General features: G+C 63.2%; 43 protein-coding genes and 1 pseudogene (2 of these 44 only partly in view). 24 read left to right on the top strand and 20 right to left on the bottom strand.

Going from position 1 to position 57,671, the window contains the following annotated elements; genetic code table 11:
• Window positions 1-10,614, top strand: partial view of a non-ribosomal peptide synthetase gene (locus OYT95_RS09635; protein WP_268791299.1) — the 3' portion only. 174 nt of this gene lie to the left of the window's left edge; only the last 10,614 of its 10,788 coding nucleotides appear in the window; its start codon lies off the left edge, out of view; the stop codon is at window positions 10,612-10,614.
• A 4-nt stretch (window positions 10,615-10,618) separates the two neighbouring features.
• On the opposite strand, the gene OYT95_RS09630 is transcribed toward OYT95_RS09635, so the two are convergent.
• On the bottom strand, window positions 10,619-10,930 hold the full coding sequence (locus tag OYT95_RS09630; protein ID WP_112298915.1) for a hypothetical protein: 312 nt from the start codon (window positions 10,928-10,930) through the stop codon (window positions 10,619-10,621).
• Between the two features lie 48 nt (window positions 10,931-10,978).
• A complete protein-coding gene (locus OYT95_RS09625) occupies window positions 10,979-11,137 on the bottom strand; it encodes a hypothetical protein (protein ID WP_268791298.1) in 159 nt (52 codons plus the stop codon).
• Window positions 11,138-11,313: 176 nt separating this feature from the next.
• Between OYT95_RS09625 and OYT95_RS09620 the strand changes: the two genes are divergently transcribed.
• A complete protein-coding gene (locus OYT95_RS09620) occupies window positions 11,314-11,757 on the top strand; it encodes an SPW repeat protein (protein WP_025432050.1) in 444 nt (147 codons plus the stop codon).
• 80 nt (window positions 11,758-11,837) lie between these two features.
• Here OYT95_RS09620 and OYT95_RS09615 read toward each other — a convergent pair whose 3' ends face one another.
• The 10 genes from OYT95_RS09615 to OYT95_RS09570 form a co-directional block, all read right to left on the bottom strand.
• Window positions 11,838-13,028, bottom strand: coding sequence for a TerC family protein (locus OYT95_RS09615; protein ID WP_268791297.1), 1,191 nt, complete (start codon window positions 13,026-13,028; stop codon window positions 11,838-11,840).
• A 125-nt stretch (window positions 13,029-13,153) separates the two neighbouring features.
• The gene (locus tag OYT95_RS09610; protein WP_268791296.1) at window positions 13,154-14,647 is read right to left on the bottom strand and encodes a gamma-aminobutyraldehyde dehydrogenase; all 1,494 of its coding nucleotides are present in this window, start codon (window positions 14,645-14,647) and stop codon (window positions 13,154-13,156) included.
• Window positions 14,644-16,029: an aspartate aminotransferase family protein gene (locus OYT95_RS09605; protein ID WP_268791295.1), complete on the bottom strand. Its 1,386-nt coding sequence runs from the start codon at window positions 16,027-16,029 to the stop codon at window positions 14,644-14,646. Before OYT95_RS09605 ends, OYT95_RS09610 begins: the two co-directional genes overlap by 4 nt.
• Window positions 16,026-16,487: an Lrp/AsnC family transcriptional regulator gene (locus OYT95_RS09600; protein WP_268791294.1), complete on the bottom strand. Its 462-nt coding sequence runs from the start codon at window positions 16,485-16,487 to the stop codon at window positions 16,026-16,028. Before OYT95_RS09600 ends, OYT95_RS09605 begins: the two co-directional genes overlap by 4 nt.
• An 85-nt stretch (window positions 16,488-16,572) precedes the next feature.
• On the bottom strand, window positions 16,573-18,108 hold the full coding sequence (locus OYT95_RS09595; RefSeq protein ID WP_268791293.1) for an APC family permease: 1,536 nt from the start codon (window positions 18,106-18,108) through the stop codon (window positions 16,573-16,575).
• 78 nt (window positions 18,109-18,186) lie between these two features.
• Window positions 18,187-18,567 carry a cupin domain-containing protein gene (locus OYT95_RS09590; RefSeq protein ID WP_268791292.1) on the bottom strand — a complete coding sequence of 127 codons (381 nt, stop codon included), beginning with the start codon at window positions 18,565-18,567 and terminating at the stop codon, window positions 18,187-18,189.
• A complete protein-coding gene (locus tag OYT95_RS09585) occupies window positions 18,564-19,988 on the bottom strand; it encodes an NAD(P)/FAD-dependent oxidoreductase (protein WP_268791291.1) in 1,425 nt (474 codons plus the stop codon). Before OYT95_RS09585 ends, OYT95_RS09590 begins: the two co-directional genes overlap by 4 nt.
• 176 nt (window positions 19,989-20,164) lie before the next feature.
• The gene (locus OYT95_RS09580) at window positions 20,165-21,604 is read right to left on the bottom strand and encodes a family 43 glycosylhydrolase (protein WP_268791290.1); all 1,440 of its coding nucleotides are present in this window, start codon (window positions 21,602-21,604) and stop codon (window positions 20,165-20,167) included.
• A 123-nt stretch (window positions 21,605-21,727) separates the two neighbouring features.
• Entirely contained in the window at window positions 21,728-22,159 is a 432-nt protein-coding gene (locus OYT95_RS09575) for a nitroreductase family deazaflavin-dependent oxidoreductase (RefSeq protein WP_268791289.1), read from the bottom strand.
• A 19-nt stretch (window positions 22,160-22,178) separates the two neighbouring features.
• Window positions 22,179-22,322: a hypothetical protein gene (locus OYT95_RS09570; RefSeq protein WP_268791288.1), complete on the bottom strand. Its 144-nt coding sequence runs from the start codon at window positions 22,320-22,322 to the stop codon at window positions 22,179-22,181.
• A gap of 139 nt (window positions 22,323-22,461) precedes the next feature.
• Between OYT95_RS09570 and OYT95_RS09565 the strand changes: the two genes are divergently transcribed.
• Window positions 22,462-22,860 carry a hypothetical protein gene (locus OYT95_RS09565; protein ID WP_268791287.1) on the top strand — a complete coding sequence of 133 codons (399 nt, stop codon included), beginning with the start codon at window positions 22,462-22,464 and terminating at the stop codon, window positions 22,858-22,860.
• On the opposite strand, the gene OYT95_RS09560 is transcribed toward OYT95_RS09565, so the two are convergent.
• Complete coding sequence (locus OYT95_RS09560; protein ID WP_268791286.1) at window positions 22,844-23,347, bottom strand: hypothetical protein; 504 nt, start codon at window positions 23,345-23,347, stop codon at window positions 22,844-22,846. The genes OYT95_RS09565 and OYT95_RS09560 overlap by 17 nt on opposite strands.
• 128 nt (window positions 23,348-23,475) lie before the next feature.
• Here OYT95_RS09560 and OYT95_RS09555 point away from each other — a divergent pair.
• Window positions 23,476-24,796, top strand: a pseudogene (locus OYT95_RS09555) (DUF222 domain-containing protein).
• Between the two features lie 90 nt (window positions 24,797-24,886).
• Here the strand turns inward: OYT95_RS09555 and OYT95_RS09550 are convergent.
• Window positions 24,887-27,505 carry a helix-turn-helix transcriptional regulator gene (locus tag OYT95_RS09550; RefSeq protein ID WP_268791285.1) on the bottom strand — a complete coding sequence of 873 codons (2,619 nt, stop codon included), beginning with the start codon at window positions 27,503-27,505 and terminating at the stop codon, window positions 24,887-24,889.
• Window positions 27,506-27,793: 288 nt separating this feature from the next.
• On the opposite strand from OYT95_RS09550, the gene OYT95_RS09545 reads away from it, so the two are divergent.
• The 4 genes from OYT95_RS09545 to OYT95_RS09530 all read left to right on the top strand — a co-directional run bounded on the left by OYT95_RS09545 (window position 27,794) and on the right by OYT95_RS09530 (window position 31,093).
• Window positions 27,794-28,234, top strand: coding sequence for a hypothetical protein (locus tag OYT95_RS09545; RefSeq protein ID WP_268791284.1), 441 nt, complete (start codon window positions 27,794-27,796; stop codon window positions 28,232-28,234).
• Between the two features lie 190 nt (window positions 28,235-28,424).
• Window positions 28,425-29,702, top strand: coding sequence for a S8 family serine peptidase (locus OYT95_RS09540; protein WP_268791283.1), 1,278 nt, complete (start codon window positions 28,425-28,427; stop codon window positions 29,700-29,702).
• Between the two features lie 16 nt (window positions 29,703-29,718).
• Entirely contained in the window at window positions 29,719-29,961 is a 243-nt protein-coding gene (locus OYT95_RS09535) for a hypothetical protein (protein ID WP_268791282.1), read from the top strand.
• A gap of 460 nt (window positions 29,962-30,421) precedes the next feature.
• On the top strand, window positions 30,422-31,093 hold the full coding sequence (locus OYT95_RS09530) for a serine protease (protein ID WP_268791281.1): 672 nt from the start codon (window positions 30,422-30,424) through the stop codon (window positions 31,091-31,093).
• A gap of 1,010 nt (window positions 31,094-32,103) precedes the next feature.
• Here OYT95_RS09530 and OYT95_RS09525 read toward each other — a convergent pair.
• A complete protein-coding gene (locus tag OYT95_RS09525) occupies window positions 32,104-32,814 on the bottom strand; it encodes an SGNH/GDSL hydrolase family protein (RefSeq protein ID WP_268791280.1) in 711 nt (236 codons plus the stop codon).
• Between the two features lie 108 nt (window positions 32,815-32,922).
• Between OYT95_RS09525 and OYT95_RS09520 the strand changes: the two genes are divergently transcribed.
• The 11 genes from OYT95_RS09520 to OYT95_RS44670 all read left to right on the top strand — a co-directional run bounded on the left by OYT95_RS09520 (window position 32,923) and on the right by OYT95_RS44670 (window position 48,250).
• Window positions 32,923-34,164: an O-antigen ligase family protein gene (locus OYT95_RS09520; protein WP_268791279.1), complete on the top strand. Its 1,242-nt coding sequence runs from the start codon at window positions 32,923-32,925 to the stop codon at window positions 34,162-34,164.
• 2,099 nt (window positions 34,165-36,263) lie between these two features.
• Entirely contained in the window at window positions 36,264-37,787 is a 1,524-nt protein-coding gene (locus OYT95_RS09515) for a sugar transferase (RefSeq protein WP_268791277.1), read from the top strand.
• A 184-nt stretch (window positions 37,788-37,971) separates the two neighbouring features.
• Window positions 37,972-39,051: an NDP-sugar synthase gene (locus OYT95_RS09510; protein ID WP_268791276.1), complete on the top strand. Its 1,080-nt coding sequence runs from the start codon at window positions 37,972-37,974 to the stop codon at window positions 39,049-39,051.
• Between the two features lie 3 nt (window positions 39,052-39,054).
• On the top strand, window positions 39,055-40,299 hold the full coding sequence (manA, locus tag OYT95_RS09505) for a mannose-6-phosphate isomerase, class I (protein WP_268791275.1): 1,245 nt from the start codon (window positions 39,055-39,057) through the stop codon (window positions 40,297-40,299).
• 137 nt (window positions 40,300-40,436) lie between these two features.
• The gene (locus OYT95_RS09500; RefSeq protein WP_268791274.1) at window positions 40,437-41,339 is read left to right on the top strand and encodes a UTP--glucose-1-phosphate uridylyltransferase; all 903 of its coding nucleotides are present in this window, start codon (window positions 40,437-40,439) and stop codon (window positions 41,337-41,339) included.
• Window positions 41,340-41,734: 395 nt separating this feature from the next.
• Complete coding sequence (locus tag OYT95_RS09495; RefSeq protein ID WP_268791273.1) at window positions 41,735-43,258, top strand: sugar transferase; 1,524 nt, start codon at window positions 41,735-41,737, stop codon at window positions 43,256-43,258.
• 174 nt (window positions 43,259-43,432) lie between these two features.
• Complete coding sequence (locus OYT95_RS09490) at window positions 43,433-44,710, top strand: oligosaccharide flippase family protein (protein WP_268791272.1); 1,278 nt, start codon at window positions 43,433-43,435, stop codon at window positions 44,708-44,710.
• Window positions 44,707-45,759: a nitroreductase family protein gene (locus OYT95_RS09485; RefSeq protein WP_268791271.1), complete on the top strand. Its 1,053-nt coding sequence runs from the start codon at window positions 44,707-44,709 to the stop codon at window positions 45,757-45,759. The genes OYT95_RS09490 and OYT95_RS09485 overlap by 4 nt, the downstream gene beginning before the upstream one ends.
• Window positions 45,750-46,856 (top strand): polysaccharide pyruvyl transferase family protein, encoded by a 1,107-nt coding sequence (locus tag OYT95_RS09480; protein ID WP_328286539.1) that lies wholly within the window; start codon window positions 45,750-45,752, stop codon window positions 46,854-46,856. The genes OYT95_RS09485 and OYT95_RS09480 overlap by 10 nt, the downstream gene beginning before the upstream one ends.
• 69 nt (window positions 46,857-46,925) lie before the next feature.
• The gene (locus OYT95_RS44675) at window positions 46,926-47,726 is read left to right on the top strand and encodes a glycosyltransferase family 2 protein (protein ID WP_442972553.1); all 801 of its coding nucleotides are present in this window, start codon (window positions 46,926-46,928) and stop codon (window positions 47,724-47,726) included.
• A complete protein-coding gene (locus OYT95_RS44670; RefSeq protein WP_442972552.1) occupies window positions 47,723-48,250 on the top strand; it encodes a serine O-acetyltransferase in 528 nt (175 codons plus the stop codon). Before OYT95_RS44675 ends, OYT95_RS44670 begins: the two co-directional genes overlap by 4 nt.
• Before the next feature lie 205 nt (window positions 48,251-48,455).
• Here the strand turns inward: OYT95_RS44670 and OYT95_RS44665 are convergent, their stop codons facing one another.
• Window positions 48,456-49,622: a glycosyltransferase family 4 protein gene (locus tag OYT95_RS44665; protein ID WP_442972551.1), complete on the bottom strand. Its 1,167-nt coding sequence runs from the start codon at window positions 49,620-49,622 to the stop codon at window positions 48,456-48,458.
• 1 nt (window position 49,623) lies between these two features.
• Window positions 49,624-50,331, bottom strand: a complete 708-nt coding sequence (locus OYT95_RS09475; protein WP_268791269.1) for a WecB/TagA/CpsF family glycosyltransferase — start codon at window positions 50,329-50,331, stop codon at window positions 49,624-49,626.
• A gap of 320 nt (window positions 50,332-50,651) precedes the next feature.
• Between OYT95_RS09475 and gmd the strand changes: the two genes are divergently transcribed.
• The 4 genes from gmd (at window position 50,652) to OYT95_RS09455 (ending at window position 54,642) form a co-directional block, all read left to right on the top strand.
• A complete protein-coding gene (gene gmd / locus OYT95_RS09470; protein ID WP_268791268.1) occupies window positions 50,652-51,680 on the top strand; it encodes a GDP-mannose 4,6-dehydratase in 1,029 nt (342 codons plus the stop codon).
• On the top strand, window positions 51,680-52,648 hold the full coding sequence (locus OYT95_RS09465) for a GDP-L-fucose synthase family protein (protein WP_268791267.1): 969 nt from the start codon (window positions 51,680-51,682) through the stop codon (window positions 52,646-52,648). Before gmd ends, OYT95_RS09465 begins: the two co-directional genes overlap by 1 nt.
• A gap of 44 nt (window positions 52,649-52,692) precedes the next feature.
• Window positions 52,693-54,018, top strand: coding sequence for a UDP-glucose dehydrogenase family protein (locus OYT95_RS09460; protein ID WP_268791266.1), 1,326 nt, complete (start codon window positions 52,693-52,695; stop codon window positions 54,016-54,018).
• Between the two features lie 66 nt (window positions 54,019-54,084).
• Window positions 54,085-54,642: a YdcF family protein gene (locus OYT95_RS09455; RefSeq protein WP_268791265.1), complete on the top strand. Its 558-nt coding sequence runs from the start codon at window positions 54,085-54,087 to the stop codon at window positions 54,640-54,642.
• Here OYT95_RS09455 and OYT95_RS09450 read toward each other — a convergent pair.
• The 3 genes from OYT95_RS09450 to OYT95_RS09440 all read right to left on the bottom strand — a co-directional run bounded on the left by OYT95_RS09450 (window position 54,639) and on the right by OYT95_RS09440 (window position 57,335).
• Entirely contained in the window at window positions 54,639-55,046 is a 408-nt protein-coding gene (locus tag OYT95_RS09450) for a hypothetical protein (protein WP_268791264.1), read from the bottom strand. The genes OYT95_RS09455 and OYT95_RS09450 overlap by 4 nt on opposite strands.
• Window positions 55,043-55,384 (bottom strand): fluoride efflux transporter FluC, encoded by a 342-nt coding sequence (locus tag OYT95_RS09445; RefSeq protein WP_268792222.1) that lies wholly within the window; start codon window positions 55,382-55,384, stop codon window positions 55,043-55,045. The genes OYT95_RS09450 and OYT95_RS09445 overlap by 4 nt, the downstream gene beginning before the upstream one ends.
• A 91-nt stretch (window positions 55,385-55,475) precedes the next feature.
• A complete protein-coding gene (locus OYT95_RS09440; RefSeq protein WP_268791263.1) occupies window positions 55,476-57,335 on the bottom strand; it encodes a DUF4012 domain-containing protein in 1,860 nt (619 codons plus the stop codon).
• Window positions 57,336-57,574: 239 nt separating this feature from the next.
• Between OYT95_RS09440 and OYT95_RS09435 the strand changes: the two genes are divergently transcribed.
• A protein-coding gene (locus OYT95_RS09435) for a non-ribosomal peptide synthase/polyketide synthase (protein ID WP_268791262.1) crosses the window boundary here: on the top strand, window positions 57,575-57,671 show its 5' end (the start). It continues 24,860 nt past the right edge of the window; the window shows 97 of its 24,957 coding nt (coding positions 1-97); its start codon is at window positions 57,575-57,577; the stop codon falls past the right edge of the window.

The following is a 57,671-nucleotide window of genomic DNA, read 5'->3' as shown; positions in this document are numbered from 1 at the left end:
GGGGTACGGATCGTCGACTACGCGGGTGAGCCGTACCAGTTGGCCGACGAGACGATCGACGACGAACTCGCCTACGTCGATCTGCGGTCCCGTGAAGATCCGGTGGCGGAGGCGCACCGGTGGATGGACGAGCGGCGACGCCGCCCCATGTCGGTGTACCGGGACCGGCTGATTTCGGCGACATTGCTGCACGTCGGCCGTGACCACTACTTTCTCACCACCTTCGCGCACCACCTGATCCTCGACGGCTACGGCGCCATGGTGCTGATGAATCGCGTAGCCGAGCTCTACACGCACGCAGTCGAGCGCACGGAAGCTCCCGCGTCGAAGGCGCTGCCACTACGCGAACTGTACGAGGCCGAGGATGCGTACCCGCGGTCCCGCCGATTCGAGATCGACCGAGAGTACTGGGCCGAACGAACAGCGAACCTGCCCGAGCCCTCACGTCTGACCGACCGGGGGAGCGCCCCGTCGGCTGTGTCGTTGCTCGCCGGCAAGGTGATGGATCCCGGTGTCGTCGACGACCTGGAAGCGCTCGCTCGAGAGTGGAATTCGTTCGAGGTACCGATCGTGGTCGCGGCGTTCGCCGCATTTCTCGCCCGGATGACGGGCAATTCGGATGTCGTGCTGAGTCTCCCGGTGTCTGCTCGCACCACCGCGGGCGCGCGCCGTTCGGGCGGCAGTGTGGCCAATATCGTTCCGCTCCGGATCGCGGTGGATGCGCACGGGACTACCCACGACCTGGTGCGTCGTGTCCAGTTGGAACTCACCGGTGCGCTGCGACATCAACGCTTCCGGTACGAGGACATCCTCCACGACATGCGGTCGACCTCCCGCGTCGGCCGCGGCTTCGGGCCGATGGTCAACATCATGATGTTCCACACCGAAACGTGGTGGGGTGACGTACTCGGTGAACTGAACGTTCTCACCGCCGGCCCGGTCGACGACCTTGCGGTGGCGATCTATCCGGGTGCCGCCGGTCAGAACGTCCGCGTGGACTTCGAGGGCAACCCGGCGGTGTACGAGCGGAACGAACTGGTGGGACACCACGAGAGATTTCTGGAGTATCTGGGCGGCTTCGTCGGTGCGGACGCCGACGCGGCGGTCGGCAGCCTGCCGCTGCTCACCGACGACGAACTCGAGGCGCTGGCCCCTCTCACCGGCCCTCCCTCGGTGTCTCCGCTCACCCTTCCGGACATGTTCGACCAGACAGCGGATTCCGACACGGTTGCGGTCCGCTGCGGCGATGTCGAGATGACATACCGCGCTCTGCACGAGCGATCGAACCGGCTCGCGCGCAGACTGCTCGCACAGGGTGTGGGTGTCGGCAACCGCGTTGCGTTGATGCTGCCCCGCTCGATCGAACAGGTGGTCGCGGTGTGGGCCGTCGCGCGTTGCGGCGCGGCGTTCGTCCCGGTGGATCCGGGCTACCCGGCCGAACGCATCGCGCACATGATCGACGAATCAGGTGTCACCATCGCTGTCGCAACGGAACCGGAGGTGGTGCCTCCTGGTGTCGAGTGGGTGGATGTGGCCGATGCACCGGGGGACGGCACACCGATCGCCGATGCAGAACTGGCACACCCGATCAGGCTGGACAACGCGGCGTATGTCATCTACACGTCCGGCTCGGTGGGGGCGCCACGCGGTATCACCATGCCTCATCGGGGACTCGCGAATCACGCCGCCGCATTGCGTCGTCTCTACTCCGCAGATTCCCGCTCGCGAGTGCTGATGTGCGCGTCGCCCTCCTATGACGCCTCGATTCACGAGTTGCTGGTCGCGGTCACGGCGGGCGCGACGTTGGTGATCGCGCCGCCGGCGGTGCGCGGAGGGAAAGCGCTGGCCGACCTGCTGCGGCGTGAGCGGATCACCCACTGGACCACCACACCGGCCGTCCCGGCGCAGATGGATCCGGCTGGATTGACCGACCTCGAGGTACTCGCCGTCGCGGGGGAGGTCTGCCCGCCGGACCTGGTGGCGCGGTGGGGCGTCGACCGCACCGTGCTGAACCTGTACGGTCCGACGGAAGTGACTGTGTGGGCCACGGCCACCGAAGCACTCGTCCCCGGTTCCCGCACCACGATCGGGCGACCGATCGAGGGTGTGTCCGCAGTGGTGCTGGACCGTTTCCTGCAGCCGGTGCCGGCCGGAGTGGTGGGCGAGTTGTACCTGTCCGGCCCGGGGGTGGGCCGCGGATACCTGGAGCGGCCGGGTGCGAGCGCGACTCGCTTCGTCGCCAATCCGTTCGCGACCGATCTGCGACGCATGTATCGGACGGGCGATCTCGTCCGGTGGTCGAAGGACCACGAGTTGGAATTCGTGGACCGGGCCGACGATCAGGTGAAGATCCATGGATTCCGGGTCGAACTGGGTGAGATCACCGCGATCCTCGGTCGGCATCCGGGCGTCGACACGGCCATCGCCGTGGCACACGACCGGGACGGCGAGTTGGTGGTCGACGGTTACGTTCACGGCACCGGCCTGGATCCCGACGACGTTCTCGCCGGCGTGGCCGAGCGGCTGCCGGCGTACATGGTGCCCTCTACGGTCACAGTTCTCGATGCGGTACCGCTCACCCCCAGCGGCAAGGTCGATCGATCCGCGTTGCCGATTCCCGCGCCGTACGAACGCGAGTTACGCTATTGGACAAGGCAGCTCAGGGGTCTGCCGCGTTCTCTGCCGTTGCCGGTGGACCACGAAGTCTCGGTGAACTCCGGGGCGCTCACCGGTGCGGTTCCGTTCACCGTGGATCCCGCACTGTGCCGGGATGTGCACCAGCTGGCGGTCCGGCACGACGTCTCGCTCTTCACGGTCGTTCACGCGGCCGTGGCGGTGTTGTTGTCCGTCGTGAGCGGTGAGGACGACCTCGCCGTCGGAGCGGTCCTGTCGGACTGCCCCGACGGACGGGACGGTCACGATTCCGAGCCTCTGGTGCTGCGCAGCAGACTGGATCCACGCCTGACGTTCGAGGAGTTCCTGGTCGAAACCCACCGCGCCGAGCAGGCCGCACGCGCGCACGGTGCGGTCCCGTTCGCGCAGGTGGTCGATGCTGTCGGGCAAGAGCTTTCGCCGGATCGTCACCCGCTCTTCCAGGTGACGCTGTCGGTGGAAGCGGACCCGGAGCGGGAGTTCGACGGCATGGATCTGGTGGTATCGCTGCGCGGTCGGGTCGACGGCCACGGCGACCGGATCGAGGGGGTAATGCGTTACGCAGCAACGTGTTTCGAACGAGAGACCGTGGAACAATGGACGCAGCGGCTGCACCGGCTCTTCGTGGTGGTCGCCGATAACCCCGGTGTTGCGTTGAGTTCGATCGACCTGCTGACCCCGAACGAGCGGGCCGGAGCCATCGGTGGACCGAGGGATTCAACGCACCAGGACATGTCGTTGCCCGAGGTGTTCCAGCGACGAGTGGCCGACCGCCCGGACGCCGCGGCCGTCAGCAGCGGTGGGGAGGTGCTCTCCTATGCCGAGGTCGACCGTCGCTCCGACCGTCTCGCGCGAACGCTGACGGCCTCCGGGATCGGAGAATCGAGCATTGTCGCTGTCGGACTGTCGAATCCGGTCGACACGGTCGTTGCGCACATCGCCGTGCTGCGGGCGGGCGCAACCTGCCTGCCGCTGAGTACCGACCACCCCACCGAACGCATCCGGTACATGCTGGCCGACGTGGTGCCGACACTGCTGCTCCTCAGTCGTGCGGATGCGCGAGCGATCCCGCACGGCGGGTACCCGACCGTGCTACTGGACGATGTCGAGCTGAACAACGATGACGACCGCGACGCCATGGCGTCGGAGTCGGAACCGATTCACCCCGACCGCGTTGCCTATGTGCTCTGCCCTGTGGGCTCGGAGGCGGTCGCGGTGACCCACGCGAATATGCTGGCATGGTCGGGCAACGACTGCGACGCCATCGTGGCGGACATCTGGAATCCCCTCGTCGAGGGTGGGACGGTGGGGCACGATCGACGGGACCGCGAGCCTGCGCAACCGACCGAGCTGAATGCCGGGTCCCGCATCTACGTGCTGGACCGGGCGTTGCGGCCCGTCCCGCCCGGCACGGTCGGGGAACTGTATGTGGGAGGGCAGCAGGTTGCCCGAGGATTCCACCGTCGGCCCGGGGCCACGGCCGAAAGATTCGTGGCAGACCCGTTCGTGCCCGAGGGGACGGAGGGAACTGGGGGAGTGCGGATGTACCGAACCGGGGACCGAGCACGGTATCTCGACGGGCGACTGGAGCGGCTACCGGGGACATCCGGGGACAGCAGCCTCGCCCGGTGGCAGCGGGCGTTGCGCGGCGTCGGGTCGTCGTCGCCGGTGCCGACCGATCGGGTAGTCGGGGGAGCTATTTCCCCGTCGGACTGCGTGCACGAGTTCGCGATCGGCTCCGATCACCACGAGGCGGCCCTGCGGTTGGCGCGCGAGCAGAGCGTGACGCTGTTCACGGTGTTGCGGGCAACTCTCGCAATCCTGCTCGCACGCATCGGCGTTCACCGCGACATCGTCATCGGCGGCAATGCGGGGCTGACGCGAGATCGGGCCCACATGGTGGCGCTGCGGGCCCGCGTCACCCCGGACATGTCGTTCCTCGAAGTCCTCGAGCAGGTCCGCAGCTTCGATGTTGCGGCTTTCCAGGACGCGGACGTGCCGATCGAGGCCCTGGCCGACCTGCTCGGTGGCGAGCGACCGCAGGTGTCGCTCGCCCTCGCGCCGACCTCGGAGCACGGCACCACTCCGACGCCGTTCGATCTTGCGTTCACATACTCGGAACGCTGGTCGGACCACGATCCCGTGGGAGTGGACGGTGTCGTCACCTACACGCCGTCGCTGTTCGACGCCGCGACGGTGCGATCGCTGGCCGAATTGTTCGTGGACGTGCTGGCCGTCGTCACCGACCGCCCCGAGATCGACGTCGGCAGCATCGGCCTCGCTGCCGGCGCAGTCCTCGACGGCGGTGAGCCTTCCGAACCGAGAACCCTTTCCGAGATTCTGACCGGCACTGCCCGCGCCTTCCCGGATGCGCCGGCACTCTCCGACGGTGCCGTGACCCTCACCTACCGTGACCTCGACGCGCGATCCGATGCGCTGGCGCGGGTCCTGATCGACGCAGGCGCGCGGCCGGGTCGCGTGATCGCGCTCGCCCTGCCGCGGTCGGTGGATTTCATGATCGCGCTGTGGGCCATCACCAAGACCGGTGCGGCCTTCGTCCCGGTGGACCCGACCCATCCGGCGGAGCGTCTGGAGAGGGTGCTGACCGAGGCCGACGTGGGTGTCGGCGTCGGGGAAATGTCGGTGGGCGGTTCCCGGATCGCGTGGCTGCCGATCACCGCGGGTGAATATCTGGACGATGTTGCTCCGGTCAATGTTCCGGTGCATCCGGACGAGGTGGCATACATCATCTACACGTCGGGTTCCACCGGCACACCCAAGGGAGTGATGGTGCCCCACCGCGGTGTGTCCTCGCTGACCGAGGAAGCGGTGCGTCGGTATGCGGTCACGTCGGACTCACGGGTGCTCCACGCCTACAACCCCACCTTCGACGCCGCGCTCCTCGAAGCGCTGCTCGCGTTCGGCTCGGGCGCCTGCCTGGTGGTCGCCCCCGCCGAGGTGTATGCGGGACCGGACCTGCACCGAGTGCTCGTGGAACACCAGGTGAGCCACTACCTTTCGACGCCGGCAGTGCTGGCATCCCTGAGCACGGACGGGCTCGACCACATCGACGTCGTCGCGGTTGGCGGGGAAGCTCTGCATCCGGATCTTGCCGCCGCATGGAGCGACGGCAGGCGGATGCTCAATGCGTACGGGCCGACGGAGTCGACCGTCGTCGCGACCCTCGCCGCGGTCGACGGCCACGTGACCATCGGTGGACCGATTTCCGGCACCAGCGGTCGGGTGCTCGACGACCGGTTGCGCCCGGTCCCCGTCGGTGCGATCGGCGAGCTGTATCTGTCCGGTTCCGGGCTGGCGCGCGGCTACGTCGGTGATCCCGGGCGGACCGCGGTGCGATTCGTTGCGGGCGCGGGCGGTACTCGCATGTACCGCACCGGCGACCTGGTGCATCGCCGCGCCGACGACAATCTGCAGTTCATCGCGCGTGTGGACCGGCAGGTGAAGATTCGTGGCGTCCGCATCGAACCGGGGGAGGTCGACGCGGTGATCACCCGGGTCGCCGACGTCGACGGTGCGATCACGGTGGCCCGGCCCAACGCGGCCGGTGCCGACGCGTTGGTGTCGTATGTCGTGCCCCGCGGGTCCCTCGACGTCGAGTTGTTGCGCAAGAGGCTCGAAGACGTGTTGCCGTCGTACCTGGTGCCTGCCGCAGTCGTGGTGCTCGACGCATTTCCTCTCAACCCCTCGGGGAAGATCGACGTGAAGGCGTTGCCGGCGCCGGTACTCGAGTCGAGGGTCTTCCGGGCACCCGTGTCGCCGGTGCAGGACGCCGTCGTCGCCGTCTTCGCCGAGGTGCTCGCGGTGGAACAGGTCGGGCTCGACGACGAATTCTTCGCACTGGGCGGTAACTCGCTGATCGCGACGCAGGCGGCCGCCCGATTGGGTGAGGCGCTGAATGCGCACGTGCCGGTTCGGATGCTGTTCGAGGCGTCGACGGTGGAAGCGCTGGCCGAGCAGGTGTCTTCGGTGGTGGGCACGGGTAACCGCCCGGTCCTGTCGAGGCAGCCTCGACCGGACCGTATTCCCCTGTCTCCGGCGCAGCAACGGATGTGGTTCCTGAGCCGCTTCGACCCGGCATCGCCGGCGTACAACATGCCCCTGGGCGTGCGTTTGACCGGAGACCTGAACGTGCCCGCACTGCAGCAGGCGGTGCACGACGTGCTGGAACGGCACGAATCTCTCCGGACGGTGTTCCCGGAACACGACGGCGAGCCGGTGCAGATCGTGGTGCCCGCGGAAACTGTGGAGTTGGATCTGTCCCCGGCAATCGTCGCCGAAGACGCTGTCGACGCCCACGTCCTCTCGGTCGTCGCACGAGGATTCGACGTCTCGGCATCGGTCCCGATTCGTGGGCGACTTCTGCGGGTGAGTGACAACGACCTGATCCTGGTCGTGGTGGTCCATCACATCAGCGCGGACGGCTTCTCCATGGCACCGCTGGCGCGGGATGTGGCGACGGCGTACCTGGCGCGGGCGAGGGGCGACCGTCCCGGGTGGACACCGCTCGAGGTTCAGTACGCCGATTTCGCGCTGTGGCAGCGCGAGGTACTGGGCGATGAAGATGACCCCGAGTCCCTGGCGGCGACGCAGTTCGACTACTGGACGCGCAGACTCGCGGGTATTCCCGAGTTCCTCGAGCTACCGACCGATCGCCCTCGACCCGCGACGCGCACCAATTCGGGTGCCGTCGTCCCCGTGACCATCGGTGCCGACACGCATCGGCGTCTCGGTGATATTGCACAACAACATAATACGACCCTGTTCATGGTGATGCACGCCGCTCTGGCGGTGTTGCTGGCGCGCGTCACGGGCACGTCGGACATCGTGATCGGCACTCCGGTCGCGGGCCGCGGTGAACGGGTGCTCGACGACGTGGTCGGGATGTTCGTCAATACGCTCGTGCTGCGCACCGAGGTGGATCCCGGCGCCTCCCTTCTCGACGTTCTGGAAGAGGTGCGGGAGACCGATCTCGGGGCGATGGCCCACGCGGAGGTTCCGTTCGAGCGGCTGGTCGAGATTCTGAATCCAGCACGTTCGCAATCATATTCGTCGTTGTTCCAGGTCATGCTCGCGTTTCAGAACCAGGCCGCGGCGGCGCTGGAACTGCCGGGACTGACCATTGCGCCGCTCGAGATCGATGCGCAGGTCACCAAATTCGACCTCGACTTCTCCCTCTCGGACAGCTACGACGAGAACGGTGACCCTGCCGGTGTCTCGGGGACTCTCACCTACTCCACCGAGCTGTTCGATTCGGACACGGCGGATCGGTTCGCATGGGGGTTGGTGCGCGTCGCCGAGGCTTTCGCAACGCAACCGGGTCGTCGCGTCTGCGATCTGTCCCTGCTGACGGACGACGAGACCGTCCAGATGCTGGACACGTGGAATTCGACGGACGTGGAGCTGCGCGCAGCGACACTGGTCGATCTTCTCGATGCCCAGGTGGCCCGCGCCTCGGGTGCTGTTGCCGTCGTCTTCGAGGGCGAGTCGTTGACGTACGGCGAACTGGACCTACGTGTCAACCGCCTGGCGAGGCTGCTCGTCGAGCGCGGAGTAGGACCGGATTCCCTTGTCGCGCTTGCGTTCGAGCGTTCGCCGGACATGATCGTCGGAATGTGCGCCGTCCTCCGGGCCGGTGGCGGCTACGTGCCTCTCGACCCCGACCACCCGGCAGAGCGTATCGAGGACGTGCTGAGCTCCGCCGCGGCGGAGCTGGTGTTGACCACGTCGTGGACCCGGGCGTCCTTGCCTGCCGGTATCGCACACGTCGACATCGACACCGTCGATCTGTCCGGGTTCGGTTCGCACCCGATCTGCGATGCCGACCGGGTGCGCCCGCTGCGGCCGCAGAACACCGCCTACGTTCTCTTCACGTCGGGATCGACGGGACGCCCCAAGGGCGTGACCGTCAGCCACGCCGCAATCGTGAATCAGCTTCGCTGGCTCGCCGAGGAGTACGAGGTCACCGCCGACGACCGCGGAGTGCTCAAGGCTCCGTACACATTCGATGTGTCGGTGTGGGAGGTCTTCCTGCCCCTGATCGTGGGTGCCCAACTGGTGGTGACGCGGCCCGGCGGGCATCGCGACCTCGACTATCTGGCGACCGTCATCCGCGAGCACCGGATCACCATGATGCATTTCGTGCCGTCGGTACTGGCCGCGTTCCTCGCGATGGGTGAGGGGGAGGCCCTGTCCTCGCTACGACACCTCTATGTGGGCGGCGAGGAGATGTCGTCCGAGCTCGCGGAGGACGTGATCGCGCTCCGTCCGAGCGCATTCCACAATACGTATGGTCCCACCGAGGCGGCGATCAGCACGACAGCCTTCCGGCTGGGCAAATCCGTGGATACGCGCGTGCCGATCGGTGCGCCGGTGTGGAACACCCGGGCCTACGTGCTGGACGCACGGCTGAATCCGGTTCCCGTGGGTGTGGCCGGAGAGCTCTATCTCGGCGGCGACCAACTCGCCCGCGGCTATGTGGGACGCAGCGAGCTCACCGCGGAACGATTCGTGTCCGACCCGTTCGGCCGGCACGGGGAACGCCTTTACCGCACAGGTGATCTCGTCAAGTGGACCCGAACGGGTCAGCTGGTGTATCTGGGCCGAACCGACCTCCAGGTCAAGCTGCGTGGCCTGCGAATCGAACTGCGGGAGATCGAGTCGGTGTTGGAGGCGGCGGCGGGGGTGTCCCAAGCCGCGGTGGCGCTGATCTCGGACGAGCGTGGAGGCGACCGGCTCGTCGGTTACGTCGCGGCCGAGCGCGGCCGGGGTATCGATACTCACGATCTGACGGCGTCTGCTCGAGAACGGCTACCCGCCTACATGGTGCCGTCGCAGATCATGATTCTGGACGAGCTGCCCTTGGCGTCGGCCGGGAAGCTCGACAGGCGTGCGCTTCCGACGCCGCGGTTCGAACCACGGGCGTTCCGCGCCCCGGTGACGGACACCGAGGTTGCGGTGGCCACCGCGTTCGCGGAGCTGCTGGGTGTCGAGAGGGTGGGTGCGGACGACAACTTCTTCGAACTGGGTGGCACCTCTCTGATGGCGGTGCGTGTGGTGAGTGCCCTCGAGGCGTCCACGGGTGTGGCGGTTCCGCTGCAGATGGTGATGACGGATCCGACCCCGAGTTCGATCGCGGAACGGCTGAGTTCGGCCGATCGACAACGTGACGGGGCGCTTGACGTGCTTTTCCCCATCAGGACGGCAGGGGAGGGGCGGCCGCTGTTCTGCATCCACCCGATCGTGGGGCTCGCCTGGTGCTACACGGGTCTGACGTCCAGGATCGATCCCGATCGGCCGATCTACGGCCTTCAGTCGCCGTCGGTTACCGGCGACGCCACGCTGCCGGCGTCGATCGACGGCCTGGCCGCGCGGTACGTGGAGGAGATCCGCAGGATCCAGACTCGCGGGCCGTACGAACTGCTGGGTTGGTCGCTCGGCGGAGTCCTCGCGCATGCGGTCGCGGTGCAACTCCAGGTAGCGGGTGCAGAGGTCGCGACCCTCGTGATGCTCGACAGCTACGCGCATCAACCGGATCCGAGGGACACCGAGATGCCGGTGAGCGTGAGCGACCTGCTGGCGGGAATCGGCGTCGAGGGGGACGTGCCGGCGGCCGTCGCGGACATGACACCCGAATCGGCGGTGGACCTACTGGCGGTGACGGGCAGCCCCACGGCCGTTCTCAGCCGCGACCAACTCCACAGGCTGATCGAGAGTGCTGCACACAACTGCGCGCTGCTCGATCGCCACACCCCCGGTGTCTTCCGGGGCGACGTCGCGTTCTTCACCGCCGGGCGCGACGATCCCTCGGGTTCGGCGGCGGCAGTGAGTTGGGAGCCCTATGTGGCGGGCGCCGTCCGGAACCGCCTCGTCGACAGTGCGCACTGGCACATGACGTCACCGCGCGTGCTGCGCGTGGTGGGGGCGGCATTGAGAGGCGAATAGCCGATCAGTACCGGACACGGAACAGCGTTCGGCGGCGTCTCCCGGTTCGCCGAGCCCACGGCCGGTCACCGATGGTCGTGAACGTCCAGACCGCGACGGCGACGGCGGCAACGGAGAGCAGATCGGACACCGTGAGGCCGTGCGTGGCGTCGAATTCCCAGAGGACTTGACCCTCGAGTGGTCCGTTGCCGAACAACCAGAGCACGGCGGCGCCGACGGTGGCTGCGGCGGACAGGCGGGAGGGTCGTGCAAGGCACAGTGTGGTCGCCGCAAACAACAGGTTCATGAACACGAGGGGATAGAAGGGCAGCGCCATCCCCTCATTCTTCCAAGCTGCACCGGGACCGCACCCGCTGGGGCGCGGTCACGCGACCGTACGGTCGGGAGGGTCGTTCTTTCTCGTCGCATCCTCTTTGGCGGGCAGTTCGTGCAGGTCTTTCTGCCGAATCGCCTTCCCGATGAGGATCGCGAGCGGCACCGACAGTGCTATCCACGCGAGCACGACCCAGGCAATCCACCACACACATCGAGTATGCCCGTCCCCTGGACGCTTGCCCAAGGGCAGCGGATCGCCTGCGGTCCGTGGGGACTGGTCGGTAGCGGAAATCGGAAAAATTACCTGGTCATCACTGGTTTGCGGTATGGAGTTCGGGGCACCCCCTTCGGTAGGGATTGGTTCTCTTTTCAAGGAGGTGGGTGATGACGACACCAGGTATGTCGATCGAGAGACACCCTGATATCGCCGAGTTGCGGGCTCGCTACGACCGAGTCTCGGAACAGCCGATGACGCAGGTCACCGAGGGCCTGATGTTCATGGCTGGCCTCTACATGGCGGCGTCGCCGTGGATTGTCGGGTTCGCGAGCCAGTCGGGCCTGGCGATGTGCAACCTGCTGTCGGGTGTTGCGGTGGCACTGCTCGCCGTCGGTTTCACGTCGGCCTACTCACGCACGCACGGCATGGCGTTCGTCGCGCCGCTGCTGGGTCTGTGGATGATCGTCAGCCCGTGGCTGGTCGTCGGAGTAACCACCACGGCGGGAATGATCTGGTCGAACGTGGTCTGCGGCATCGTCGTCTGTCTGCTGGGTCTCGGTATCACCGCCATGGGAATGGCGGACGGCGGAATGCGGATGAGGAGGAGGTAGTCGCGGCGCGTGCCTTCATGGGGATGGGGCACGAGTCAGAGAAGCGCCCGCCGATTCGGTGGGCGCTTCGCTGAGTCCACCTAGCTTTGTTTGAGGAACGCGTCGTGCTCCTGGTGGGAGCGTTTGATGAGGTCCATCAGTGCGGTTTCTTCGCGGACCATCTTCTTGAACTTCGGGTCGAGCTTCTTGAGTTGCTCCTCCTCGTTCAACAACTTGTCGTACATGCGTTCGCGCTCCGCCAGGTCGGCGGTGTAGTCGAGGTCGAGGTAGTTGATCGCGTGCCGCCGGGCGCCGGCGATCGCGGACTGTGCCCTGCCCTTCTTGCTGGTGAGCGACGCGATCACGGTGATGACGAGGATGCCGATGATGACGCCGAGCGACACGAAGGTGCTGATTTCGATGACGTTCACGGGTTCGCCGTCGTTGACGAACGGCAGGTTGTTCTCGTGCAGCGCATGCAGGATCAGTTTGACCCCGATGAACGCGAGGATCGCGGCCAGTCCGAACGACAGGTAGATGAGGCGGTCGAGGAGCCCGTCGAGAAGGAAGTACAGCTGACGCAGACCCATCAGCGAGAACACGGTGGCGGTGAAGACGACGAAGACGTTCTGGGTGAGGCCGAAGATCGCGGGGATGGAGTCGAGCGCGAACAGGATGTCGGTGCCGCCGATCGCGACCATCACCAGCAGCATCGGCGTCATCGCCCGCTTGCCGTTCTCGACGGTGAAGAGTTTGTCGCCGTCGTAGTGCTCGGTGGTGTGCATGAACTTCTTCGCGATCCGGATGATGAAGTTGTCGGCCGAGTGCGACTCCTCGGTCTCGGGCCGCAGCAGGTTCCCGGCGGTGATCAGCAGGATGAGGCCGAAGAAGTAGAAAATCCAGGCGAACGAGTTGATGAGCGCGGCGCCGAGGAAGATGAACGCGGTGCGGGCGAAGATCGAGAACACGATGCCGAACAGCAGGACCTTCTGCTGGTCTTCGCGCGGCACCCGGAAGCTGGACATGATGATGAGGAACACGAAGAGGTTGTCGACCGACAGCGCCTTCTCCGTGACGTAGCCGGCGAAGTACTCCGTGCCCATGTCGACGCCGCCGAAGATCAGCACGGCGACACCGAAGAGCAGCGCGAGCCCGATGTAGATCGACGACCAGATCGCCGCTTCCTTCAGCGTCGGGATGTGCGCATGGCGTACGTGGAAGAAGTAGTCGAACGCGAGCAGAGCGACGATCACCACGATCGTCACAGTCCAGGCGAACGGAGTCACATGCATCGTCTCTGCCTTTCAGCCGAAGCGAACGCGCCTGTTCGTCAGCGTAGTCGCGCGCGGGGGCGCGACTCGGCAGAACTGCCGCGGTCGCCGGGGCGGAACACCTGTTGCCGCCCCGGCGACCGGACTTATCCTCGGTCGCCGAACACCGTCCGGTGCCAGTCCTTCCTGGCGGTGCCGGTGATGTCGGACATGACGTGCTTGACGTTGGTGTACTCGTCGAGCGAGTACGTCGACATGTCCTTGCCGTAACCGGACGCCTTGTACCCGCCGTGGGGCATCTCGCTGATGATCGGGATGTGGTCGTTGATCCAGACACAGCCCGCGGCGATGTCGCGGGAGGCGGTCTGGGCCCGGTACAGGTCCCGTGTCCACGCGGACGCCGCCAGCCCGAAGTCGGTGTCGTTGGCGAGCGCGATTCCGTCCGGATCGTTTTCGAACGGCAGGACGACGAGAACCGGGCCGAAGATCTCCCGCTGCACGATCTCACTGGACTGGTCGGCACCCACGACGAGCGTCGGCTCGTAGTAGAAGCCGGACGCGAGGTCGCCCCCGGGGACGGATCCGCCGCGGACGATCTTCGCCCCGGTGTCGCGGGCGCGTTCGATGAACCCGGCGACGTGCTGCTGTTGTCGCCGCGACACCAACGGACCCATGTCGGTGCCGGGATCGGACGGGTCACCGAGTCGGACGGTGTCCATCAGCGATGCCACTCCCGCGACGAAGTCGTCGTACAGCGGACGCTGCACGTAGGCGCGGGTGGCCGCGGTGCAATCCTGGCCCGAGTTGATGAGGGCACCGGCGACGGCTCCGTTGATCGCGGCCTCGAGATCGGCGTCGTCGAACACCAGGAAGGGGGCCTTCCCGCCCAGTTCCAGGTGGAGTCGTTTGCCCGCCGCGGCGCCCGCGATCTGCCGTCCCACGGGTGTCGAGCCGGTGAAACTCACCATGCTCACGTCCCGGTGCGACACCAGCGACGAGCCGGTCGTCACGCCGCGGCCGGTGATCACGTTGACGACGCCGTCCGGCATTCCGGCTCGGGACGCGGCCTCCGCGAACAGCAGCGACGTGAGGGGAGTGATCTCCGCCGGTTTGAGCACGATGGTGTTGCCTGCGGCGACCGCGGGCAGGACCTTCCACGCCGCCATCTGCAGCGGATAGTTCCACGGCGCGATCGAGCCGATCACCCCGACGGGTTCACGGCGGATGGTGGACGTGTGGTCGGGGGAGTACTCGCCCGACGCCTTTCCCTCCAGGTTGCGGGCCGCGCCGGCGAAGAACGACACGTTGTCGATCGACCCGGGAACGTCGAACTCGGTCGACAGTTTGATCGGTTTGCCCGTCTGCCGGGTTTCGGTGCGTGCGATGTCGTCGGACATCTCCGTGAGCTCGGCGGCCCATCGAGTCAGGACGGCGGAACGCTCGCCCGGGCTCGTCGTCGACCATTCCGCGTAGGCGGTCTTCGCGGTGGCGACCGCGTCGTCGACGTCGTCCACCGACGCCTCGGTGCGGGAGGAGATCACCTCGCCCGTGGCCGGATCGAGCACCTCGTACCGCTCGGCCGCTCGGCCGTCCCGGTAGCGGCCGCCGACGTACATCCCGGGAAGGTCCTGGTGGTTCACAGCAGGGTCCAGGCTTCGGTGAGGACGCTGCGGAGGATGTGTTCGATTTCGTCGAATTCGGCTTGTCCGCAGATCAGGGGTGGGGCGAGTTGGATGACCGGGTCGCCGCGGTCGTCGGCGCGGCAGTACAGGCCGGCGTCGAACAGGGCGGTGGAGAGGAATCCGTGCAGGATCCGTTCGGCCTCGTCGTCGGTGAACGACTCCTTGGTGGTCTTGTCCTTGACCAGCTCGATGCCGTAGAAGAAGCCCTCGCCGCGCACGTCCCCGACCATGGGTAGGTCGGTGAGCTTGTCGAGGGTGGCCCGGAACGCCGGTGCCTGCTCGGCGACGTGGGCGTTGAGGCCCTCGCGTTCGAAGATGTCGAGGTTCGCCAGCGCGACCGCCGCCGAGACGGGGTGCCCGCCGAAGGTGTAGCCGTGCGCGAACATCGACGTGCCGTCGGCGAAGGGTTCGAACAGCCGGTCCGAGGCGATCATCGCCCCGATCGGGGAGTACCCGGAGGTCAGGCCCTTGGCGCAGGTGATGATGTCGGGGACGTATCCGAAGTCGTCGCAGGCGAACATCGACCCGATCCGGCCGAACGCGCAGATCACCTCGTCCGAGACCAGCAGCACGTCGTAGTCGTCGCAGATCTGCCGGACCCGCTCGAAGTAGCCGGGCGGGGGTGGGAAGCAGCCGCCGGCGTTTTGCACCGGTTCGAGGAAGACGGCGGCGACGGTGTCCGGGCCCTCGAATTCGATGGCCTCGGCGATCCGGTCGGCGGCCCAGATCCCGAATGCTTTCGGGTCGGAGCCGAGCGGTTCGGGGGCGCGGTAGATGTTGGTGTTGGGGACCCGGAACGCGCCGGGGGTGAGCGGTTCGAACGGGGCCTTCAGGGCGGGGATGCCGGTGATGGCGAGGGCGCCCTGCGGGGTGCCGTGGTAGGCGATGGAGCGGGAGATGACCTTGTGTTTGCCGGGTTTGCCGACCTTTTTGAAGTACTGTTTGGCCAGTTTCCAGGCGCTTTCGACGGCCTCGCCGCCGCCGGTGGTGAAGAAGACCCGGTTCAGGTCGCCGGGGGCGTAGCCGGCGAGGCGTTCGGCGAGTTCGATCGCCGGTGGGGTGGCGTAGGACCAGAGTGGGAAGAATGCGAGTTGTTCGGCCTGTTTGGCGGCGGCCTCGGCGAGCTCGGTGCGGCCGTGTCCGGCCTGGACGACGAACAACCCGGACAGCCCGTCGAGGTAGCTCTTGCCGGCGGTGTCCCAGATCCGGGCTCCCTCACCGCGGGTGATGATCGGCGGGGTGATGTTCTGCCCGTGCCGGGAGAAATGCCCCCACAGATGGCGGCGGGCGGCCGCCTCGAGGTGCGCCGTGGTGGGCGAAGAGTTGGTAACCGTAGTCATCGGGTTCCCCAATCATATTGCTGTTTGACAAGTTTCAGGTACACCATCGTCTCGGTGCCGAGCACACCGGGAATAGTGCGAATATCTTTGTTGAGCACGGTCAGGAGGTGGTCGTCGTTCTCGCACACGATCTCGGCCAGGATGTCGTACGCGCCTGCCGTCAACACGACGTAGTCGATGGCGTCGACGTCCGCGAGCCGGGCGGCGATGTCGGTGACGTCCCCCGAGCAGCGGATCCCGACCATGGCCTGACGTGAGAATCCCACTTGAACGGGGTCGGTGACCGCGACGATCTGCGTGACGCCGGTGTCGATCAGCTTCTGCACGCGTTGGCGTACAGCCGCTTCCGACAATCCGACGACTTTGCCGATGGCCGAGTACGACCGTCGTCCATCCTCCTGAAGTTGCTCGATGATCTGCTTGGACACGGGATCGAGAGAGGCAGGCTGCTCAGACATGGTCGAATCCTCCCTTGCTCGTCGTGTCGAAGACAATCGGCTCGGACATTTCGGAACTATCGCCTCTTCCTGGTGACGTGGGTACTCACGATTCGGGCACCTTCACTTCGGTGTCGGCGGTGAGGGTGCGTCCGCGGAAGAAGTTCCGGGAGCCGGTCGCGAAACACAGCAACATCAGGGGGATTCCGACCACCAGCATTCCGACGCCGAGAACGAACACGCCCCCGAACGGGCCGAATGCGGTGAATCCGTAGTCGGGACGCAGCATGTCGACGGCGCTCTGGACGAAGGCCCACGTCATGCAGAGGGCACCGAGCAGCGGAAAGATGCCGCGCATGAACAGGTTACGTGCCGAGTCGAGGAGGGTGCGGCGGAAGTACCAGACGCACGCGTAGGCGGTGATGCCGTAGTAGAAGGCGACCGCGAGTCCGAGCGACGCCACCGAATCCTGCAGGGCGTTGGCGCTGGCGAACGACAGGACCAGGTAGAACAGAAGTGCCGCGGCTCCCATGACCAGGGTTCCGAAGCCGGGGGTCATGTACCGGGGGTGCACGGTGGAGAACCGGCGCGGCAGTGCCTCGTAGACCGCCATCGACAACGTTCCGCGGGCCGTCGGCAGGATGGTGGTCTGGGTGGAGGAGAGCGCGGAGATCGACACCGTCAGCAGCAGCAACGAGGCTGCCACCGGCCCGGCGACCGGCCCGCCCAGCGTGGTCAGCACGTCGTCGACGTTCTCGGGATTGTTCAGGCCGATGCCGGTGTCCCCGAACCCGGCGAACGACTGGACCGCGTATCCGACGAGGACGTACGTGGCGACGAGAATGACCGTGGTCAAGACTGCGGCGCGGCCGGGAGTCCGCTCGGAATCCTTCGTTTCCTCACCGACCGCCAGGCAGGCGTCCCACCCCCAGTAGATGAAGATGCACAGGATGATCGCCTGTGCGGCGCTGGACATCGAGACACCGGTCGGAATGATCCAGTCCAGTTGCGGGGTGACTGCCTGCGGGCCGGCGGTGCCGCCGAACACCTTCGACAGTGCGAGGACGCTGACCCCGATGAGGACGGTGAACTGTACCGCGATCAGGACGTTCTGCAGGCGTTCGCTGATGAGGATGCCGCGAAAGCTGACGTAGGTCATGGCCGCGATGAAGAAGCAGCCCAGCAGCACCTTCGCGGCGAGCGACTCGGCTGCCGCGTGCAACCCGAGAACCTCGAACAGGTAGATCGCCGCGATCTCCGCGGTGTTGGCGAGGACGATGATCGCGGAGACGGCGAGTCCCCACCCCGCCATCCAGCCGATCCACGGTCCGAACGCCTTGGTGCCCCAGGTGAACGAGGTGCCGCAGTCCGGGGTGTCCCGATTGAGCTCGCGGTAGGCGAACGCCGTGAGCAACATGGGGATGAACGCGACGAGGAACATCGACGGTGCCTTGTCGCCGACGGCCAGGACGACGTATCCCAGTGTCGCGGCGAGGCTGTAGGCGGGCGCGACCGAGGACAGCCCGATCACCGTGTTGCCGATCAATCCCAGTGCGCCGCTGTTGAGGCCCTTCGCGGTGCCGAGCGGGTCGTGGGTCGTCGAGGGCTGGGTCTTCAAGGGTGGCGGTTCGGCAATGCTCATCAAGTCTCCCTCGAGGTGTGCGGCTGCGGGCAGAGGTGCCCGTGTGGGTGTGATGAAGGGGTGTAGTGGTTTTCGCGGTTACGTTGCCGGCGCGGCGATGAAGATCTTCCGCAGCGTGTCACGCACGATCCATCGGGTCTTCTGCCCGGACCGCACGTGGACGACACTTCCGGGACCGAGTTCGAGATCGGGGGTGTCGTCGTCGAACTGCACTGTCGCGTCGCCGCTGAGTACCACGAACACCTCGTCGATCTCGACGTCGGACGAGACGCTGGGCTCGATCTCCCACACGCCGACGGTGACACCGGCGAAGTCGCCGAGCACTCGTTCGCCGACCATCGGCACGCTGTCGCCGATCGCCTGCTCGTCCGGCAGGCGGTGGTAGTCGAGATCGGCGGTTCGAGCCTCGATGTGCGGTCCGGATTCCCACGCGACGACCCCGGTCGCGGGGTCGATCACGAGTCGAACCCCAATCCCACCGCGTCGAGAGCCTTGAGGAACAGGTTCCGCCGGCCTTCCTGATGATCGGCGCGATCGAGGGACCACCGGGTGGCGTTGATGCCGGCCGCCGCCAACGGTTCGGGCGGGAAGGGGAGGGGCATGGACTTCACCAAGTCCAACTCCGTCAACGCCGTCGTCTCACCGGACACCTTGTCGAGCATGACGTTCGCCGCGAAACGGGAAGCGCCGACACCGAGACCGGTGAAGCCGGCCGCGTACGCGATCCGCCCCTTCGCGGCGGAACCGAAGAACGAGCAGAAGCGCGTCGACGTGTCGATGACGCCGCCCCACCTGTGCGTGAACTCCAGGCCCTCGAGCTGCGGGAACGTCGTGAAGAAGTGGCTCGCCAGCCGTGCGTGGGACTCGGGACGGTCTTCGAGGTCATGATGCATTCCGCGCCCGAAATGGTAGATCGCGTCGTACCCGCCCCAGAGGATTCGGTTGTCGCGGGTGAGCCGGTAGTAGTGGAACTGATTGGACATGTCGGCGACGCCCTGCCGGGCAGACCATCCCACCTCCGCGAGTTGTGCGTCGGACAGCGGTTCGGTCATGAGCACGTAGTCGTACACCGGCACCGTGTGCAGCCGGTACCGCTTCAGCAGGGACGGAAAGGCATTGGTTGCCAGGATCACTCGGCCGGCCGACAGGGTCGCGGACGCCGTCCGAACGCCGACCCGGGACGACGATCGGGAGCGGACGAGATCGAGGACCTTGGTGTGCTCGAACATCTCGACACCGTGCTCCGCACAGGCCCGGCCGAGTTCGGTGGCGAGCTTGGCCGGATGCACCAGCGCCGTGGACTGCTTGTCCCACACGCCGGCCAGATACGTCGGCGAGTTCACCTGCGCGCGCATCCCGGGCCCGTCCAGCACCGTGGTGGTAGCGCTCGGCGGCGTGTCGAACACGTCCTTCGCCTGGTAATCGGCGATCGCGACCGAGATCGCGCCGTTCCGTTCGAAATCGCAGTCCAACCCCAGGGTGTGGACGGTCTTCTCGATGGCGTCGAGGTTCTCGAGCCCGAGCACCTCCAGTGTGTCGATTTCTCCCGGCCAGCGTCGACGTCCGTTCTCGCTGCCGTGGGTCAGGCTGGCTTCGACGAACCCGCCGTTACGGCCGGATGCCGCCCATCCGATGGTCTTGCCCTCCACGAGCGCGACGGACAGGTCGGGGTGGCGCTGTTTCGCGAGCAGAGCACTCCAGAGTCCGGTGTATCCGCCGCCGACGACCACCAGGTCGTACGCGGAGTCGGCCGAGGCGGCCGGGTAGGTGGGGGTGTCGGCGACGTCCTCGATCCAGAACGGTGCCAACCGGGTGCGCAGGAGCGCATGGTCGACGACCTTCGCGTTCGGTTGATTCTTCTCGAACACTGTCTGCAGCATGGAGCACCTTTGTTGGTGGAATGACCGAAAGGTGACGTGTGAGGCACGTCACCGTGGCACCCATCCTGACCTACGCTGGCCACTATTTCAATAGCGATAGGCGAGAAACATTGCGGAATCAGTTGTCGAAGTGAGAATCGGACACCGAATCGGTTGTTCCTTACTGGACTGCCTCGTCAGCGCGCGACCGTGCCGAGGTGCAGTGACACCGAGCGGACGGGGCTGATCCTGGCCTCGTCGCCGGACTTGACGGCGTGAACGGTGCCGAACTCGACGGTCTCGTCGGGGAAGGTGCCCGCGAAGGCGTAGGCGTAATAGGTCCCCGCGACCGCATCTCCCGGCACCGTGTACGCGACGGCCTCCTCGAGGGCCTCACCCGGCTGCAGGTCGACGTCGATCGGCCCGAAGAACGGATCGCTGGTCTGGCCGTCTGGGGAGACCGCGCTGACCCACACCTGCCCTGCGTAGGGACGGTCGTCGGGCGCCTCGACGAGCATGGTCGTGTCGACGGTGCCGCCGCCCGCGGGCAGTGTGGTGTCGGAATCGGCGCGCAACGTCACCCGCACCGGCAGGTCGGTGTCGGGGTTCGCCGGCCCGGTCGACGCGGGCGAACCGTCACCGACCTCGGGCCAGCCGTTCGCCCACACGATCCGGTCGATCATCCCTTCGCGCCGGCGGGCTCCGCTGGGCAGGTCCCGGTTGTCGCGCGGAATGGCGTGGTACACGATCCAATCCGAGCCCGCGTCGTCGGAGACCACCGTGTTGTGGCCCGGTCCGGCCCACGGTTCGCTGCCGGCGAGGATGAGGGCCCCTCCGCCGTCGTTCAGGTCCTGACCCTTCCGGTCGAGGTACGGCCCCGTCAGCGACTCCGACCGGCCGACGAGGACGCGGTAGGCGGTGTCGGCGCCGTTGCAGCAGTTGCCGGCGGAGAGGAACAGGTAGTAGTAGCCGTCGTGGAATTCGACGTAGGGGCCCTCGAAGCGCTCGTCCGCGACGCGTACGGGTTCGCCGGCCGCCGCGGTCCCGTCCGGGCTGAGCGGGATGGCGTGCACGCCCTGGAAGTTGCCGACGAACATCGTCTTCGTCGTGCCGTCGTCCCACACGAACGGGTCGATGGTGCCGCCCACGCCGACGTCGTGGGCGCAGAACACGGGGCGGCCCAGATCGGTCCACGGTCCGGTGGGCCGGTCGGCGGTGGCGAGACCGATGCACGGGTTCGACTCGTCGTAGAGCGAGTAGTACAGGCTGAACTGGCCGTCGGACTCGAGGACGTTCGGCGCCCACGCGAGCTTGCCGTCCGGGTGCCACGCGGGCCGGTCGGGGAAGACGTCGCCGAGGTACATCCAATCCATGAGGTCGGCGGACTTGAAGATCGACATGTTGTGCATGCCCTGGCCGTCGCCCCAGTCGTCGGCGGTCGTGTACATGTAGAACATGCCGTCGGACGCGCGGACGACGCTCGGGTCTGCGGCCACCGGTTGCACGATCGCTTCGGCCGTCGCCGACGGGGCGGGCGCACCCATCAAGACGAGAAGCGTCAGAGTTGCCACGATCCACCCGCGCCGCGGGCGGTGTCGGGTGCGGGACTTGCGCAGCGCAGCATCGTCAGTGTCCACGTCACTCCCAACCTCGCCCGCCCGGAATCCGCAAATCTATAAGGGTGAGGTCGAGGTTAAGGGTGGAATCGGCTCACGGTACCGGACTGCAACCGAACCGTGTTCTGCCGGCGGTGGCCGGCGTCAGGTCGTGGGGTCGAGCAGAACCAGAGGGATCTCGCGGTCCGTTTTCTTCTGGTAGCCGGCGTATCCCTTGTAGGCGGCGGTGACTTTCGGCCACAGACGGGCCCGCTCCTCGGCGGTTGCCACGTGGGCGCGCATGGACTGCGCGGGGTTTCCCTGCAGCGACAGTTGGACCGCCGGGTTGGCCTGCAGGTTCAGGAACCACGCGGGGTGGCGGTCATCGCCACCACGTGAGGCCACCACGACGAGCGTGTCACCTTCCCGCACCGGGACGGTCAGCATGACGCTGTGCACCTTCCCGGTCTTGCGGCCGACGGTGGTCAACTCCACCGCAGGCATCTTGCCGAAACTCCGCCCCACCCGCCCGCCGGTAATGCGCAGCAGGGCGCGGTGGGCGGCGTTCATGAACTTGAGTCCGCGGTCCGTCGGCATAAATTTCAGCGTAACGGCTTCAATGTCCGCCGGAGGCTGTCCGCGCTGTTGACGGATGGTCGTCGACGAGTTCGCTCGGGCCGATTCCGGCCTCGCCGGCGATTCCGGCGAGTTCCGCGCCGACTCGTGCGGCTCGTTCGCCGTCAACTTCTTCCGCGGACACCCAGCACCCCAGTTGCTGTGGCCCGATCGGGGGACATCCGAATCATCCGATTCTGGGTCCGATCGGAGGACAGCCGCGGCACCCGATACGCGACAGGATGACTCTCATGCGAGTCGGATGCAGGAACAGGACGAGGTAGATGTCGACGATAGCGAGCACCACGCTGGCCGAGGTGGCGTCCGAGTGGTGCACCGAGGCGGAGATTCAGGTGCAGTCGTCGGCCGTCGCGGGCGGACGGAATGTCACGCGGAGTGTGCTGTTCATCGGCAACCCGTCCACCGTCACCGAAGTGACGCACTGGGCCGCCGTGCGGCACTGGACGGTGGAGCAGGGACTGAAGCCCGTACGCGAACTCCAGGCTGATGTGCTGTACGCGATCGTCACCGAGGCCGTTGCCGACGGCACCTGCGTGTCGGCGGATGCGGCGGTCGTGCAGCGTGTGCGCGCCCGTGGACTGGACTGCATCCCCGTCTACGACATCGAGCCGTGGGGGAGTGCCCGGCTGTCCGGTGCGCTGCCGCCTACGTCGGCTCCGTGAGCGCGCGTTGGGCCGCGGGCCAGAACTCGAATCCGGCGGTCATCAGCCCACCGAGCCCGATGATGATCACCGCGGCATCGACGCTGGTCCGCCCCTCCTTCGCCCAGTAGACGTCTTCCAGATCCAGCAGCAACGCCAACTCGTCGACGATGAGCGCGGTGCCGACGCCGTACGAGACGGGCACCGTCGGATGGCGGCGCTGCTTCTCGGAGCCACGCACCGCCACGGCCCCTACCCCGGCCAGCGCGGCGATGCCGAGGTTGTAATGGTGGAAATGGCGGCCGTGGAGACTCAACCCACCGCCGGCCGGTCCGTGCCCGCGCCGGATCCAGTGCGTCAATGCCCGCACCCCCGCGAAAGTCAGCGTGAACGCACCCCACGACACCACCGCCGACTGCTCACTCGGATCGAGCTTCCTCCGCCACGCGGCACGCAGACGGCGCAAGCGACTGCGGTGGGGTTCGGTCGCCGGATCCGGGGTTGTCACACCGTCAAGCGTGCCACCCGTTCGCGTACTTCGTATGTCGTTCCGGGACTTCTTCGGTGGGGTTACCCGAAGGTCGCGGCTGTCACGAAACCATTGACTCGAACAAACGTTCGAAGTAAGATTCGAACATGGGGCTCGGGGGAGATATCCAGGGGGCGTTGTCGGACGAAATTCTGGCGACCGCGGTCGGTGATGCGTGGCGTCTGGCCGAGGCGGAGTTGCTCGAATCGGTCGTTCGTATCTCGGAGGAGATTCAGCGACTCGAAGCCTTGCGTGTCAAGCTCGTCGGGGCCGTCGACCATCGCTGCAAGGTCGACTTGCTGGGGTTTCCGAACGCCAAGATGTGGCTGGCTTCCAAGACGTTGCTCGAGGTGGGCGCGGCGGGGCGAATCGTGCTGTTGGGCCGAGGTTTGCGTCTCCAACCGGAGATCGCGGAAGAGTACTTCGGCACCAACATTTCGGCGGAGCACGCAGCGCTGATCATGAAGTTCTGCGAGAGGCCACCCAAGGGCATGCCGCTCGAAGCGTTTGATGACTGCCGAAATGCGTTGCTGTTCGCCGCAACCGGTCCCACCGCGAACACGGACGCGGTGCGCGCCGTGATCGCCAGGTTGGAACGCGCCTTCGAGTCCGACGATCCGCCGCCCAGTGAAGACACCGAACTCAACGAGTTCCACGCATCCAAGACGCTCAACGGACGCGTCGCCGTCAAGGGCGACCTGGATGCCGTGACCGGTGAGATGCTGCTGTCGGCGCTCTCCGGACTGTCCACGCCACGGCCCGCGCAGGACGGAACCAAGGACCCCCGCACTCCCGGGCAGCGGCGGGCCGATGGGTTCACCGAACTCCTGCGCCGCTATCTCGACTCCGGGGTAGCCGGCGAAGAAGGCGGCGAACGACGACACGTCTCCGTCCACGTGAACGTCAAGGATCTCGCCGACCACACCGACTGCAGTGCACGAGCACAGCAGGATGCCGCCGCCTCGCCGGACGACTCGCTCTTCGCCGTCGATGGGGTGGCGTGGACCGAGTGGATGGGGCCACTGAGTCTCAGGGCAGCCCGGCTCCTCAGCTGCGATTCAATCTACACGCCGATCGTGCTCGACGACAACGGGGCGCCACTCGACCTCGGCATCTCCACCCGGACAGTCACGAAGAGGCAGCGAAAAGCGTTGGTGGCGAGGGATCGAGGATGCGCATTCCCCGGGTGTGGTGCGCCGCCGTCCTGGTGCGAAGGTCACCACATCATTCACTGGTCCGCAGGCGGGCCGTCCGACATGGGTAACCTGGTGCTGCTCTGCGGCTTCCACCACCGGCTGCTGCACCACAGCGACTGGGAGATAGAGATGGGAGCCGACCGGCACCCCACATTCATTTCCACCCCGGCAGGTCGACTGGGAACGAAAGCCGATACCGGCGCACAACCGGGCCCGGCCCCGCGCCTCCTGACCACGCGACACCGCGCACCACGCCGACTCGGTGACAGGACAAATCCTGTCGCCGAGCCGGCATGCCGTCGTGCCCGGAGTCCGGTCGGTGTCACCGAACCGTCGTGCCCATCGCCTGCGCAAGACCGTTGCGATCGGCGACGTCGAGCTTTATGCATGCACGGTAGATATGCCCCTCCACCGTGCGCACCGAGACGAACAACCGATCGGCGATCTGGCGGTTCGACAATCCGGCCGCAACCATCGACCCCACCTCCCGTTCACGACTCGTGAGGGGGAGTGGATGGGCGGCCTCCACCAGCGCGGGAGATGACATGTGGTCGCATCGTGCCGACAGGGCTTCGGCCGCGGCAGCGCACTCGATCGAACGCCGCTTGTCTCCGGCCTGCGTAAATGCGATCGCTGCCCGAGCGTAGGCATCGGCGGCATCCGGCAGGGCGCCGATTCTCTCGAACTCGGTTGCTGCGGATGCCACACCGCATCCGTTTCCTGCCGCGACTGCCACCGCATGCCGGGCAACGATGTCGACAAGTTCGCCGTCGCAGATGTCGGCCAACTCGACGAGACGCGTGGCGGTAGTCGTGTCGCCGAACCGGGTGGCAAGGTGAAGCGCGACCGCCTCGATGCCGAATTGTCCTGACTGACAGGCGCACTCTGCTGCCGACCGCGACAGGTCGACGGCCCGCGAGGTTTCACCCCGTGCTGCGGCGAGCCACGCCTGCGACATCATGAGTTGGGGCCCGAACACGGCAACGTGCCGGCCGTTCCGGGCCTGTGCTGCGGTGATGATGCCGTCCGCCTCGTGAATGCGACCGAGTTCCGCATACGCCTGACCGAGCACGATGTAGGCGGGGAAACTCCACGAGATCGCATCGGCGGTATCGCCGACGTTGAGGGCGGCGATCGCCTGTTCGAGTCGACCCGCGGCGTCGTTGAACCGACCGCGGGCAAGTTCCACGGTTCCCACCAGGATGTTCGCAAGCCCCCAAGCAACGTATCGGCCGCTCGACGCCAACGAGAGGTACTCCTCGGCCCGGCGCTGCGCCGCGGCGAACTGTCCGGTGAGGGTCAACGCCAGGATCTCACCGTGCGCGGCCGGGAACCGCAGCAACCCGTCGATCTGATCGGCCACCGCAGCGCTGCGTGCCGCCAGTTCCGGCACTTGGCCGCCGCGTCCCATGAGTGCCAGGGACAACCCGCCACCGAAGTATGCCCACTCGATCGCCCATGGCAGTACTCGGTCGGCGGCCAGAATCGCCTTCGCCGCCGCTGCGGCCTCCTCGGGGCGATTCTCGAACACCGCGCACACCGAGCCGATGCCCTCGATGATCGGCACGAGACTGGGATGCGTGACCTTCTCGCGGAGAACCGCGAGGACCTCGTCGGCCTTCTCCGACTCGCCGCTCGCCCAGAACAGGTTTGCGATCCGCGACGTACCCCAGCGCACCAGCTGCACCTGGTCCAGGCTGTCAGGCGAAAAGGACAGCAGCAACGATTCTGCCTCGGTGGCGTGCCCCTGCCACAACAGCGCTCGTGCCAGGAGGTCGGCTGCTTCGAAACTGCCGGTCTGGTCGAGTGCCGCCCGCGCAAGCCTTTCCCCCAGCGGCACATTCGCCAAACCGATTGCGTCCTCGGCAGCGTTGACCAACAGATCGGGTTCGACGGACCGGTCACTGTCGAGGGCCAGCTCGGCCAGGCGAATCCGGTTCGAGGATCCGACCACGGCACGGCTGCTCAGGGCCTCCACGAGCTGTCCCCGGAGCCTCCGGCCTGCTGCGCGCCCCACCCGTCGTCGGATCACCTCACCGAACAGTGGATGCGTGTAGCGGACGTCGAGCCGGTGTCCGTCCTCGACGATTCTGACGAGTCCGCGTCGCTCGGCCTCCTCCACCGCATCCTCACCTGCCAACTGACCGAGGATGTCGAGATCGAGCGGTTCGCAGAACGTGAGAAGCTGCAGCGCCTGCAGCACATCGTGGGGAATCTGATCGATCCGGTGCTCCAGTAGGGACGCGAGTTCGGATGTGATGGCGGCACGGCCCCGCAACTGCCAGACACCACCCGAGCGTCGCAGCGTCCCCGCTTCGAGGGCGCCCTCGACCAGATGCCGGACGAACAACGCGTTCCCGCCGGACGCCTCCCAGATCGTGTCCGCGCTCAGCCCCTCGAGGGGGCCGTCCAGCACGGACTCGATCAACTCGATGCTCTGGTCCCGGCTGAACGGCGACAGTTCGAGCCGCAGGAGGTGACCGTCCTTCCACAACGACGTGATCGCGTCGGGCACGGTCTCGCCGTTGCGGACGGTGGCGACGATGTGCACCGCCTTGTCGAGGGCAAGCTGATGAAGGAACGTCGCCGAAAGCTGATCGAGGAGGTGCGCGTCGTCCACGCCGACCACCACGTCGCGACTGTGGCCGTCGTCGAGGAGCGCCTGCCGCGCCGCGGACAGAAACGCGACAGGATCCCGGGAGGTGGACGCCCCGACCAAATGGGCGAACACGCCCAGCGGGATGCTTCGCGCCGATTCGGTGCCCGCCACCCATTTCACCTCTCGCGGCAACGACTCGGTGGCGAACCGCGCGAGGGTGGTCTTGCCGACGCCGGGATCGCCCGTGAGGACGACACCGCATCCCCCGGACCGAGTCGTGAGCGACGCGGTGATCGCGTCGAACTCGACTTGCCGCTGAATCAGAGGCCACGTCGGACCCATGCACTGATTCTAGATTCTCGCGGCACCGGTGACAGCACCGAGACGAGTATTGGGCGCGAGTTATCCAGCGAAGCTGTGCAATACAACCTTGGAGTCGCTTTAGGTCGCAATTCTCCTGAGACGTCGATGGATTGAGTAGCGCGACACGGGCACGAGTTCGGTTTCGCGATCGACCGAAGGTGCGTCTCGCGCGATCGGGTAGGACGCTACTCGCGAGATTAGCCGACATCCCGGCCACGCTGAATGGGTATCGCGGAAAGTTATTGCGTCGAACTACAGGAGAATGTCATGACCGCGCGGCCGGAGCCCTTCTTCAGTTGGACGGCGCGCCGGATCGAACTCGATCGGCTCCGCGAATCCGAGTCCGCCGTTCTGGTGTTGGACGAACTCGTGCCGCTCGGAACCGGCACGGCGCGACTGATCGGCATGCGCGACGACGACGCCGATGTCGACTACCTCGCACTGATCGTCGGTGATGTCGCCAACGGACACGACATCGTGGTCCGCGGCGTCGACGAGGAGGCACTCCTCATCGAGGGCAGTCGATCCGAGACCCTTCCGGAAATCCTGATCGGGTTGCGGGCCACACCGAGCATCTGCGGCTGCTCCAGTGAGCGGCATATCGACAATCAGTTGTGCGTCGACGGTCCCGTCCGGACGATGATCGCCGCGGTCGGCGTGAGGTCCGTCGTCGTCGACTGGTATCACGCCACGTCCGCGGTCGCGTGAGCCGAACTACTCGGCCCTCCAATTCGGTCTGAGAGAAATTCGGGTAGCGCGCCACTCGCGGAAGTCGGGACCACGTGCCGGACCGTTGATTGCGTCCAACGAGCGTTACGCACGAACGAAAACCGAAGGCAAGTAGACACATCGACGCGACGACGAGTGCGCCGCGATCCAGAACAGAAGGACGAAAACAGTGATATCTCGACAAGATTCCGACCGACACGGCGACGGGCCCGTCGCGGATTCGCGGGCCGAGACGACGGGCCGTCAGGTGGTGGTGTTCACGGACGACGGGAGGCGAGCGGGTCCCACAGCACTCCTACGGTCCCTCACCGGGGTCGCGACTGTAACGCGAAGTAGCGAGTTCGATGCTTCGGCAATGGATCTCGAACTGGCGGATGTGTCCGACGCAGTTCTGTTCGACGAACTCGGAATTGCCGTGGTGACCGCGGATCCCGACCAGTTGGCCGCACTCCGCACGGCAGCCGCCTCGCCCGACATCGCGGTCCTCTCCGTCGAACCCGAGTTGGTCCACCATGCGCTCGACAGTGAGGACACCGTCGTAGAGATCGCACGGCCTGAGAACGGTGCAGTCGCGGCAGAAGGCACCGAGCACTTCCTGGATACGCCGGAGTTCACCTGGGGACTGCAAGCGACCCGCACCACGACGTCGGCGTGCAGTGGGCGCGGAGTCCGGATCGCCGTTCTCGACACAGGATTCGATCTCACCCACCCGGATTTCCACGGTCGCACCATCACGGCCCAGTCGTTCATTCCGGGCGCGGAACCCCAGGACGGGCACGGACACGGCACGCATTGCATCGGAACGGCCTGCGGTCCGGCGGCAGCGGCCGGCACCCGCCGTTACGGAGTGGCTCACGAGGCCGACATCTTCGTCGGGAAGGTTCTGTCGGATCAGGGGCGTGGTGTGGACGGGGGGATCCTCGCAGGCATCGAGTGGGCAATCGCCAACGGTTGTCAGATCGTCTCGATGTCTCTCGGTGCCGACGTCGCGTCGGTGTCCGTGGCTTACGAGACGGTGGGGCAGCGTGCGCTGGCGGCCGGAGTGCTCATTGTGGCTGCGGCCGGCAACAACGCGAACAGAGCCGCCGGGCGCCCGGGACTGGTGGGCGTACCCGCCAACAGTCCGTCGATCATGGCCGTCGCTGCAGTCGACCCCGATCTCGGGCTGGCCAATTTCTCTGCTTCAAGCAACCCCGTCGCCGGTGGCCAGATCGATGTGGCCGGACCTGGCGTGCGGGTGTTCTCGTCGGTGCCGATGCCCGTGCGCTACGGCTCGAAGAATGGAACGAGTATGGCCACTCCGCACGTCGCGGGAATCGCTGCCCTGTGGTGCGAGAAGACCGGGCGCACCGGCCGCGATCTGTGGTCCCTGCTCACCCAGCATTCCCGGCGGCTCGCGTTACCGTCACTCGATGTCGGTGCCGGGCTGATCCAGGCATCCGGATAGAAGGGCTCGACGTACCGTGCGGGGCGTCGTCGGAATAAGTGTCACGGTGGACGCCGACCACGTCGAGGACATCGACGTGGTCGGCGTCGCGCTGGCCGAGGAGGGCATGCGGATCGACGCGGTACACCGCACGATCGGAATCATCTCCGGTTCCGTCCCCGCGAGCCGACTCGCGGCCCTCGAGGCAGTCCCGGGCGTCCTGGCCGTCGAACTGGAGCAGAACGTCGACATCCGCCGTCGCGGCCCTGAACCGTGGTAGGCGACGCCCTCCGACTATGGGAGGGTGGGCTATTTCGTTTCGTCGCTTCTAGTTCACGCTGCCGAATTTGAGGGCGTGCAACAGCCCCGAGACCAACTGGGCGAACATGCCACAAGGTGGTATCCCAACGCCGCTGTCCATGAGCACTGTCCGGTAGGTATGACGAAACCCCGCTCAACGTCGGGGAGAAGGCGGGGTTTCTGCGCCGGCCATCGGATGGGACCACCGACGCGAGCTGATCATAAATGGACAACTCGATCACTGGCCAGTCAAAATGAACCGTGTATATCCTCCGAATGACAAGGGCATGAACCGCTTTCCATCCAGACTTGCTCAGCTGTTCCCTCGCGCCTCACAGAATGGGGGGCTTTCGTCGCCAAGCACCCCCATGAGTGGCCGTTCGAGTAAGAAGAACAGGAGAATGCTCCCCAAGTCGGAGAAACAGGAGACAAGGATGAAGATGACTGTGGTCGCGGTTCTGGCCGCGCTCGCGGTGACGCTCGGTGTCGCCCCGGTGGCGCAGGCGGGACCGACCATCCATGTCGGGCCTGATACCGCCTACACCCCGTTCCCGGACGTCGAGGGGTACTGCACGATCGGCGCGGTCGGCACAGACAACGCGGGCCGCTTGGTTGCGCTGACTGTCGGCCACTGCCATCAGGGCGCGGGTACGGCCGTCTATAAGGTTGGTGAGGCTGCCAAAGGGCCGATCGGGTGGGAGACCGATGTGTACTCGCGCAACACGGACGGCACGTTCACCGCGCTCGATTATGCGGTGATCCGGCTGAACCCGGATGTTGTCGTGCCGAGCAAGTTCAGCGACACCACCGACGTCGTCGTCTCGACTGTCGGCGATGCCTCGCTGTCGAACATGGGGTGCAACCACGGCGCAACCACCGGCAAGAATTGCGGGATTATCGGCAAGGTGGACGGTATTCACCTCCAGAACTGGGCGGTGATGTGGCAAGGCGATTCGGGCGGTCCGATCGTGGTGGGCGAGAAGCTCGTCGGTCTCAACATCGGCATGGACTTCGGAACCCAGCCGACGACGTTCTACGGGAAGATCACACCGATACTGGCGGATATCGACGCAAAAGGTAGCTACGGCGCCGGGTTCACCCTGGTGCAGTAAGGCGGGGTCCCACCATGCGCCTCGGGTTGAGCCATATGGTCGCATCCAGGAGGCGCTTCCTGTAGTGAGGAGCCTGATCAGCGGCGTTAGGACCATCGTCCGCGTAGACCACGATGTCGGCGACGTTCCACCAATCGACGAAGCTGTGTTGCGGTCCTCTCCGTTGACAACGCCTGCGGGACAAATTCTGCCGTGAACCGCAGGGGTGTTCGGCGCCCGGTGGCGAACATGCGGAGCCTACATTCTGATCTCCTGCCCCGCCGATATCGATACCGATACCGATACCGGTGCCGGGTCGGCGGTCGATCCCCGAGTCGTCCGCTGTCGTCGCAGACGGGGATTCCGGCGTCGCACTCGATCAGGTGGGCACCTTCGTGGAAATGCCAGCTCGTGCGGGACGCCGATTGCTGCGCGGAACGGGCAGAGTGCAACGAGGGTGGTTCCTTAATATGCTGCCGATCACTACTCGAGTCTGAGCGGCCACGGCGTCGATGAGCTCCTTCCCGACACTGTCTCGTGTGCTCGTCTGATGGGCGTCGAATCTCGTGGACGGACTTGACCGGCGGTCCTGCACGCAAGGAAGCCGTCTACGGCACGATCTGGCGTGATATCGAGCCGCTGTCACATTCGACAACGCTGCATTCACTTGGTATCACGCCACCGGCGCCGGGTTGAGTTGGGAGATCGATATTCCCACCGGGGGTCTGCACACATTCGTTCGCGATTCTCGTTGGACAAGCCGCTCGATCCCTGGCACCGCCCAGCGGCAGGGGCGTGTGCCGCCTGCTTCGGCCGGTTCACCGGACCCGCCGAATCCCGGCGCGCCAGTGAGGCGGTAGCACTGGGAGCGCCTCGTCATTCTCCACCGCACACTCGCAGCCGAAAGCCCAACCGTCTCTGGACGCCATCGGCAATCTCTGCGCTGGAAGGAAGCCGGTATGGTCCCCGGCAGCGTGATTGCTGGATCTATCAGCCAGAACGCGCCCCATTCGACAACAGACGATGAACAATCACTCGGTGGTGGTGTATGCGCTCAAATTCTGACGGAATCTTACAGCGACATATTCGCTCCCGTCAGTATTTAAAGCGCTGCCACCACCTTCGGTGAACATGGACGTGTTCTGGGTAGTGAACCAGCGTTGCCCCACGGAGTCGATGAACGGGGCATTCTTCACAAGGGCAGCCACCTGGATTCGTGCCGAAGTGGCGGCTAGCTGTGTGGATGAAACCTGAGGAACAACAGGGCCGAACACGATCACTTGTGCCTCCGGCCAGACCTGGCGCGTTAGGTCGATTGTGTCGCGCACTGTTGCCGCAAGCACCTCCGGGTCGGTTTCGGTATCGGACTGGCCGGCGTGGAGAATCACTATGTTCGGGTTGAATGATTCGCGCTTGTCGAATTCTCGTATGCAATCGGAGAGGGTCGCCCAGTGCGCGTTGGCAGCACGTTCGAACCGTGATTGCCAGCCGAGTTCATCTGCTGCTATGGAGGTATACCTCTCAGTGCTCGCGTCTCCGATAAACAAGCTCCGAGGATCGGATGGCGGGGTGTAGGTAAGCACGGTGGGCTGGCCTGGGCCGACCGGCTGGTACCCGGCTGTCGGTTCGTCCGGTTCGGTGCGGGTGGTCGCGGCGAACGCCGCCACGATTGCGAAGATCAGCGCCAGTACGATTGCCGCACCACCGAACAGCGCCCACCGATTCTGCCGATCGATTCTCATTCCGCGCATTCTCCCGTATAGCAAATTTCGCGCAACTCTGGGCACCATGTTCGTGGTCAACGCGCTGCCCGAGTGGATCGACACGGACGCAGTCGGTATCTTCCATTGGTGTCCACCACGAAACTGCGCCCTCGGGTCCCCCTGATCATCACGGTCGCACTTGCGTGGGCGGCGGTTGGCGACATACCAACCGAAATCAGCGCTGGACCGATGAGCCTGTCTGGTGCCGCGACACTGATCGTGGCGGGCGGCCTCTTGCTGTTACTTCCTGCGGTACTTGTAGCGCGCAGTCGGCGGGAGGCCCCGCTCGGGGAGTCTGATAGATACGAGCCCTATCTCGTGGGTCGACTGGACCATGCAAGCCTCCCGGTGTCGTTGAGATTTTTCGCAGCATTGGCGCTTGCCTTGCTCGCGGTTAGTCCATCAGTCAATGGACTGCAGAACACGGCGGTCTACATCATGTTTGTCGTCGCCGTCGCGATAACCGCGGCATCGTGTTCTGCACTCACGGCCGACTGGACAGTTCGATGGTTCCGCGTCCTCGCGATCATCGTGGGATCTGTGATCGCGGGCCAGTCCCTGATAGGAGTGGAGGTCTACGGACCCCGCTCCGCCGCGCTCATGCTCGTGGTGTTCGTCGCAATCACGCTCGCCTTACCGAAGAGCAATTGGTTCGACTGGGCCCTTCCTGTACTGCTCGTCGTGACATGTGCGCTCACACTGTCGCGCACAGCATTGTTCGTCTCGGCGATCCTGATCCCAGTCTCATTTCTGTTCACGTCTCGCCGGAACGGGATACTCAAGGTATTCGCCATCGCAATCCCGATCTACTACGTGATGTACCTCCTGGTCACTACGTGGGCACCACTACGGGACCGTTTCCTGCAAGGAGATGCGGCGTACGCGGTCGGCGGACTGACTCTCAACACTTCGGGCCGAGCAGTCCTTTGGGAGATGACGATTGACTCGTGGCGCGAATCCCCGCTGCTCGGCAAGGGGCCGGGCTCGGCGTCTGCGCTCATTTCATCGAGATTTGATCACATCAGTCACCCGCATAACGAGTACTTGCGCATCCTGCACGACTTCGGTCTGATTGGGTTTGTACCATTCGTTGCCGGCTTTGGGATGCTCATCTGGTCCGTTACCCGTCGTGCGCTGCGGTTACCGCAACCGATCCACAAGGCGGCTGCACTCGCACTGATAGGCGTCGCAGCAGTGGCTATCACTGACAACGTTCTGATCTATCCGTTCGTCATGCTTCCCGTCGCCGTCCTCGTCGGGCTCTCTGTCGCTTACCCTCTGTCAATGCAGCCGGAACCCGCGCATGTCACAAGGCTGGTATCAGCGTGATCGGTGCCAAGGACGCCGAGTGCCACTAGCCTGATCCGATCAGGCGGTGGCAGAAGTGTCGAAGAGGCGCTGAAGACTGCGGAACCTGAACGGAAGATGTATTTACTCATGCTGGTCTTCGTGGGCGCGTTCTACTGCTTCGCAACCGGCTCGCTTGACCCCGGAAGAATTGATTATAGCGCCCCGCCCGAGGCGTGGCCTTCGTTGGCTACGAGGTAGCCAACCCGGCGGCTATAGAGACGCCGGAACCTGCATTCGAACCTGTGCTCACCCTGTTCGGGTCCTCCGGCGGATCGGTGACCATCCACGACGGATCCGACGATGCCACCGACACCGGCGGCCAAACAGTGCCCGATACGTCCCCAGATCGAGTCGCCGCTTGCGCCCTCTTCGTCCTATCCACCCGGACCCTCCTATAGGAGTGTTGCGACCATTACTTGAACCCGCCTGCGACAATGTATTCAGTCTTCGGGTGCCGCCGACAGGATCTTCGACCCGGCGTGACGGTCTCGGTGGCGCAGCGGCTCGGCATGGCCGGTCGGGTACCGCATCGCCGGCTGCGCGAAAGTCATCGTCATCGCGCAACTGTACGGGAAACGGATGTGAAATACTCTGTGCCAAAACTTCTCACATTCATCTGAGAGAGTGCATCGAGGCCGCCGCGAGCGAGGCGCTGTCGAGCCCCAGGACATTTCCGAGGCAATCCACCGACCACCCTCGCGGCTCAGGAGCGGAGTCTTGACGCGGCGGGAAGAGCGGATTCGAGTGGCCGTAGTCGTCGATCCGACTGCGGAGGCGGTGGACTCGGGGGCGCGCCGTTTCCGGTCGTCGAATGTGCGGTCGTAGCTGGCTTATTCGCATTAGCAGTTCCCGGATCGGAAGGTGTTGAGGTACAGCTTCGTCGGTCTCGGAAGCGGCGTGAACACGCTAGTTCGAGCCACGAGCTACGGCTGAACAGGATTGTGGCCAACTTTCCGGCCTCGAGTTATCTTTTCGGCGGATCGTGTATTGCGCTGGCCGACTTCGGGATTGGTGTAAGTAGCTGAAACAGTAATTCGAATGTGATCAGCCGCCATACCTGCATCGCGAAGGAGGGGTCGGATCGCGGGAGGAACTTCGTGGCGACCGCTCCCCAGTTGTTGCAAAGTCTTTTAACTCGTGTAGAAAGAACGAGTGCCCGGCAGGGTACGGATCGAGATTCCAACACCATCGCCTCGGCAGGAGTGAAATATGTCTGTAGATTTCGCCAGCATCTCGGAATTGATCAACTTCTTTGCTTCGTTCCTGACCTTCAGTTCGGAGGGTGGGTCCGCCGGAGTGTAAGTCCGGTACCGATCTGAAACTGGGGCACACAGGAACGCTGTGTGCCCCAGTTTTTGTGCGATGGCATTCGGTGCTGGGCTCCCAGCCGGGCGTTAGACGTGGTGCTCGATCAAGGGAGGCCGATTCACCGCGTGGGCACCGTTCGGTGGACCGGGCGACCAGAGTTTGTTGCGTGTCCTGGGTTATGCGGCGGTCTGGTCGGGCGGCCCGCCAGTCCGGCTCTTGCGCCGGCGGGGCAACTTTTCGCGTCGATCCTTCTGCCGGGCTGCTCTCCCGATCAGTATTGCGAGTGGTATCGACAACACCACCCACGCAATGACGATCCCGATTGTCCACCACCACACGACACCAGTATGCCGCACTCGAGGGGGTAGGCAGGCTACCGTACTCGGCATTCGTAGCTGCGAAAATGCTGAGAATTTCCGGGTCGATCGTTCAGAGTGCGGGCAGGTAGTTATCGGGATCCGGACCGCGAGCGAATTGCGGCGGGTACCGTACCTGCTCGCCGGCGAGTTCGCCAGGATTTCGTGTGAACTCCGGTAGCAGATGGTCCGCCCGGCAATGTCATTCGCTCGATATACACACCTGCTGACCTGCGATAGAAGCGCAGTGCCGCCCTGTTGATCGGGTACTGTGAACCTGATCACTTGATGTCTCAACTCGGGGGTCCGCGTGCGAATATCGACGCGGCAGCAAACATCGGGCGATCGTCGTCTTCGCTGTGTCGTGAGAACACACGAGCTCGCCAGTCAGGATGGCTCGAGCTCGGAAGGCGAATGGTGACGGCATTTGATGTTTCACCCGACTCGTCTCGGGCTCCGGAGAACGCAGCGGCGTTCGCGGGGGAAGAGGATGGGTCGTACAGTCGCCGCGAGTGGCAGGCCGCCTACATCCGACGTTTGCTGATCTCGGACACGCTGATCGTGATCGCTGCGGTCGCGCTCGCGCAGTGGGTGCGGTTCGGTGACAGCGGCATTCTGATTACGAGCGGTATGGGACACGACCTGAGCTACACGCTCGTCTCCGCTCTGCTGATCGTGGCGTGGCTGACCACCCTGACGATCTTCCGGACTCGCACGGTGCGGGTGATCGGGAGTGGGCCCGACGAGTATCGACGGATTTTCGTGTCCACCGTGCGGCTGTTCGGCTTCATCGCGATGCTGGCGCTGTTGTTCCGCCTCGATCTGGCGAGGCTCTACCTCGCCATCGCGTTTCCCGTCGGACTGGTGGCCCTGATGGTGAGCCGTTGGGTGTGGCGTCAGGTGATTGCTCGTAAGCGGTCACGCGGAGAGTTTCAGACGTCGGTCCTGGTCGTGGGAAACGAACGCGCCGTCCGGACTCTCGCGGAATCCTTCGCCCGAGGTACGGCCGACGGATATCGCGTGGTGGGCGTCTGCATTCCGGGACACTCAGGCGCGCATGGCGACAAGATCACCGTCGCCGGTCGCGACATTCCCGTGCTCGGCAGCGAGGGGGACGTGATCGATTCGCTGGGGTTCTGTCGTGCCGACACAGTCGCAGTCACAGCCACCGAGCATCTCGGGCACGAAGGTATGCGCGCCCTTGCCTGGGACCTCGAGCCGCACGACGTCGACCTGGTGGTTTCACCCGGAATGATGGATGTGTCCGGTCCGCGTCCGTCGATGCGGCCGGTAGCGGGACTACCGCTGATTCATGTGGAGAAGCCGCAATATCACGGCGCGCAGAAGTTTTCGAAGCTTACGTTCGACAGGATCTTTGCGGCATCGGCGCTCGTCCTGACGAGCCCGGTGATGATTCTGGCCGCGCTCATGATCAAGCTGACCAGCAAGGGCCCGGTGTTCTACAAGTCGGAGCGCATGGGCCTGGACGGTCGTCCGTTCCCGATGCTCAAGTTCCGAAGCATGGTGGCAGACGCCGACAAACAGGTCGCGGCGCTGATGACGGCGAACGAGGGTGCCGGCGTCCTCTTCAAGATCCGTGAGGATCCGCGGGTCACAAGCGTGGGCGGAGTTCTGCGCAAGTACAGCCTCGACGAGCTTCCACAGTTTCTCAACGTTCTTCGGCGGGAGATGAGCGTGGTAGGCCCGCGCCCGCCTCTGCGCCGAGAAGTCGAGGCCTACGACGGCACCGTCCGTCGCCGACTGCTGGTGAAGCCAGGAATTACCGGCCTGTGGCAGGTGAGTGGGAGATCGGACCTCTCGTGGGAAGAGACTGTTCGGCTCGATCTCTCGTACGTGGAGAACTGGTCGATGGTGGGAGATGTCCTCATCATTGGCAAGACGGTGCGGGCTGTGGTGGCCGGTGACGGGGCGTATTAGGACATCGAGTGGCCGGTGAGGGACCTTGCCGTCGAACACGTAGGGTTTCAGCGAAAATCAACGTACCAGTGCGTCACAGATAGACCATGATCACGCCGCCACTCGGGGCGAAGTCGAGTGGCGCGCAAACCGCGATCGGGTTTCAATCATTTCACCGTATTCGGGCATGGAGGGGATGTCGGACATGAGGATCGATACTGCGCCGGACGCGGTCATTCTGGTCGGCGGTATGGGCACCCGGCTGCGTCCGTTGACTCTGTCCGTGCCCAAGCCGATGCTGCCGACTGCGGGAGTGCCCTTCCTGACTCACCTGCTGGGCCGCATCAAGGACGCGGGACTCTCCCATGTGGTGCTCGGGACGTCATTCAAAGCGGAAGTCTTCGAACAGCATTTCGGCACGGGTGAAGAGCTCGGGCTGGAGATCGAGTACGTCACCGAGGACGAGCCGCTCGGTACCGGGGGCGCTATCCGGAATGTCTTGCCCCATCTTCGTGCCGATACCGTGGTGGTTTTCAACGGTGACGTCCTCGGTGGCACCGATGTGCGGGCTGTTCTACAGACGCACGCGGAGGCCGATGCCGACGTAACGCTGCACCTGGTTCGGGTGGGTGATCCGCGCCCGTTCGGCTGCGTGCAGACGGACTCCAATGGCAGGGTCACCGCTTTCCTCGAGAAGACGCAGGATCCACCGACCGACCAAATCAACGCCGGGTGTTACGTCTTCCAGCGGGAGTGGATCGAGAAGATCCCATCCGATCGCCCCGTGTCGGTGGAACGCGAGGTGTTTCCCGCATTGGTGTCCGGCGGGACGCGGGTATTTGGCCATGTCGATTCCGCCTACTGGCGAGACATGGGAACGGTAGACGATTTCGTCGCCGGGTCGGCGGATCTGGTTCGTGGAATTGCGCCGTCGCCCACGCTGACCGGTACGCGCGGCGAGTCGCTCATCCATCCGACTGCCACGGTGGCACCAGGCGCGGTGTTGATCGGCGGCACGGTGCTCGGTGCACGCGTAACCGTCGGTGCGGGTGCGCGTCTAGACGGAGCCGTGGTGTTCGACGGTGCCCATGTAGAAGCGGGCGCGGTGATCGAACGATCGATTCTCGGGCACGACTGCCGCATCGGGCCGCGCGCACTTGTGCGCGATTCGGTAGTGGGAAACGGCGCCGACGTGGGCGCTCGATGCGAATTGTTGCGCGGAGCCCGTGTCTGGCCCGATGTGACGTTGCCTGATGGCGGCGTTCGATTTTCGACGAATGTCTGATCGATGAAACGCCTTCACGGAGCAATCCGGTCCTATGGCTGGGGCTCCCGCACCGTACTGGCGGAGCTCACGGGGCGACCCTCGCCGTCCGATCAGCCCGAGGCCGAACTCTGGCTCGGTGCGCATCCAGCAGACCCGGCTCGCGTGGACGACGCGGGCTCCAGCGTCTCACTTCTCGACTTGATTTCGGCCGACCCGATCGGGCAACTGGGGGAGGCCAACGCGGAGCGATTCCGAGGTCGCCTTCCGTTTCTGCTCAAGGTGCTCGCCGCTGAGGAACCCCTGTCGTTGCAGGCGCACCCGAACTCCGTGCAGGCACGTGAAGGATTCGAACGCGAAAACGCGAACGGTGTCCCGCTCGACTCGCCTGCCCGCAACTACAAGGACGACAACCAGAAACCGGAACTTGTCGTTGCGCTGACGAAATTCGAAGCGCTCGCCGGGTTCCGCGACGTGCGGCGAACCGTCGCGTTGCTGCGAGCCCTTGGTGTTGCGGAGTTGAACCGGTGTGCGGAACAACTGGAGGCTCAGACCAACTCCTCGGGTATGCGCGCGCTGTTCACGCAATGGATCACGGGCGACGAACACCCGGAGACTCTGATCGCTGGTGTACGCGAAGCCTGCCGGCGGTACCTGTCGGAGGAGCCAGGCGGAGCGGAGGGAGAGTTCGCGGCCGAGGCGCAAACTGCTCTCGACCTGGGGAACAAGTATCCGAACGACCCCGGTGTCCTGATCTCGCTGCTGCTCAATCGGATCACGCTCGAACCGGGGGAGGGGCTGTTTCTCGCGGCCGGAAATTTGCACGCATACTTGCGAGGCGCAGCCGTCGAGATCATGGCCAACTCGGACAATGTGCTGCGTGGCGGTTTGACCCCCAAGCACGTGAACGTGCCCGAGCTGCTGAAAGTCCTCAGCTTTCGGCCGGCGTCCATGCCGGTGGTGCGTGCGGACGGTGATGGTCGTGACAACAAACACGTGTACCGCACACCGGAGGCAGAATTCGAGCTCACCCGACTGCACCTCGACACGAGCAGGAATTGTGCGGTGTCGTCCGCAGCGACTCTCGCCGCCGGAAACCCACGGATCGTTCTCTGCACGGCAGGATCGACCGTCCTCTCGTCCCACTGCGACTCGCTCGAGCTGAGTGCCGGACATGCGGCGTGGTTGCCAGCATCGAACCCGGCGGTGACTCTCGCGCCTGCACAGCAGGGCGCCCAGGTCTTCGTCGCCACGATCGGCTCCGGATGATGCGGACTCTCCTCGCCGCCAGGGGATCTGCCCTCATCTGCATCCGATAGACCTGGACAACCGACCAGTGTGACGTGTCGGTCACACGCACGGGTCGTGACACCGCAGCTCATAACTTCTTCGAGAAAGGCACAACCATGGGGGATTTGGATTCGACTGTGTTCCGTACGGCTGTTGTGCCGGCAGCGGGAATGGGTACGCGATTTCTGCCAGCGACGAAGACGGTGCCCAAGGAGCTGCTTCCTGTGGTGGATACGCCCGGGATCGAGTTGGTGGCTGGCGAGGCTGCAGAGTCGGGGGCAGAGCGGCTGGTCATCATTACGGCGCCTGGCAAGGACGGCGTGGTGGCGCACTTCGTTGAAGATCTGGTGTTGGAAAACAACCTTGCGGCCAGGGGTAAGCACACTTTGCTGGAGAAGGTCCGCAGGGCACCGGGCCTTCTCGCGGTGGAGTCGGTAGTCCAGCAACAACCGTTGGGGCTCGGCCACGCGGTTGGTTGTGCTGAAGCGGTGCTTGGCGACGACGAGAATGCGATCGCGGTTCTGCTGCCGGACGACTTGGTGCTACCGAACGGCGTGCTTGACGTCATGGCACGGGTGCGAGCGAAGCGTGGCGGAACGGTGTTGTGTGCCATCGACGTCCCCAAGGAGGAGGTGAGCGCATATGGAGTCTTCGACGTCGAGGCGGTCCCCGATGCCGCGAATCCGAACGTACTGAGAGTGAAAGGCATGGTCGAGAAGCCGAAACTCCAAGACGCACCATCGACTCTCGCGGCCGCCGGTCGCTACCTCCTGGACCGGGCAATCTTTGATGCGCTCCGCCGTATCCGCCCGGGAGCGGGCGGCGAGTTGCAGTTGACCGACGCGATTGCGCTGCTGATCGCGGAGGGGCATCCCGTACACGTAGTGGTACATCGCGGGCCCCGGCACGACCTCGGCAATCCCGGCGGGTTCCTCCGCGCTTCGATTGACCTGGCGCTCAGTCATCCCGAATATGGGGCGGACCTGCAGACGTGGCTGGAGCAGAGGGTCAAGGGCTAGAGCGATGTTCCATTCGTTCACTTTGGCGTTTCGAAGGACCTGAGGCTGGTCAGGGCAACGTTGCCGCGTTGTTACTGTTCGGTACGAAGTGCGCAAAATACTCGACGATCGGAAAAGGTGCCACCAGTCGGAGCTGAGGTTTGTCTGTGGACTTGTCTCCGGGCACGTCGCTCTAAGCGCAGATCCTCTGGTTGACCAGGGTCGAAAGTCCCCCTCTCTGAAGAAAAATCGGCGTTGTGAGTCGCATCACTCCGGGGTGTCTCAAGTGTAACGAGAAGGCCACTGGTGCGATCATTAGCTGGCAGCAAAACTCAGGGGGCGGACTTCCTCTACCGCCACGCAGGTCGCGAGACAAAGACGCTCGCTGGCTTTTTGGTCCTAGTTGGAAGGCTCAGATGGTGACGTCGTTCGGTGTTTCGCTCGACTCGGCAACGGCCGCTGAGGGGGATGCACCTCCCTCACCAGTCCCAGGACAACTGAGTGGCCGGCGTGTGTGGCAGGCTGCATACATCCGGCGTTTGTGGGTCTCGGACACGGTGATCGTGATCTCCGCGGTGGCGCTCGCACAGTGGGTCCGGTTCGGCGACAGCGGCGTCCTGCATACCTCGGACTTCCCTCAATCACTCAGCTACACGTTGGTTTCTGCCTTACTGGTCGCGTCGTGGCTCGCGACGCTGATCATCTTCCGGACACGAACGGTCCGAGTGATCGGGAGTGGACCGGACGAGTATCGGCGAATCTTCGTCTCGACGGTCAGGCTCTTCGGCTTGATTGCGATCGTCTCTCTTCTGTTCCGCCTAGACCTCGCTCGCCTGTATCTCGCGATCGCCTTCCCTGTGGGGCTGGCCGGTCTTCTGGTCAGTCGGTGGGTGTGGCGTCGGGTGATCGCCCGCAGGCGCTCCCGCGGTGAGTTCCAGACCTCTGTGCTCGTGGTTGGCGGGGAACGCGCGGTGCGGAGCTTGGCGGAATCGTTCGAGCGCGGTACGGCGGACGGTTACAAGGTGGTCGGCATGTGCATCCCAGGACATACGGGCGCGCGCAATGACAAGATCGTTGTGGGAGAGCGCGATATCCCAGTGTTTGGCGACGAGGGCGACGTGGTTCGCGCGTTGGGTTTCTGCCATGCAGATACCGTCGCCGTAACAGCCACAGAGCACCTCGGACACGAGGGGATGCGCTCCCTCGCATGGGACCTTGAGCCGCATCATGTTGATCTGGTGGTTGCGCCGGGAATGATGGACGTGTCTGGGCCGCGCCTGTCGATGCGACCGGTGGCCGGCCTTCCACTCATTCACGTGGAGAAGCCGCGTTACCACGGCGCTCAGAAGTTCTCGAAACTCTCCTTCGACTTCGTGTTCGCGATCCTTGCCCTTGTTCTCATCAGCCCAGTGATGATCGCGGCTGCGCTCGCGATCAAGGTGACCAGCAAGGGCCCTGTCTTCTACAAATCGGAGCGTATGGGACTCGACGGCAAGCCTTTCCCGATGCTCAAGTTCCGGAGCATGGTCGTGGACGCGGACAAGCAGGTGGCCTCGTTGATGAACGCGAACGAGGGCGCCGGCGTCCTCTTCAAGATGCGAGAGGATCCCAGGGTGACAAAGGTAGGAAAGTTCCTTCGCAAGTTCAGCCTCGACGAGTTGCCGCAGTTTGTGAATGTGCTGCGCCGAGAGATGAGTGTGGTGGGGCCGCGTCCACCCCTGCGCCGAGAAGTTGAGGCCTACGATGGAACCGTTCGCCGCAGACTTCTTGTGAAGCCCGGAATTACGGGGTTGTGGCAGGTGAGCGGGCGATCCGATCTCTCATGGGAGGAGACGGTGCGTCTTGATCTCTCGTATGTCGAAAACTGGTCGATGATGGGCGATGTGTTGATCGTCGGAAAGACCATAAAGGCGGTGCTCGGATCAGATGGGGCATACTAATTTGAGACCAAGAAGCATCCGTGTCAACACGCGGCGGAATTCGAAGAGGACCGAAGTTATTGAGATAGCCACCCATCGGTCGCGCCTAGACGCGTCCCAAGCCGGGTCTTCTAGATGGCTTCATTGAGAGTGCTCCCTCGGATCCAATCCGGTGCTCGAGCTGCCGCACTAACTTTGTCTAACGTTGCCCGAGTCGTCAGCATTCTGATCGTCACGATATTGCTGGGCCGTGATTTAGGTCCTTCTATTCTCGGTCAGTTCGCAGTGCTCCTCGCCGCTGTGGCGATCCTGCAGTCAGTGTCGATCGGAGGTCTGTCCGGCGCCGCGGTTCATAAACTAATCTTGGGCGGGAGTAGGCGTCGGGCAGCTACGGAAACAATAGTCGCTGCCCGCCTGATTCTGATTCCACCGGCATTCGCAATCGGATTTGCATTGGTGTTGACCCTCATGGATACGCAGCAATCCAATATGGGCGCCATCGCACTATTCTTTGTCGGTTACGCTCTCGGCGCCTTTGACGTCCCTGAAATTACGTGGATGAGCAGGGGCGGGTTCAGGACGATCGCCACACGGCGTCTCATATTAATTGTTTGCATCTCCATTCCCAAGTTGGCCGCAGCAGCGTCAGGAAACTACGAACTTGTCCTACTTCTTCAAGGAGCGGAAGCGGCGCTTTGGCAAGGCATTCTACTTTTCCGCTCCGGCCTCAGTTCTTCATTGTTGCTGGGGGGCGTCAAGAGTCTCGGCGCTGGGCTTAGCCAGTTGAACGAGCTCAAGAATCTTTGGCTCTCAAGTATTGCCGCAGTGATTGCAACACGTGCTGACGTATTCATAGTTTCGGCATTGCTTGGATCTGCCGTTGTCGGACAGTATGCGAGCGCCAGCAGATTTGTGGAGGCGGCAACTATCCTCGCGGTAGCTGTTACAACCGTGCTGTTCAACGATCTTGTTAAATCGACTTCGGATGACGAGGAATATGCGACCCAGTGTGCGCGGGCAGCGCGGGCGGTATTCGCCCTCAGTCTTGTCGTGATGACAGGACTGGTAACTGTCGGGCCTGATGCTGTACTTGCCCTGTATGGGCCTGAGTTTCGTTTGTCGTCGGAGTTGCTTCCAGTCTATTCAGTCACGATAATCTTCATATTCCAGCGCCAGCTCATTAGCAAGATATTGATTATCGAGAAGGCCTATGGGTACAGCCTTTCAAGTAACGTGTGCGGCCTTGCGATCAATGTTGCACTCAATCTTCTGCTTGTCCCGATTCTGGGGGTGTGGGGAGCGGTTGTTGCGGCAATTGCCGGATACGCTCTAGCGATAGTCTGTGCCTTCTTAGTTACCCGCCGTGGGCGTGACCTGATCGTCATTTCGGTCGGGTCTATTGGACTACCAAAGGCTACAGTGAGGCATTCAATCGAACGCTTGAAGGTTCAAAGAGAGGTTCGCGTAGAATGATTACTCCTTCTCTGGCTAGACGGAAATTAGGTAAAATAAAGCGAGAGTCCATATTGAAGCTTTCGGTCTCAGTGCCGATAGTTCTCGGCGCCTCGAACTTCTTCTACATCAAAGGGGCCTTTCGCGAGGAGCAGCGGGCCGTCGCGTCTGGGACATCGCGCCATTACATTTCAGAACGCCGATTCGCAAATCGAATGTTCATGAGGCGATCGGTGCACAGAATTGAAAAGGGCTTGGTGTCGGTACCGCGACGTGAGACGTTCGCAGCAGACTACATTGAGCGGACTGTCAGCACTGTAAAGCGGCTCAGTCTTCGAGGAGAACATGATGACCCCGCTGAATTGAAATGGGCGTCGGATGTCCTTAGGCGATACTTTGATGCAACAGAGGCATCGACGGACCGGCGAGTAGTACTGGCCAGAGAAGCGTGGAGATCTGTATGCGATTCGTCAATTTCGACGCTTGATGAACCCGAACTCGTGCCCTTTGTCCGTACCGGCCTTGAGGAATTGGATACAAAGTGCAATGCACTCGTCGATATCGCTCAACACCGTCGGTCTGTTCGATGGTTTGAAGATAGACCCGTGCCGCGGGCACTCGTAGAGAAGGCAGTGCGAGTGGGCCTGACAGCCCCGAGTGCGTGCAACCGGCAGAGCTTTCGCCTACTGATTATCGACGACGAGAATCTTCGAAAGACTGTGGCGGCAGTTCCCATGGGAACTGCAGGTTTCGCCAACCAGATTCCCGCCGTTGCAGTATTAATCGGTCAGCACCGGGGCTACGAACATGAGCGCGATCGTCACGCAATATATGTTGACGGCGGATTGTTTACCACCGGATTCATACTTGCACTCGAAGGGCTTGGTCTGAACAGTTGCTGCATAAACTGGCCTGAAGTGAGGAGCAGGAATGATCAATTAGGAAAGCTGATCCATCTAGAATCCGATGAGCGTGTGATCATGTTTATTGCAATAGGGTATGGAACTCCTGACCAGCTGGTTCCCCGTAGTCATAAGAGAAGCATTGAGACGGTGGTCGAATGGCGTTAAGAAATGTTCTAATTAGCGGAGCCGAGGTCCGCGACCGATCGGTGGGGAATAGGGGCGCGGAGCACCTCTTGAGGTCGGCCGCGGCCCGTGTGCAAAGAATGGGCTACTCGCCGGCAGTCACTGTCGGGCAAGTTGACGCTTCGTTGAGGAACGAAATTTTGCTGAAGCAATACATTGGCAATCCTCGTCTACAAACGATTGACAGTTTTGTGCCGCGCATTGACCTGGAAGGCATAGCCACACTTCGAACTTTCAGGGGGGTGCTAGACGCATCTGGGTATGCTCTGGGGGATCCGTGGGGAACTCACACCGCGACGTGGTTATCCCGAAAGTACGATCAGTGGAAAGCGCAGGGACTTACAGTCGTCGCTCTTCCACAAGCATATGGCCCGTTCGAGGATCGCGACGTGCGTGAACTGGCTGTCTCGGCGCTCAAGAACTGTGATCGGATTTATGCGCGAGAGCAGGAATCCTACGATCACATATTGTCTCTGGGAATAGACGGAGATATATGCAGGATCTGTCCAGATATAACGATTGGCGAGGGATGGACAGACAACACTATCGAACGTGCAAAAAGGTTAGTAATTGTTCCTAATTGGCATCTCTCGGATAAGAGGGGAAGTTCGGAATATATTGAGTGCCTGACGGAAGCAGCGGAGTGGGGCAAGAGTAACGGATTCGAGGTAGTCGGGCTGCTTCACGAGGGTCCGCGCGATCTTGAGATCCTCCGTAGAGTTTCTCAGAGATCCCCATTTCCAATTATTTCAGACCTCAGTGGTTGGGATGTCAAGAAATATATCGCAGAGTCAGCGGTGGTAGTTGCGGGTCGTTATCATGCCGTAGTGGCGGCATTGGCGACTGGCACGCCTGTTATCACGCATTCTTGGTCGCATAAGTACAAGCAACTCCTTAGAGACTTTGGTGTGGAACATTGGTTGACGGAACCTGGTGACGCGGTGGGCACAATCCGCGGGATTGAATCGATGGTGGCAGAGGACTCCTCGGAAGCCCTCCGTCGTCGAAAGTTAGAATTGATCGGAGAAGTAGATAGAATGTGGTCAGATGTCCATGACGTGTTATCAAACGAGATCTGAACTGGACTTTGGTTTGACAGGCGATTCTCGTACCAGTCGCGAATAGGCTGTTTATATTAGGGAAGTAAGATGGCAAAAGTGACGGTAGTTATGCCTACCTACAACGACAGTGCGACGGTAGGTAGTGCAATCGAGTCTATCTTGGGTCAGAAATTTTCGGATTGGGAGTTGATAATCGTAGACGATGCTTCTACTGATAACACGCGTGATTTGATAAGAGTGTTGAGTGAGGATCATCGAATAAGGGTTCTTCATTCTGCAGTTAATGCGGGCTCTGGGGTGGCAAGGAATCGTGCTATCGCAGAGGCGACAGGCGAGTATATTGCGGTCATGGATGCCGACGACATTTCAATGCCCGAACGTCTGGGAGACCAAGCGAGTGCTATGGATGCCGACCCCTCGCTGGCAGCCGTATCGTCGCAAATGGCCGAGTTCGGCGACTGGGGCGGTCCTGTCGAGAGCAATTGGCCTATATCACGTCCGGAGATTGCTCGCCGCCAGCGGGCGATGAAGATTCCCATACCCCATCCCGCGACGATGTTCAGGACGGCGGACGTGCGTTCGGTCGACGGTTACGACGAAACGTGTAGGAGAGCGCAAGATTATGCGCTTTTCCTCAAGCTATCGGACCGGCCGATGCTTTGTCTACCGCAGGTGCTCCTGCACTATAGAACTCAGAGACCGTTGCCGCTTGAGTATGTGATCCGAAATGGGCGATACGCGGCGCTCGCGAGACAGCGATTCGACTTATCGAAACGAGGGGTTGGCACTGAGGACTTGCCTACAGTACCAACACGAAGTGTGGTAACTGATCTAAATTCGGTCAAGAGCTGGATGATCCGAAACGTAAGGGAAAGGACCGGCCGATGAGTTCGTCACTTGCATCTACTTGGTGGCCTAGGACGGCTGACCTTGCTTCTTTCGTAAAGAGCGATATGCAGGCTAACCGACGAAATCCAAAGATTCAGGGCGTGTTGTTCCTACTGCGCATCTGCCAGGTGCTGATGGGAAGTAGGGAGAAGCCTCGTCCGTTGTCTGTGCCATTCGTGGTCGCCTATCGAGTGCTGACAGAATTCTTCTTGGGGATTGAGGTTCCGCCCAAAACGACTGTTGGCCCAGGTCTTTGCGTTTACCACGGATTTGGCCTCGTCATTAATGACCATTGCGTGATCGGCCGGAACGCTACAATTCGAAACGGCGTGACGATTGGGAACCGGAAAGAAGGTGGTCCAGTGCCTCGCATCGGAAACGGTGTCGAAATCGGTGCGGGAGCTATAATTCTCGGGGACATAACGTTGGGTGATGGTTGCCGTGTCGGGGCCGGCGCGGTCGTTCTAACTTCGGTAGCGGAAGGCGAGACGGTTGTGGGTAACCCAGCGAGGCCAATGAGGTGACGGTTTGAGCCGGCTATGAGCTGCCCTCCTTGCTCAGTCTGTGGCGATCCCGCGCTATTTGATCCGCCGCGGAAAATTCAAGCGTTGTCCTGCGGGATACCTTCGGTGGAGATATTGTCTAAATTCGCTCAGGATGCGCGTCCCTGGCGTCCGGATGGCTGAGGTGACAGAATCTCCTATTAAGATTTTTGGCAGTTCGAAGGATTTATTGCGAGGGGTCACCAGCGGCCAGAGTTTGCGACATGATTCGGGTATAGACGTTCTCCACACGAGAAACCCATGCAGCTTCTGAGTAACGGTCTCGGTAGGCGAGTGAGGCGCGTGCGCGAATCCCTTGATCGGCATCGATGGCGGAAATAGCGTTGGACAGGTTGTCCGGTCCAGCGTCGAGGCTGAAAATGAGGCCCGCGCCTCCGGCGGTAAGTTCACGAGCGGACGCGCAGCGGTCAGATACAAGAACCGGTGTGCCGCACTGGAGGGCCTCAAGAGCAACCGTTGGAATACCCTCCGCCCAGAGGCTAGGTAGAAGCAGGCCCTTCGCATTGGCAATCGCCTGGCGAGTCTCTTCGGGCGTCAATCTGCCCCGGAATCGGAAGCGCCTCGGCTCTCGGTCGGCGGCCTGTGCGACGTCACGCTCAAGTTCACCCGCCCCGACGATGACTAGCCTGCGGTCCCTGGGCCAGTGCTCGAGCAGCCAGGAGAGGCCTTTCTCGGGAACAAGACGCCCGACGTAGATCCACTCGTCGGACTCGGTCGGAGTGACTGCAGGTGTGGGCTCCGCAAAATTGGGGATAAGGTTTAGATCGGCGGTTGGAAGTAGCGCGCGATAGGTTTCAAGGGCTTTGGCATTAAGGACGATTAGAGATCGTGACTTACTGAGGGTTGGTGCCTCGGATCCGTGGGAGCGGGTTGCCCACGCCAACGGTACGGATGCGATTGTTGAGTCCCTGTAGCATCGATGATGAATTGCGCGTATTGAACTTCCAGTTACACATTCGGTGCATTCATGTCCATCTCTCCACAGTATTCCCGACGCGCAAATTGTGCGATAGTTGTGCAGGGTGCTTACTGTCTTGCCGCCCCATTTGTCCAACCATCGTGTACCCCAGTTCGGGAACAGGTTGTGAGTATGTACAACGTCGGGTTGGAATTCATCGAGCGCTGCCTCGGGTTCGGGGCCAGCGATATTGGCCGCGGAAAGTAGGGCCCGCGCTTTGTATAGCGGCTTCTTGGACTCGACATCGGTATGTCTGGCGACCAGTCTGACCTCGTGCCCCGCTCGTCGAAGGGCTGCGCTTTGCGATTCTACGACCGTGTTCTCTCCGCTGGGTTGGTCGCTTGAATAGAAGCTGTGAACGATTGCGATTCGCAAATTATTGACCTGATTTCAGTAGTGCCGCGCGAAGGAAGAGCACATTTCCGAAAAGGTACCGTCGCCAGAGACGTTTTGGCTCGGTTGCGAGTCTGTAGAGCCATTCAATACCTGAGTCTTGGACCCATTTCGGGGCCTCGCGTGCCGTACCGGCGGCGAAATCAAATGCCGCGCCAACGGCCACGCACGGCCTTTTGATTCGCTTTGCCAACTCTTCAGCCACAAAGTCTTGTTTCGGGGTCCCAAGTGCGACCCAGATGATCTGCGAGTCAGTTTCTTCGATTCGAGCGACGCATTCATTGTAGAAATCGTCGTCTATCGGGCCGAATGGTGGGGAGTACGTGCCAGCGATGTTCACACCGTTGAACTCACGTTTCATTGCGGCAGTGAGGGATTCCAAGGTCGCAGGCGTGGTTCCGAGAAAGAAGTGCGCGACGTTGTGCTCGCGTCCGGCGTTGATCGTCTCCTTGAACAGAGATGGTCCGCGAACACGACCCGGGCTTTGCGTCGCGGAAGCGCGTTTTCTCATGAACCAGACGACTGGTGTTCCGTCCGGGAAATTTAACCCCGGGCCGTTGAGGAGTCCCCCGTAAGAACGATCTTCAAAAGCCAGTGCGACGCAGTACGCATTAGAGAGCCGTACAGAAATTGCTTCAGATTCGCGGGCGGCCCGAATTACACGTCTGACCGCGTTGGGTAGAGTGCTCACTTCAAACGGGACCGTTCCCACACGGATTCGGTCGCTGTGGGGTTCCGTGACACGACGCATTGTTCAAGTCTTCCCGGGTGCCATGGTTAGCGGTTTCAGAGGACGCGCCAACTTCGAATTTTTCCAGAGTGTATTATCTAGCTGGGCTTTATGCCACTCGGGTCGAGACGAGGGTGTCGATCGCCTTCGACCTACGCCTCCCATCGCTGCCGCTGACCCGAGCTAAACGAGGAATAGTCGCTCCTGCGGTGGCTGTGGATGGGTTCGGTAGATATTGTTGGCAAGCCCACCTGGGCGTATCACGTGAGTAGGGAGTCGATTTGAAGCGGGCACTGATCACTGGCATCACTGGGCAGGACGGATCGTACCTCGCAGAACTGCTACTGGCGAAGGGGTACGAGGTCCATGGCTTGATTCGTCGATCGTCGACGTTCAACACCTCGCGGATCGAGCATCTGTATGTCGACCCGCACGTTCCGGACGCGAAGCTCTTCCTGCACTACGGCGACCTCAGTGACGGTGCGCGACTGGTGACTCTTCTCTCACAGATTCAACCTGACGAAGTTTACAATCTGGCAGCGCAATCGCACGTTCGTGTGAGCTTCGATGAGCCCGAGCACACCGGGAATACCACTGGGGTTGGCTCAATTCGGCTTCTTGAGGCAGTCCGACTCGCAGGGGTGGAGTGCAAGTTCTACCAAGCGTCGAGCTCCGAGATGTTCGGTGCGACACCTCCGCCGCAGAACGAGGAGACACCGTTCTACCCGCGGTCCCCATATGGTGCTGCCAAGGTCTACTCGTACTGGGTCACGAAGAACTATCGCGAGGCGTACGGCATCTTCGCTGTCAACGGCATCCTCTTCAATCACGAGTCGCCTCGTCGCGGTGAGACCTTCGTGACGCGCAAGATCACGCGGGCCGTTGCGCGAATCAAGGCCGGAGTTGAGGACCACCTTTACATGGGCAACCTCGATGCGGTCCGTGACTGGGGCTACGCCCCTGAGTACGTCGAAGGCATGTGGCGAATGTTGCAGGCGGATGAACCAGACGACTACTGCCTCGCAACCGGCGGAAACTATTCAGTCCGAGACTTCTTGACGGTTGCGTTCGACCACGCGGGTCTCAACTGGGAAGAACACGTGCGGTTCGATGAGCGCTATCTCCGCCCCACCGAGGTGGACGCCTTGATTGGTGACGCGAGCAAGGCGGAGGAGAAGCTGGGCTGGAAAGCCCAGGTCCACACTCCCGAGCTTGCCAGGATCATGGTCGATGCCGATATCGAAGCGCTCAAGCACGAAGGTCGGCCCTGGATCGATTCGCCAGCACATCCCGACTGGGAGATCCTGTGATGCCGGCCGATTTCGTGCCAACAGCGTTGGACCGCACAGCGCCGTTCTACATCGCAGGTCACCGGGGTCTGGTTGGCTCAGCCATCTGGCGTCAGCTCAGGGCGAGAGGCTTCGAGAGCTTGATCGGGCGTTCATCCAGTGAACTCGATCTGCGTGACAGGGATGCGGTCTTCGGCTTCTTCGCGAAGGAGAAGCCTCGCAACGTCGTGCTGGCTGCAGCCAAGGTCGGCGGAATCATGGCGAACAACACGTACCCCGTCGACTTTCTCTCGGAGAACCTGCGGATTCAGGTGAACGTCCTCGACGCGGCGTTGAAACACGGCGTTGAGCGCCTGCTCTTCCTTGGATCGTCCTGCATTTACCCCAAGCTTGCCCCTCAGCCGATCAAGGAGGAGTACCTCCTGACTGGCCACCTCGAACCTACAAACGATGCTTACGCCATCGCGAAGATTGCTGGCATTCTGCAAATCCAGGCAGTACGGCGCCAGTACGGGCTTCCATGGATATCTGCCATGCCGACCAACCTGTACGGCCCAGGTGACAACTTTTCGCCGCAAGGATCGCACGTGCTTCCCGCGCTCATTCGTCGCTACGACGAAGCCCGCCGCGAAGGCATCGAGTCCGTCACGAACTGGGGCACCGGCTCACCGCGTCGCGAATTCTTGCACGTGGACGACATGGCATCGGCCTGCGTCCACCTGCTCGAGAACTACGATGGCGCTGACCAGGTGAACGTCGGCACCGGGCATGACTCGACCGTCGAAGAGATCGCACAGATCGTGGCCGAAGAAGTTGGCTATACAGGCCGAATCGAATGGGATACCTCAAAACCTGACGGTACGCCCCGGAAGCTTCTCGACACCACCAAGCTGCGCGAGTCCGGTTGGGAACCCAGCATCGGTCTCCGCAAGGGGATCGCATCGACGATTGCGTGGTACCGAGACCACGTGAACGTCGCGCGCAGTTGAATGAGTTCTGATCGTATGCCAATTCCCCTGAATGTGAGATCACAGTGACCACACGCATTGCTGTATTCGGGACCGGCTACCTAGGTGCCACCCACGCCGCCTGCATGGCGGAACTCGGACACGACGTCCTCGGTGTGGACGTCGACCCGGCAAAACTGGCGAAGCTCGAATCCGGCGAGGTACCTTTCTACGAGCCCGGCCTGGAAGAAGTATTGCAACGCAACATCGCCGCTGGACGGTTGCGCTTCACGTCCTCATACGAAGAGGCTGCCGCTTTTGCTGACGTCCACTTCCTCGGAGTCGGCACCCCGCAAAAGAAGGGGGAATTCGCCGCCGACCTGAAGTACGTCGACGCCGTTATCACCACCCTCGCTCCGCTGGTCACTGGTCCGGCAGTGATCTTCGGCAAGTCGACCGTTCCAGTGGGTACAGCTGAACGGCTTGGTGTACTTGCGCGCGAACTGTCGCCGGCTGGCGAAGACCTCGAGGTGGCGTGGAACCCCGAGTTTCTGCGCGAGGGATTCGCCGTCCAGGACACTCTGCACCCAGACCGCTTAGTCCTCGGAGTCGCCCGCGACCGCCCAGGACGCGCTGAGGTCGTTGCGCGGAAAGTCTACTCAGTACTGCTCGAGGAAGGCGTCCCATTTCTCGTCACGGATCTGGCGACCGCGGAACTCGTAAAGGCGTCTGCGAATGCATTTCTTGCCACCAAGATTTCGTTTATCAACGCGATATCCGAGGTGTGTGAGGCGGCGGGTGCAGACGTGACGGTGTTGGCTGACGCGATCGGCCATGACGAGCGAATTGGCCGTCGCTTCTTGAATGCCGGTGTCGGTTTCGGAGGAGGCTGTCTCCCCAAAGACATCCGGGCATTCATGGCGCGCGCTGGGGAGCTTGGTGCAGATCAGGCGCTCACCTTCCTGCGAGAGGTCGACAACATCAACATGCGGCGCCGCACACGCATGGTCGAGCTGGCGCGGGAAGCGTGCGGGTCACTGCTCGGCGCGCGCGTCGCCGTACTAGGTGCGGCGTTCAAGCCGGACTCCGACGATGTGCGCGACTCACCTGCGCTAAACGTCGCGGGTCAGATTCAGTTACAGGGAGCAGCAGTTACGGTCTACGACCCCAAGGCAATAGACAATTCCCGTGCGCTGTTCCCGACGCTCGCATACGCAGCGACTGCGCTTGAAGCATGCGAGGGCGCTGACGTCGTTCTTGTACTTACGGAATGGCCCGAGTTCCGGAAGCTTCAGCCAGCCGACATAGAGGCCGTCGTCCGTAAGCGTGTGCTCATCGATGGACGCAACTGCTTGGACCCTCAACATTGGCGTGAATCTGGATGGACGTATCGAGGGCTCGGACGTCCATAGCCTGAGTGGTCGCCGTACCCCCGCACCAGCCTGCTCGAAACAGCGGTTTCGTCTACCCTGAGACGGGTGCGACAGCTGCGGATCACGTTCAGCATCTTGGTGGTAGGCGCCTCTCTTGCATCATTTGGCCTGGCCGCCGGGGGCTACTTTGTGTACACCGACTCGGAGTTCGATCCGGTCAGGCCGGTAGACGCGATTGTGGTGCTCGGCGGAGAGGATGATGGTCGAGTGCAGTACGGTATTGAACTTGCGAGGCACGGTGTCTCACAAAATGTTGTCCTTTCGGACTGGTTTCTCGGGACGAGCAAGAAGATGGCCGCATACTGTGCAACTAAGGATCCTGGGATTGTAATCACCTGCTTTCCGCCAACTCCTCCGACCACGAGAGGGGAGGCAATGTTCACCAGTGACTTGGCGGCACAACACAACTGGAAGAGTCTACTGGTAATTAGTTGGCGCTATCACTTACCCCGTGCCCGCTACATATTTTCGCAATGCTTCAAGGGCGAGATTGTCATGCGTCCAGTGCCGCGCGACTACAATTTCAGTTTGGCAGAATGGGGGTACACGTATCTCTATCAAACAGTGGGGTTCGCTAAAGCTTTTCTCGAAGATCCCTGTTAGCGAAACCCGCCGGGAGCCTTCTCGAATGCGATACCGCCGACATCGGCCAAGATGTAGCCGGCAATAGCCATCGACACGCTGGCGAATACTATGCACACCGCGAGTAGCGTCGTGCGGCGACGAGACTGAGAACGAGTGCGATTTATTGCCTGCCTGGCAATCGCCGTATACGGTGCAGCCGAACCGAGCGCCCCGACGCCGAAAAACGCATAGCCAACCCCGCTCCGGCCCGATGCAGCCACGATGCCGAGCAACACGCACGCACACGTGGTCAGCAGCAGCACAACGCGGTCCGCGCCCATGCGGGGGCCGAGGACCGTCACGACCAGATAATGCAACAGTGCGCCCACGGCGCCGCCTGCGGCGACCCACCACACGTAGTTGATCGACGTCGACACGTTCATTGCGCATGCCTCCCCGCGCGACGGGTGCCCTTCGAAACGGCGAACCCGCACGCCGTGCCGCACCACGAGGCACCGACAGCCGCAACCGGCGTCACTGCCAGGTACATCAACCCTATTTGGGCAGAGGTTAGCGTGGCACCTTGTACCGCAAAGAAACTGAAGGTCGTGAAACCTGAAAGCGCGCCGTACATGAGGAACGCACGCACAATGGCCGTCGAGTCCTGATCCCCGTCGGGAATCGCGCCGATAGTGAAACCGAACAGGAAGCACCCCACCACATTGATGGCGAAAGTGGTGAGCGGAAAATGCATTGCGTCGTCCGGCCACCACCGCCACATCTGGTATCGGCATGCAGCGCCCACCGCGCCGCCCGCCGCCACGGCAAGCGCCGGGAGCGACGGTGCGAGCGCTGTCGGATGGCATTCAAGATCAGGCGCCGCAGTCTGGCACGTTCACCGTGACGGTCGGATAGTCCACGAGCGGCTGTATCGGAACTCGCGCCTCGCCGGGGGTGGCGGGCTCGGTCAGGTGGTACTTGATCTCAGTTGTTTGGCCCTGCCGTACAGGGACCAGGACGTCGAACAGCGGGTGGCCCAATTCCTTACCTGTCAGGAACACGGCCGGCTTATCGTCCACCGTCACGTTCCGCAGCTGCGCGCCCTGTGTCGCGAGTAGCGAAACAGCCGACACATTGGTGCCCTTGGGGACGCCTAGGGTGTTGATGAACGTTCCCGCAACGTAGTCGGGGAAGTCGCCAGGCGGTGTGTTGTTCGTCAGCTTCACCGTGACAGTCGAGCGACGGGTGTCGTCGGTGCAACTCTCGGCCGTGTAGTCGATCTCACGCGTCGTGTGGTAGTCGAGTTTGCCGCCAGCCTGGTTGTTGATGACGACGCCAGCGAATGGTGTCGCATCGTCGGGGACGGTGTGACCGAGGGGGGTCCCAGCTAGAACTTCCTGCTCCTCAGGGTGCGAGCTCCACACGGCGATACGGCGCTCGCCGACCGCGCGGCCGAGGGCGTCGAGAAGCTTCTGGGGGGATTTGATCTCTCCGGTCATCTTGTCGATCACCCGAGCAGCCACCGTCTGAAGGTACTGCTTTCGGGCGTCGTTGTCGTCCGCAAACCGGACATAGGCGGTCGACTCGGTCAGCTCCACAACATTGTCAGCGTTGATCACCTCGCCGTCCGGCATCTTGACCGGACCAATCGCGTCCAACACGTAACTGAGGGCGACCGGGTCGGTGGCAATTGCTCCGTCGACCTGTTCGCCTGATTCCTGCGCCCACAGCGACTTCCAGATCTGCGCCGCATAAGGAAAGTGTGAACTCAAGTTACTGTTACGGAAGTCGGTGGTGGGTCGGCTCTGCCCGTACTGCGCCGCGAACTCTGGACCGAGATCGATCGGCTGACTGTTCATCGGCAGATCGGAGTTCCGGCCCAACGTGTCTACTCGTGCGACACCATCATTCGCGCGAATGACACCGTACCCACCCAGCAGGCCACCCGTTCCGCGCGCTTCGGCGTTGGTTTGGAAGGCCATGAAGTAGTTGCGGGGGCCGTCTGCGCCCAACATTGCGGGTGCCAGCTTCGCAGCAATTGCGGTATTCCCCAACAGCTTCGACAGCTCCGAGAGCTGGTCCTGCAGCTGGGTACGCGCATCGGAAACCGACGCCAGGTATGTGGGCTCGTCGATAGCCTGTGCCTTATCGTTCCACCGCTGCGCAGCGACGGCAGTCTGATCCAATACTGGCGCAGCATCCTGTAGCGGCTGCAAATTTACCTTGCCGCCGGAAGCGATGAGTTGGTTTGGCGCCAGAGAGGTTCCGGCTGCCACGGCGGGTGTGAGCACCTCCGATGTCAGGCCTCGTACAACTTCGGAGATCTGCTGCGATGTCTCGAGCGGGCTGCCCAGCCACGGAATGGCGGACGCGACGCTCCATGGAACGTTGTGGGTGTAGTCGTACGCCTTATTGGCATACTTGTCGGCGTCGGCGGATGACCGCTCCGCGTCTTCTGTATTACCGTCCAGTAACGCGTCTTTCGCTAGCTGCGCGTGGTTGCGTGCCTCGTACAGATTTGCGCGTGCTTCCCTGGCCGAATAGCCGAGCCACAGACCCAATGCCACCACCACCAGCAAGGCCCCAAAACCCCCCGTGATCAGGGCACGCTTGCGCTTATAGGACTTGCTGCGGACATTGGTGCGCTTGCGGATGCGACGAACCGAGGGCTCGCCCGCGGAAGTGCCAGACGCATCTGGTTTCTCGGCATCACCGCGGGATTGATCGTTCACGGATCGTGGCTCCTGTCATCGGGGTTGCGTAGAGGATACTGTGACGTGCGTCGCAGGTTTGACCCCCACGTGGTAAGCAACGCGCTTGCTCATTATTGTCTGAGTAGCGAATTTCGCGAACCGGGGAGTCATCAAGGTTCAGGCCCATCCAGAACGAGGGTGGGCCAATTCACAGTAACGAAGCGGCGTGCAGGCCCGATTTCTGCTCGGATCGGGAAACATGGACGGGGGACAATCACGTGAGTGAGTTCCCCCTGTCGAGAGCACAACAGGGAATCTGGTTCGCCCAGCAACTCGACCCTAGCGTGCCCCTCAACGTCGCCCAGTACGTGGAGA

The sequence above is a fragment of the Rhodococcus sp. JS3073 genome (genome assembly GCF_026810085.1).
Classification (GTDB): domain Bacteria; phylum Actinomycetota; class Actinomycetes; order Mycobacteriales; family Mycobacteriaceae; genus Rhodococcus_F; species Rhodococcus_F wratislaviensis.
This window is presented reverse-complemented; position numbering and strand designations above follow the sequence as displayed.

What these genes read in the sequence shown, in the direction of transcription:
- OYT95_RS09630 (WP_112298915.1), bottom strand. Translation starts at nt 10,930, where the DNA reads ATGGCGCTGCCCTTCTATCCCCTCGTGTTCATGAACCTGTTGTTTGCG.
- OYT95_RS09620 (WP_025432050.1), top strand. Translation starts at nt 11,314, where the DNA reads ATGACGACACCAGGTATGTCGATCGAGAGACACCCTGATATCGCCGAG.
- OYT95_RS09615 (WP_268791297.1), bottom strand. Translation starts at nt 13,028, where the DNA reads ATGCATGTGACTCCGTTCGCCTGGACTGTGACGATCGTGGTGATCGTC.
- OYT95_RS09605 (WP_268791295.1), bottom strand. Translation starts at nt 16,029, where the DNA reads ATGACTACGGTTACCAACTCTTCGCCCACCACGGCGCACCTCGAGGCG.
- OYT95_RS09600 (WP_268791294.1), bottom strand. Translation starts at nt 16,487, where the DNA reads ATGTCTGAGCAGCCTGCCTCTCTCGATCCCGTGTCCAAGCAGATCATC.
- OYT95_RS09595 (WP_268791293.1), bottom strand. Translation starts at nt 18,108, where the DNA reads ATGAGCATTGCCGAACCGCCACCCTTGAAGACCCAGCCCTCGACGACC.
- OYT95_RS09585 (WP_268791291.1), bottom strand. Translation starts at nt 19,988, where the DNA reads ATGCTGCAGACAGTGTTCGAGAAGAATCAACCGAACGCGAAGGTCGTC.
- OYT95_RS09575 (WP_268791289.1), bottom strand. Translation starts at nt 22,159, where the DNA reads ATGCCGACGGACCGCGGACTCAAGTTCATGAACGCCGCCCACCGCGCC.
- OYT95_RS09565 (WP_268791287.1), top strand. Translation starts at nt 22,462, where the DNA reads ATGTCGACGATAGCGAGCACCACGCTGGCCGAGGTGGCGTCCGAGTGG.
- OYT95_RS09550 (WP_268791285.1), bottom strand. Translation starts at nt 27,505, where the DNA reads ATGGGTCCGACGTGGCCTCTGATTCAGCGGCAAGTCGAGTTCGACGCG.
- OYT95_RS09545 (WP_268791284.1), top strand. Translation starts at nt 27,794, where the DNA reads ATGACCGCGCGGCCGGAGCCCTTCTTCAGTTGGACGGCGCGCCGGATC.
- OYT95_RS09530 (WP_268791281.1), top strand. Translation starts at nt 30,422, where the DNA reads ATGACTGTGGTCGCGGTTCTGGCCGCGCTCGCGGTGACGCTCGGTGTC.
- OYT95_RS09525 (WP_268791280.1), bottom strand. Translation starts at nt 32,814, where the DNA reads ATGAGAATCGATCGGCAGAATCGGTGGGCGCTGTTCGGTGGTGCGGCA.
- OYT95_RS09515 (WP_268791277.1), top strand. Translation starts at nt 36,264, where the DNA reads ATGGTGACGGCATTTGATGTTTCACCCGACTCGTCTCGGGCTCCGGAG.
- OYT95_RS09510 (WP_268791276.1), top strand. Translation starts at nt 37,972, where the DNA reads ATGAGGATCGATACTGCGCCGGACGCGGTCATTCTGGTCGGCGGTATG.
- manA (WP_268791275.1), top strand. Translation starts at nt 39,055, where the DNA reads ATGAAACGCCTTCACGGAGCAATCCGGTCCTATGGCTGGGGCTCCCGC.
- OYT95_RS09500 (WP_268791274.1), top strand. Translation starts at nt 40,437, where the DNA reads ATGGGGGATTTGGATTCGACTGTGTTCCGTACGGCTGTTGTGCCGGCA.
- OYT95_RS09495 (WP_268791273.1), top strand. Translation starts at nt 41,735, where the DNA reads ATGGTGACGTCGTTCGGTGTTTCGCTCGACTCGGCAACGGCCGCTGAG.
- OYT95_RS09485 (WP_268791271.1), top strand. Translation starts at nt 44,707, where the DNA reads ATGATTACTCCTTCTCTGGCTAGACGGAAATTAGGTAAAATAAAGCGA.
- OYT95_RS09480 (WP_328286539.1), top strand. Translation starts at nt 45,750, where the DNA reads ATGGCGTTAAGAAATGTTCTAATTAGCGGAGCCGAGGTCCGCGACCGA.
- OYT95_RS44675 (WP_442972553.1), top strand. Translation starts at nt 46,926, where the DNA reads ATGGCAAAAGTGACGGTAGTTATGCCTACCTACAACGACAGTGCGACG.
- OYT95_RS44670 (WP_442972552.1), top strand. Translation starts at nt 47,723, where the DNA reads ATGAGTTCGTCACTTGCATCTACTTGGTGGCCTAGGACGGCTGACCTT.
- OYT95_RS09465 (WP_268791267.1), top strand. Translation starts at nt 51,680, where the DNA reads ATGCCGGCCGATTTCGTGCCAACAGCGTTGGACCGCACAGCGCCGTTC.
- OYT95_RS09450 (WP_268791264.1), bottom strand. Translation starts at nt 55,046, where the DNA reads ATGAACGTGTCGACGTCGATCAACTACGTGTGGTGGGTCGCCGCAGGC.
- OYT95_RS09445 (WP_268792222.1), bottom strand. Translation starts at nt 55,384, where the DNA reads ATGTGGCGGTGGTGGCCGGACGACGCAATGCATTTTCCGCTCACCACT.